This is a genomic window from Photobacterium sp. 53610, assembly GCF_036409375.1.
Taxonomy (GTDB): Bacteria; Pseudomonadota; Gammaproteobacteria; order Enterobacterales; family Vibrionaceae; genus Photobacterium.
Window position 1 is genome coordinate 230,686 of record NZ_JAXOFS010000004.1, and the last position, 57,554, is coordinate 288,239.

The 57,554-nt window shown below is 52.2% G+C and carries 58 protein-coding genes and 1 tRNA gene (1 of these 59 running past the window's edge); 9 read left to right on the forward strand and 50 right to left on the reverse strand.

Going from position 1 to position 57,554, the window contains the following annotated elements; genetic code table 11:
- The 34 genes from SPK40_RS13215 to flgK form a co-directional block, all read right to left on the reverse strand.
- A protein-coding gene (locus SPK40_RS13215; protein WP_330960757.1) for a protein-glutamate methylesterase/protein-glutamine glutaminase crosses the window boundary here: on the reverse strand, window positions 1-307 show its start. Its footprint begins 830 nt before the window's first position; only the first 307 of its 1,137 coding nucleotides appear in the window; the start codon lies at window positions 305-307; its stop codon lies beyond the left edge, outside the window.
- A gap of 65 nt (window positions 308-372) precedes the next feature.
- Complete coding sequence (locus tag SPK40_RS13220; RefSeq protein WP_330960758.1) at window positions 373-2,529, reverse strand: chemotaxis protein CheA; 2,157 nt, start codon at window positions 2,527-2,529, stop codon at window positions 373-375.
- A 9-nt stretch (window positions 2,530-2,538) separates the two neighbouring features.
- Window positions 2,539-3,261, reverse strand: a complete 723-nt coding sequence (locus tag SPK40_RS13225; RefSeq protein ID WP_248143637.1) for a protein phosphatase CheZ — start codon at window positions 3,259-3,261, stop codon at window positions 2,539-2,541.
- A 35-nt stretch (window positions 3,262-3,296) separates the two neighbouring features.
- Complete coding sequence (cheY, locus tag SPK40_RS13230) at window positions 3,297-3,668, reverse strand: chemotaxis response regulator CheY (protein ID WP_211649870.1); 372 nt, start codon at window positions 3,666-3,668, stop codon at window positions 3,297-3,299.
- 57 nt (window positions 3,669-3,725) lie between these two features.
- A complete protein-coding gene (locus tag SPK40_RS13235) occupies window positions 3,726-4,451 on the reverse strand; it encodes an RNA polymerase sigma factor FliA (protein WP_248143635.1) in 726 nt (241 codons plus the stop codon).
- The gene (locus tag SPK40_RS13240) at window positions 4,444-5,331 is read right to left on the reverse strand and encodes a MinD/ParA family protein (protein ID WP_248143633.1); all 888 of its coding nucleotides are present in this window, start codon (window positions 5,329-5,331) and stop codon (window positions 4,444-4,446) included. Before SPK40_RS13240 ends, SPK40_RS13235 begins: the two co-directional genes overlap by 8 nt.
- The gene (flhF, locus tag SPK40_RS13245; protein WP_330960759.1) at window positions 5,324-6,889 is read right to left on the reverse strand and encodes a flagellar biosynthesis protein FlhF; all 1,566 of its coding nucleotides are present in this window, start codon (window positions 6,887-6,889) and stop codon (window positions 5,324-5,326) included. The genes SPK40_RS13240 and flhF overlap by 8 nt, the downstream gene beginning before the upstream one ends.
- A 66-nt stretch (window positions 6,890-6,955) precedes the next feature.
- Window positions 6,956-9,052 (reverse strand): flagellar biosynthesis protein FlhA, encoded by a 2,097-nt coding sequence (gene flhA / locus SPK40_RS13250; RefSeq protein WP_248143629.1) that lies wholly within the window; start codon window positions 9,050-9,052, stop codon window positions 6,956-6,958.
- Window positions 9,053-9,183: 131 nt separating this feature from the next.
- The gene (flhB, locus tag SPK40_RS13255) at window positions 9,184-10,314 is read right to left on the reverse strand and encodes a flagellar biosynthesis protein FlhB (RefSeq protein WP_248143627.1); all 1,131 of its coding nucleotides are present in this window, start codon (window positions 10,312-10,314) and stop codon (window positions 9,184-9,186) included.
- Window positions 10,315-10,334: 20 nt separating this feature from the next.
- Window positions 10,335-11,117: a flagellar biosynthetic protein FliR gene (fliR, locus tag SPK40_RS13260; protein WP_330960760.1), complete on the reverse strand. Its 783-nt coding sequence runs from the start codon at window positions 11,115-11,117 to the stop codon at window positions 10,335-10,337.
- 7 nt (window positions 11,118-11,124) lie between these two features.
- Window positions 11,125-11,394, reverse strand: a complete 270-nt coding sequence (gene fliQ, locus SPK40_RS13265; RefSeq protein WP_330960761.1) for a flagellar biosynthesis protein FliQ — start codon at window positions 11,392-11,394, stop codon at window positions 11,125-11,127.
- 22 nt (window positions 11,395-11,416) lie between these two features.
- Window positions 11,417-12,268 carry a flagellar type III secretion system pore protein FliP gene (gene fliP, locus SPK40_RS13270; RefSeq protein WP_248143839.1) on the reverse strand — a complete coding sequence of 284 codons (852 nt, stop codon included), beginning with the start codon at window positions 12,266-12,268 and terminating at the stop codon, window positions 11,417-11,419.
- Window positions 12,268-12,657: a flagellar biosynthetic protein FliO gene (gene fliO, locus SPK40_RS13275; protein WP_330960762.1), complete on the reverse strand. Its 390-nt coding sequence runs from the start codon at window positions 12,655-12,657 to the stop codon at window positions 12,268-12,270. The genes fliP and fliO overlap by 1 nt, the downstream gene beginning before the upstream one ends.
- A gap of 6 nt (window positions 12,658-12,663) precedes the next feature.
- Window positions 12,664-13,056, reverse strand: a complete 393-nt coding sequence (gene fliN / locus SPK40_RS13280) for a flagellar motor switch protein FliN (protein WP_330960763.1) — start codon at window positions 13,054-13,056, stop codon at window positions 12,664-12,666.
- Window positions 13,057-13,068: 12 nt separating this feature from the next.
- On the reverse strand, window positions 13,069-14,115 hold the full coding sequence (gene fliM, locus SPK40_RS13285; RefSeq protein WP_248143618.1) for a flagellar motor switch protein FliM: 1,047 nt from the start codon (window positions 14,113-14,115) through the stop codon (window positions 13,069-13,071).
- A gap of 7 nt (window positions 14,116-14,122) precedes the next feature.
- Window positions 14,123-14,614: a flagellar basal body-associated protein FliL gene (fliL, locus tag SPK40_RS13290; RefSeq protein ID WP_330960764.1), complete on the reverse strand. Its 492-nt coding sequence runs from the start codon at window positions 14,612-14,614 to the stop codon at window positions 14,123-14,125.
- 59 nt (window positions 14,615-14,673) lie between these two features.
- A complete protein-coding gene (locus SPK40_RS13295) occupies window positions 14,674-16,128 on the reverse strand; it encodes a flagellar hook-length control protein FliK (RefSeq protein WP_330960765.1) in 1,455 nt (484 codons plus the stop codon).
- An 88-nt stretch (window positions 16,129-16,216) separates the two neighbouring features.
- The gene (gene fliJ, locus SPK40_RS13300) at window positions 16,217-16,657 is read right to left on the reverse strand and encodes a flagellar export protein FliJ (RefSeq protein WP_330960766.1); all 441 of its coding nucleotides are present in this window, start codon (window positions 16,655-16,657) and stop codon (window positions 16,217-16,219) included.
- A gap of 39 nt (window positions 16,658-16,696) precedes the next feature.
- On the reverse strand, window positions 16,697-18,013 hold the full coding sequence (gene fliI / locus SPK40_RS13305) for a flagellar protein export ATPase FliI (protein ID WP_330960767.1): 1,317 nt from the start codon (window positions 18,011-18,013) through the stop codon (window positions 16,697-16,699).
- A complete protein-coding gene (fliH, locus tag SPK40_RS13310) occupies window positions 18,010-18,825 on the reverse strand; it encodes a flagellar assembly protein FliH (protein ID WP_330960768.1) in 816 nt (271 codons plus the stop codon). The genes fliI and fliH overlap by 4 nt, the downstream gene beginning before the upstream one ends.
- An 18-nt stretch (window positions 18,826-18,843) precedes the next feature.
- A complete protein-coding gene (gene fliG / locus SPK40_RS13315; RefSeq protein ID WP_330960769.1) occupies window positions 18,844-19,887 on the reverse strand; it encodes a flagellar motor switch protein FliG in 1,044 nt (347 codons plus the stop codon).
- Window positions 19,877-21,613, reverse strand: a complete 1,737-nt coding sequence (fliF, locus tag SPK40_RS13320) for a flagellar basal-body MS-ring/collar protein FliF (RefSeq protein ID WP_330960770.1) — start codon at window positions 21,611-21,613, stop codon at window positions 19,877-19,879. The genes fliG and fliF overlap by 11 nt, the downstream gene beginning before the upstream one ends.
- A gap of 16 nt (window positions 21,614-21,629) precedes the next feature.
- Window positions 21,630-21,941, reverse strand: coding sequence for a flagellar hook-basal body complex protein FliE (gene fliE, locus SPK40_RS13325; RefSeq protein WP_248143607.1), 312 nt, complete (start codon window positions 21,939-21,941; stop codon window positions 21,630-21,632).
- Between the two features lie 119 nt (window positions 21,942-22,060).
- The gene (locus tag SPK40_RS13330) at window positions 22,061-23,458 is read right to left on the reverse strand and encodes a sigma-54-dependent transcriptional regulator (RefSeq protein ID WP_330960771.1); all 1,398 of its coding nucleotides are present in this window, start codon (window positions 23,456-23,458) and stop codon (window positions 22,061-22,063) included.
- Window positions 23,455-24,516: a sensor histidine kinase gene (locus SPK40_RS13335; RefSeq protein WP_330960772.1), complete on the reverse strand. Its 1,062-nt coding sequence runs from the start codon at window positions 24,514-24,516 to the stop codon at window positions 23,455-23,457. The genes SPK40_RS13330 and SPK40_RS13335 overlap by 4 nt, the downstream gene beginning before the upstream one ends.
- 175 nt (window positions 24,517-24,691) lie before the next feature.
- On the reverse strand, window positions 24,692-26,155 hold the full coding sequence (locus SPK40_RS13340) for a sigma-54 dependent transcriptional regulator (protein WP_330960773.1): 1,464 nt from the start codon (window positions 26,153-26,155) through the stop codon (window positions 24,692-24,694).
- Window positions 26,156-26,384: 229 nt separating this feature from the next.
- A complete protein-coding gene (gene fliS / locus SPK40_RS13345) occupies window positions 26,385-26,789 on the reverse strand; it encodes a flagellar export chaperone FliS (RefSeq protein ID WP_248143602.1) in 405 nt (134 codons plus the stop codon).
- A gap of 15 nt (window positions 26,790-26,804) precedes the next feature.
- Window positions 26,805-27,104 carry a flagellar rod protein FlaI gene (locus SPK40_RS13350; protein WP_248143600.1) on the reverse strand — a complete coding sequence of 100 codons (300 nt, stop codon included), beginning with the start codon at window positions 27,102-27,104 and terminating at the stop codon, window positions 26,805-26,807.
- A 24-nt stretch (window positions 27,105-27,128) separates the two neighbouring features.
- Window positions 27,129-28,502, reverse strand: a complete 1,374-nt coding sequence (gene fliD / locus SPK40_RS13355; protein ID WP_330960774.1) for a flagellar filament capping protein FliD — start codon at window positions 28,500-28,502, stop codon at window positions 27,129-27,131.
- Window positions 28,503-28,524: 22 nt separating this feature from the next.
- Entirely contained in the window at window positions 28,525-28,971 is a 447-nt protein-coding gene (locus SPK40_RS13360) for a flagellar protein FlaG (protein WP_248143597.1), read from the reverse strand.
- 63 nt (window positions 28,972-29,034) lie between these two features.
- Window positions 29,035-30,186, reverse strand: a complete 1,152-nt coding sequence (locus SPK40_RS13365) for a flagellin (RefSeq protein WP_248143596.1) — start codon at window positions 30,184-30,186, stop codon at window positions 29,035-29,037.
- Between the two features lie 346 nt (window positions 30,187-30,532).
- Complete coding sequence (locus SPK40_RS13370; protein WP_330960775.1) at window positions 30,533-31,681, reverse strand: flagellin; 1,149 nt, start codon at window positions 31,679-31,681, stop codon at window positions 30,533-30,535.
- Between the two features lie 318 nt (window positions 31,682-31,999).
- Window positions 32,000-33,190, reverse strand: a complete 1,191-nt coding sequence (gene flgL / locus SPK40_RS13375) for a flagellar hook-associated protein FlgL (RefSeq protein WP_248143594.1) — start codon at window positions 33,188-33,190, stop codon at window positions 32,000-32,002.
- A gap of 14 nt (window positions 33,191-33,204) precedes the next feature.
- Window positions 33,205-35,088: a flagellar hook-associated protein FlgK gene (gene flgK / locus SPK40_RS13380; protein WP_248143593.1), complete on the reverse strand. Its 1,884-nt coding sequence runs from the start codon at window positions 35,086-35,088 to the stop codon at window positions 33,205-33,207.
- Between the two features lie 214 nt (window positions 35,089-35,302).
- Here flgK and SPK40_RS13385 point away from each other — a divergent pair, with 214 nt between their 5' ends.
- Complete coding sequence (locus SPK40_RS13385) at window positions 35,303-35,710, forward strand: hypothetical protein (protein ID WP_330960776.1); 408 nt, start codon at window positions 35,303-35,305, stop codon at window positions 35,708-35,710.
- Between the two features lie 62 nt (window positions 35,711-35,772).
- Here SPK40_RS13385 and flgJ read toward each other — a convergent pair whose 3' ends face one another.
- From flgJ to SPK40_RS13440, 11 genes are all read right to left on the reverse strand, one after another.
- The gene (gene flgJ / locus SPK40_RS13390) at window positions 35,773-36,771 is read right to left on the reverse strand and encodes a flagellar assembly peptidoglycan hydrolase FlgJ (protein WP_248143591.1); all 999 of its coding nucleotides are present in this window, start codon (window positions 36,769-36,771) and stop codon (window positions 35,773-35,775) included.
- A gap of 65 nt (window positions 36,772-36,836) precedes the next feature.
- Window positions 36,837-37,934, reverse strand: coding sequence for a flagellar basal body P-ring protein FlgI (locus tag SPK40_RS13395; protein ID WP_442957576.1), 1,098 nt, complete (start codon window positions 37,932-37,934; stop codon window positions 36,837-36,839).
- 42 nt (window positions 37,935-37,976) lie between these two features.
- Window positions 37,977-38,750: a flagellar basal body L-ring protein FlgH gene (gene flgH / locus SPK40_RS13400; RefSeq protein ID WP_248143590.1), complete on the reverse strand. Its 774-nt coding sequence runs from the start codon at window positions 38,748-38,750 to the stop codon at window positions 37,977-37,979.
- Window positions 38,751-38,766: 16 nt separating this feature from the next.
- A complete protein-coding gene (gene flgG, locus SPK40_RS13405) occupies window positions 38,767-39,555 on the reverse strand; it encodes a flagellar basal-body rod protein FlgG (protein WP_248143589.1) in 789 nt (262 codons plus the stop codon).
- Between the two features lie 17 nt (window positions 39,556-39,572).
- Entirely contained in the window at window positions 39,573-40,322 is a 750-nt protein-coding gene (flgF, locus tag SPK40_RS13410; protein ID WP_248143587.1) for a flagellar basal-body rod protein FlgF, read from the reverse strand.
- Window positions 40,323-40,554: 232 nt separating this feature from the next.
- Window positions 40,555-41,856, reverse strand: coding sequence for a flagellar hook protein FlgE (gene flgE, locus SPK40_RS13415; protein WP_330960777.1), 1,302 nt, complete (start codon window positions 41,854-41,856; stop codon window positions 40,555-40,557).
- An 82-nt stretch (window positions 41,857-41,938) separates the two neighbouring features.
- Window positions 41,939-42,652, reverse strand: coding sequence for a flagellar hook assembly protein FlgD (locus tag SPK40_RS13420; RefSeq protein ID WP_248143583.1), 714 nt, complete (start codon window positions 42,650-42,652; stop codon window positions 41,939-41,941).
- A gap of 18 nt (window positions 42,653-42,670) precedes the next feature.
- Window positions 42,671-43,087 carry a flagellar basal body rod protein FlgC gene (gene flgC / locus SPK40_RS13425; RefSeq protein WP_248143582.1) on the reverse strand — a complete coding sequence of 139 codons (417 nt, stop codon included), beginning with the start codon at window positions 43,085-43,087 and terminating at the stop codon, window positions 42,671-42,673.
- Window positions 43,088-43,090: 3 nt separating this feature from the next.
- Window positions 43,091-43,486 (reverse strand): flagellar basal body rod protein FlgB, encoded by a 396-nt coding sequence (gene flgB / locus SPK40_RS13430; RefSeq protein ID WP_330960840.1) that lies wholly within the window; start codon window positions 43,484-43,486, stop codon window positions 43,091-43,093.
- Between the two features lie 127 nt (window positions 43,487-43,613).
- Window positions 43,614-44,444, reverse strand: a complete 831-nt coding sequence (locus SPK40_RS13435) for a CheR family methyltransferase (RefSeq protein WP_248143580.1) — start codon at window positions 44,442-44,444, stop codon at window positions 43,614-43,616.
- Window positions 44,445-44,463: 19 nt separating this feature from the next.
- Entirely contained in the window at window positions 44,464-45,381 is a 918-nt protein-coding gene (locus SPK40_RS13440) for a chemotaxis protein CheV (RefSeq protein ID WP_248143578.1), read from the reverse strand.
- Between the two features lie 230 nt (window positions 45,382-45,611).
- Between SPK40_RS13440 and flgA the strand changes: the two genes are divergently transcribed.
- The 4 genes from flgA to SPK40_RS13460 all read left to right on the forward strand — a co-directional run bounded on the left by flgA (window position 45,612) and on the right by SPK40_RS13460 (window position 48,017).
- Window positions 45,612-46,226, forward strand: a complete 615-nt coding sequence (gene flgA, locus SPK40_RS13445; protein WP_330960778.1) for a flagellar basal body P-ring formation chaperone FlgA — start codon at window positions 45,612-45,614, stop codon at window positions 46,224-46,226.
- A gap of 76 nt (window positions 46,227-46,302) precedes the next feature.
- Entirely contained in the window at window positions 46,303-46,614 is a 312-nt protein-coding gene (gene flgM, locus SPK40_RS13450; RefSeq protein WP_248143575.1) for a flagellar biosynthesis anti-sigma factor FlgM, read from the forward strand.
- Window positions 46,615-46,655: 41 nt separating this feature from the next.
- Complete coding sequence (locus tag SPK40_RS13455) at window positions 46,656-47,081, forward strand: flagella synthesis protein FlgN (RefSeq protein ID WP_248143573.1); 426 nt, start codon at window positions 46,656-46,658, stop codon at window positions 47,079-47,081.
- Between the two features lie 294 nt (window positions 47,082-47,375).
- Complete coding sequence (locus tag SPK40_RS13460; RefSeq protein ID WP_330960779.1) at window positions 47,376-48,017, forward strand: trimeric intracellular cation channel family protein; 642 nt, start codon at window positions 47,376-47,378, stop codon at window positions 48,015-48,017.
- Between the two features lie 79 nt (window positions 48,018-48,096).
- Here the strand turns inward: SPK40_RS13460 and SPK40_RS13465 are convergent, their stop codons facing one another.
- Both SPK40_RS13465 and SPK40_RS13470 read right to left on the reverse strand, forming a co-directional pair.
- Complete coding sequence (locus tag SPK40_RS13465) at window positions 48,097-48,525, reverse strand: LPP20 family lipoprotein (RefSeq protein WP_248143569.1); 429 nt, start codon at window positions 48,523-48,525, stop codon at window positions 48,097-48,099.
- Window positions 48,526-48,533: 8 nt separating this feature from the next.
- On the reverse strand, window positions 48,534-49,169 hold the full coding sequence (locus tag SPK40_RS13470) for a FlgO family outer membrane protein (protein WP_248143567.1): 636 nt from the start codon (window positions 49,167-49,169) through the stop codon (window positions 48,534-48,536).
- A 255-nt stretch (window positions 49,170-49,424) separates the two neighbouring features.
- Between SPK40_RS13470 and SPK40_RS13475 the strand changes: the two genes are divergently transcribed.
- The 3 genes from SPK40_RS13475 (at window position 49,425) to SPK40_RS13485 (ending at window position 51,156) form a co-directional block, all read left to right on the forward strand.
- Window positions 49,425-50,567: a flagella assembly protein FlgT gene (locus SPK40_RS13475; RefSeq protein ID WP_248143565.1), complete on the forward strand. Its 1,143-nt coding sequence runs from the start codon at window positions 49,425-49,427 to the stop codon at window positions 50,565-50,567.
- Window positions 50,568-50,622: 55 nt separating this feature from the next.
- Window positions 50,623-50,699 (forward strand) — tRNA-Arg (locus SPK40_RS13480).
- Between the two features lie 283 nt (window positions 50,700-50,982).
- Window positions 50,983-51,156, forward strand: coding sequence for a hypothetical protein (locus SPK40_RS13485; protein WP_248143563.1), 174 nt, complete (start codon window positions 50,983-50,985; stop codon window positions 51,154-51,156).
- A gap of 71 nt (window positions 51,157-51,227) precedes the next feature.
- On the opposite strand, the gene gltX is transcribed toward SPK40_RS13485, so the two are convergent.
- Complete coding sequence (gltX, locus tag SPK40_RS13490) at window positions 51,228-52,652, reverse strand: glutamate--tRNA ligase (protein ID WP_330960780.1); 1,425 nt, start codon at window positions 52,650-52,652, stop codon at window positions 51,228-51,230.
- A 277-nt stretch (window positions 52,653-52,929) separates the two neighbouring features.
- Here gltX and SPK40_RS13495 point away from each other — a divergent pair, with 277 nt between their 5' ends.
- Window positions 52,930-53,565 (forward strand): YccT family protein, encoded by a 636-nt coding sequence (locus SPK40_RS13495; RefSeq protein WP_248143560.1) that lies wholly within the window; start codon window positions 52,930-52,932, stop codon window positions 53,563-53,565.
- A gap of 178 nt (window positions 53,566-53,743) precedes the next feature.
- Here the strand turns inward: SPK40_RS13495 and SPK40_RS13500 are convergent, their stop codons facing one another.
- Together SPK40_RS13500 and ligA are read right to left on the reverse strand one after the other, a co-directional pair.
- Complete coding sequence (locus SPK40_RS13500; RefSeq protein WP_248143559.1) at window positions 53,744-54,892, reverse strand: porin; 1,149 nt, start codon at window positions 54,890-54,892, stop codon at window positions 53,744-53,746.
- 566 nt (window positions 54,893-55,458) lie between these two features.
- Complete coding sequence (gene ligA, locus SPK40_RS13505) at window positions 55,459-57,471, reverse strand: NAD-dependent DNA ligase LigA (RefSeq protein ID WP_330960781.1); 2,013 nt, start codon at window positions 57,469-57,471, stop codon at window positions 55,459-55,461.
- Window positions 57,472-57,554: the final 83 nt, after the last annotated feature.

The following is a 57,554-nucleotide window of genomic DNA, read 5'->3' on the forward strand; positions in this document are numbered from 1 at the left end:
AATCCAGTGCCCCGGCATCCAGCGCATCCAGTGTCGCCTTTGCCCCTTCGTGAGTCAGAGAAGAGAACATCAAAATCGGCGTCGGGTTGGTTTTCATGATTTCGCGCACTGCGGTGATACCATCCATCACAGGCATTTCGATATCCATCGTGATGACATCCGGCTTTAAAGTCCGCGCTTTTTCAACGGCTTCCTTACCGTTGACAGCATCGCCAATCACTTCCAGACGCGGATCCGCATTGATAATTTCACTCACCCGGCGGCGGAAAAAACTGGAGTCGTCCACCACCAAAACTTTTACAGCCATTTTATTTCATTCCGTATGCAATCAGGCACGAATGATCAGGGGCTGTGCGCCCCTGTTGATTGTTATTATCTGCGGCCTGCGTAATGTTTCAGAAGGTTTGGCACATCAAGAATCAGGGCAATATGACCATCACTGGTGATGGTTGCGCCTGCCATACCCGGCGTACCTTGCAATAGCTCATCCAGCGGCTTGATCACCACCTCTTCCTGACCAATCAGAGTATCGACCACGAAGCCCATGCGCTGATGACCAATCTGTACAATCACCACATGACCCAGCTGACGGTCGCGCTTCTCTACACGATGGCCAATCAGCCAATCCTGCAGATAGAAGAGCGGAATGGCCTTATCGCGTACGATAATGGTCAATTGCCCGTCCACCACGTTGGTCTTGCCGAGATCCAGATGGAAAATTTCATTCACACTTGCCAGCGGCAGCGCAAACGGCTGGTCAGCAACACCGACCATCAGGGTTGGCAAAATCGCCAGCGTCAACGGCACTTTAATATCAATGCGCGTGCCTTTACCCAGGTTCGAATCAATATGGATGGAGCCATTCAACTGGCTGATACCAGTTTTCACTACGTCCATACCCACGCCCCGGCCGGAGATATCTGAAATCTCTTTCTTGGTCGAGAACCCTGGCGCAAAGATCAGGTTGTAACATTCGCTGTCAGACAACCGGGCTGCCGCATCAACGTCCATCACACCGCGTTCAACAGCGATCTGACGCAGACGATCCGGGTCCATACCGCCACCATCATCTTCGATGGTCAGCAGAATATGATCCCCTTCCTGTGCTGCCGACAGCAGGACAGTACCGATTCGTGACTTACCGGCTTTCTCGCGGACATCGGGCATTTCAATCCCGTGGTCAACTGAGTTACGCACCAGGTGAATCAGCGGATCTGCCAGTGCTTCCACCAGGTTTTTATCCAAATCTGTTTCTTCACCGCGCATTTCAAGCACGATTTCTTTTTTCAGGCTGCGGGCCAGATCGCGAACCACGCGAGGAAAACGACCGAACACTTTCTTAATCGGCTGCATGCGGGTTTTCATCACCGCACCCTGCAGATCAGCCGTCACCACATCCAGATTGGCAACCGCTTTCGACATTTCTTCGTCGTTGCTGTTCTGCCCCAGACTGATGAGACGGTTACGAACCAGCACCAGTTCACCCACCATATTCATGATGGTATCCAGAGTCGACGTATCGACGCGAACCGTTGCCTCTGCCTGTGGTTTGCTCTTTTCTTTCAGCGCAGTAGTTTTCCGCTCAGCCAAAGGCTGCAGTTTTTCTGCCACTGGAGGTGTAACCGGCTTCGGCTCTGCTTTCGGGGCCAGAGCAGATGCAGGTTTGGTCGCAATGGCCAGCTCTTCGTCAGAAGGCCCTTTACCGGAGCCATGCAGTTCATCCAGTAAACGTTCAAATTCATCGTCCGTCATCAGATCGCTGTCGCCTGACGCACCGACTTTCGTTTCAGGCACAACCGCCTGCGGCGCCGCGGCGGCGACTTCGTCGCCCGGCCCTTTTCCGACACCGTGGAGCTCGTCTAACAAACGCTCAAACTCGTCGTCGGTAATATCACCGTTGTCGATATCCGTCGACACCGGTTGTGTCGGTGCTTTCACTTCTGTCGCTGCCACGCTCGGGCCAGCCCCGGAGCCATGCAGCTCATCCAGTAAACGTTCAAACTCGTCCTGGGTAATTTCGTCGACAGAATTTCCGGCAATCGCAGATTGATTCGGATCGGCCTTCGGTGCTACTTCCTGGACTGGCGCTGCTGCGGCAACAGGCTCTGAAACCGTCTCAGCTGCCAGTTCTTCCGGGCCTGGTGGCTGACTGTAGTAATGCAGCGCATCCAGCAGGCTTTGCTCTGCAGGATCGATCGGTTCACGATCCTGCAGCTGAGAAAACATCACATTAATGGTATCTAACGCCTGAAGGATGACATCCATCAGCTCAGACGTGACCGTTCGCTTACCCGTACGCAACAGGTCAAAAATATTCTCGGCGCCGTGACAGGCATCAACCAAAGGTGTCACCGCCAAAAATCCGGCACCACCTTTTACCGTGTGGAAACCGCGAAAAATCGCGTTCAGCAGGTCGGAATCTTCCGGACGACGTTCCAGGTCAACCAGCTGCTCAGAAAGTAACTCCAGAATTTCCCCTGCTTCGATTAAAAAGTCCTGCAGGATATCTTCATCTAAATCAAAGCTCATAAGCTTCCCCTAAAATCCAAGGCTTGATAGCAGATCATCAACATCATCTTGAGTAGACATCACGTCGGTACGTCCGGCAGTGTTGATAATCGGCCCTTCCGGAGAGAGTGGCTGTTGTTTTTGATTGGTGTCAGCGATGCCTTCATTTTGGTCAATCCCGGCTGCTCTCAGAATTTCGACCAGTTGATGCTCCACTTCATGAACAAGTTCAATAACCCGGCGTATCACCTGGCCAGTCAAATCCTGGAAGTCCTGCGCCATCAAAATCTCAGTCAGGTGCTGGTGCAGCTGCTGGCTGTCCCCTTCCACCTGAATCAGAAGCGCATCAATTGCATGACAAAGCGATTTAAATTCACTCAGTGTGATGTCGCCCTGCATTAATCGCTGCCATTGGGGTTTCACTTGCAACAGGCGCTCCTGCAATAAATCAGCAATTGGCAGAGTGCCTTCAACTGCATCCATTGTTTTGTTAGCAGCTTCTTCTGTTTTATCGATCACATAAGTCAGACGACCACGTGCATCAGGAATGTCCGTGGTTGCCAAATCGGCAATCCGGGGGTCCAGGCGAAAGTTTCGCAGTGAATCATGTAATTGACGGGTCAGCTTACCCACTTCCATATACATGGGATCTCTGCAATCCGTCACCATGCTCCGGAACAGCTCATTGGCTTCCGCCCGCTGGTTCGTCTCCAGCAGGTTTACCAGCTCTCTCGCCTGTTCAAGTGAAATCATATGTGTCTACCCTTGTTCGCGTCAGACTGACGGCATCACTGCATACGTTCGAAAATCTTATCCAGTTTTTCTTTCAACGTGGCAGCGGTAAACGGCTTCACGATGTAGCCATTCACACCGGCCTGTGCCGCTTCGATGATCTGCTCACGCTTTGCTTCTGCAGTAATCATCAGCACTGGTAAGTGTTTCAGGTTTGCATCCGCACGAATTTGCTTGAGAAGATCAATGCCCTGCATTCCTGGCATGTTCCAGTCGGTGACCACGAAATCGAAGTCGCCCTTCTTCAACATTGGTAACGCTGTCAATCCGTCATCCGCTTCCTGGGTGTTGTTAAAGCCCAGATCACGCAGCAGGTTTTTGACAATACGGCGCATTGTTGAAAAGTCGTCAACAATGAGGATTTTCATATTTTTGTTCAAAGTTGCCTCCACTGAGGTCACAGTGTTTTCTTCTAAATCGTGTGTTTATGAAGCAGTCCAAGCGGAGAGCTTGGCCCGCAAACGTTGCATTGCCTGACTGTGAATCTGGCAAATACGGGATTCACTGACACCTAAAACGGCACCAATTTCTTTGAGGTTAAGTTCCTCGTCGTAATACAACGACAACACCAATGCTTCCCTTTCAGGTAATGTCCGGATAGCGCCGGCAAGTGCCTGGCGAAAACTGCCATCCGCGACATCCTGAAAAGGCAGGTTTTCTGCCATTGAATCTTCGGTTGCTACCGTATCTTCAGAGACACCGAGGTCGTCCATACCCACTAGGCGACCACAATTAACATCATTTAATGCCTGATGGTACTGTTCCAGTGTCATTTCGAGATATTCAGCAATTTCCTGATCATTAGGGTCACGGCCGAAGCTGTGCTCTAACTGTGCAATGGCTTCTGATATCCGTCGGCTGTTCTTGTAGACCGAACGGGGAACCCAGTCACCACGCCGGATATCATCCAGCATGGCTCCTCGAATACGTATACCGGCAAAGGTTTCAAAACTGGCCCCTTTGCTGGGGTCATAATTCTGTTGTGCTTCCAGCAAACCAATCATGCCAGCCTGGATCAGGTCTTCCAGCTGCACGTTAGGCGGTAATCTTGCCATCAGATGATGCGCGATACGCTTCACCAGTGACGAATACCGCTCAACAAATGCATGGGGTGTTTCCTGATATCGGCCGTATGTCAGTGCTTTACTCACCCAGAGGTACCTCTTCAGGTGTTGGTTTAACTAATAACTTTTCGACAAAAAATTCCAGATGTCCGCCCGGATTGTTTGGCACAGGCCAGGTCAGCGCTTTATTGGCAAGCGTGGTCAGTGCCAGAGCAGCCGGACTGCGCGGAAAGGCTTCCACGACAACTTTTTGACGCTTGATAGACTGACGAACCCGGTCGTCGAGCGGAATGCAGGCAACCAGCTCCAGGTTTGCCTGAAGGAAACGTTCCGTCACCCGGGTCAGCTTGGCAAACAGCTCACGACCTTCGCGATAACTGCGCACCATGTTGGCGACAATTTTGAACCGCTGGACATGATATTCACGGTTCAGAATTTTAATCAGCGCATAAGCATCTGTAATGGAAGTCGGTTCATCACAGACTACAACTAGTACATCCTGCGCTGCGCCAGCAAAACTCAGTACCATATCTGAGATCCCGGCAGCAGTATCCACCAGCAGAACATCAATTTCATCTTCCAGTGTCGCAAACGCACGGATCAGCCCGATATGCTGCGCACTGGTCAGTTCCGCCATATTCTGCGTTCCGGAAGAGGCCGGTACGATTTTGACGCCGTACGGGCCTTCAATGATGATGTCCTGTAAATCGCATACACCGGACAGCACGTGAGACAGGTTTCGACCCGCACGCAGACCCAGCATCACATCCACATTGGCCAGCCCGAGATCGGCATCCAGAACCATCACCCGCTTCCCCTGACGGCCCATTGCGAGCGCCATATTCAGCGTGATGTTCGTTTTGCCGACCCCGCCCTTACCACCGCTGACGGTGATCACTTTGGTAGTGGCCAATTTTGTCATACGGCGCAAACCGCTTGCTTGATCGTGCATCATTTTCTCAATCATAAATGTCCGCCCCCTGGCTCTCTGCACTATCGCTGTTCCAGAAGTGGGGTTGCTGGCCCATATCGTTTTCCAGCAATTCATTGGCACGGTTCACCAGGAAGCGGCCTGTCGCGACTTTAATGTCTTCAGGTACACGCTGTCCGTCAGCCAGATAAGCAATTGGCAAAGCACTGTCCAGTGTTACGCTGATCACTTCTCCCAAACTGAGTGTCTCATCCAGTTTGGTCAGCACGCAGCCCGATAACGGGATACGACGGAAGTGCTCAATGGTTTCGTGCAATACGCGGCGCTGGGAGGTCGCCGGCAATACCAGAAAACTACGGATATGAGAGCCACTATTGTGCATCAGGGTATCCAGCTGCTCCTGCAGGCGCAGATCCCTTTGTCCCATCCCGGCTGTATCCAGCAAGACAAGACGGCGATGCCGTAACTGGTGAAGTATATCGGCCAGTTCCTCGGCATCTTTAGCAACTCTTACCGGACAACCGAGAATTCGTCCGTAAGTGGCCAGTTGCTCGTGGGCACCAATCCGGTAAGTATCCGTTGTAACCAGGGCGATTTCATCCGGTCCGAAGTCCATGGCAGCCCGGGCGGCCAGTTTCGCGATGGTGGTGGTTTTCCCCACCCCGGTCGGACCCAGCAGAGCGACCACACCACCGGTTTCGAGGATGCAGTCATCTGTCGTAATAATTTGATCGGACAATAATTGAAGCAGGGAGCTCCATGCCTTATGCGGCGCCACATCCTCAGGGATATAGCAGGCCAGCTGATCCGCAAGTTCTGCAGACAGCCCCATTTTTTCCAGGCGCTTAATCATCATCGCCCGCATCGGCTCACGGCGCTCAACTTCCTGCCACATCAGACCGGACAGCTGGTGCTCCAGCAGGCGGCGAATCGAAGCCATCTCTGAGCGCATCGCGTCCAGCTCGTCATCCCGGCGGGATGAGCGCGCTTCATAACGGGTTGGGTCCAGACGGTTCTGGGCATAGCCGTTGGCTGTGCTCTCTGGCTGCGACGCATATCGTCCGGCAGATTCAGCGTCATTGTTCTGACGATAACTGTCGTAACCGTTACTGCGCTGCGGTTGACGCCCCCCGGCACCATAAGGATGCTGCGACTTGCGACGATCGCTTCCGTAACCGTTCGTCTCGGCCTTGGCACGTTTCGAAAAGTCATATCCCTGACGTTCATCGGCCTGAGCCAGGTGTTTCGACTGGCGTTGCAACAACGCGGACAGCGAGTCGACTTCCGTATCCGGTTCCTGAGAGTAATTCTGCAGCACCTTGGCAAAGCGGCCGCCAGCAGCATTCTGAAGCTGAACTTTATCATCAGCGAGCTTACGTCTGGCCTCACCAAAGCGCTCTGCCAGTGCATCACGTGCAGGCTGTGACGGTGATGGTACCGGCGCTTCCGCCGTATCATTATCGACGGCTGCGACAATCTCCACGCCACCGGTCACTTTCTTATTTGACATGATCACTGCATTCGCCCCGAGCTGTTCCTTCACTTCGCTCAGTGCAGTTCGCATGTCCTTGGCAAAAAATCGTTTAATTTTCAATTTTGTCTTCCCATCCGGTGACGGATTACCCTGCGCGTTGCAGCTGACTCAGTCAGCCAGTGACACCTAATTACCCACAGCATTCACAATTCGGATCTGCTTCTCATCCGGAATTTCCTGGTACGAGAGCACCCGAAGTGTCGGGATGGTGTTTTTCACAAATTTCGCCAGCGTGCCTCGCAGTACCCCTGAGGTCAGCAGTACTGCAGGCTCACCTTTCAATTCCTGCTGGTGTGTGGCTTCTGTCAGAGAACGTTGCAGACGTTCAGCCAGACCAGGCTCAATTCCGGAGGATTCTCCTCCGCTGGATTGCATAGTCTTATGCAATATTTGTTCCAACTCTGGAACCAAGGTGATGACAGGAAGCTCGACCTCTATACCATTGATTTCCTGAACAATTAGACGTTTCAGGCCAATACGTGCCGCAGCAGTCAGAATGTCAGGATCTTGACTCTTGCCGGAATACTCGGACAAGGTTTGAACAATTGTGCGGATATCACGAATCGGCACCCCTTCATGCAGCAGGTTCTGGAGGACTTTCACGACCGCACCCAGCGGCAGCTGATCCGGTACAAATCCATCCACCAGCTTCGGTGTCGACTGACCCAGGACTTCCAGCAGGTTCTGCACTTCTTCATGTCCGAGCAGCTGCGAGGCATTATTGACGAGGATCTGACTCAGGTGCGTTGCCAGCACAGTGGCCGCATCCACCACGGTATAACCCAGTGCCTGCGCATGCTCACGCTGCGATTCCAGAATCCAGATCGCTTCCAGGCCAAATGCCGGGTCTGTAGTGCGCTCCCCTTCCAGGCTGCCGAAAACCTGACCGGGGTTAATTGCCAGTTCCATATCCGGGTGAATGTTCGATTCACCGTTATTCACGCCCATCAGGCTGATCCGGTAAGTATTGGGCGGCAGCTCCAGGTTATCGCGGATATGAACCGGCGGGATCAGGAAACCAAAGTCCTGCGACAGCTTCTTCCGGACCCCTTTCACCCGCTCCAGCAGCTCACCCCCCTGCTCTTTATCAACCATCGGGATCAAACGGTAACCCACTTCCAAGCTGATGGTATCCATGGGCTGTACATCATCCCATGACAATTCTTTCTGTGGCGGTTTACTGTCCAGCTCGGCAGGCGGTTCGGCTTCAGCCAGTGCTTTTTGCTGCTGTTCTTTCTTGATCCGCCAGAAAGCAATCAGTCCGATAATCAGAGCCAGCAGCAGAAACGGAATATGCGGCATGCCGGGGACAACCCCCATGACGAACAGAATGCCGCCCGTGATAATCAGTGCCTGCGGGTTATTGAACATCTGGAACAGCATCTGCTGCCCCATATCTTCGTCAGTATTTTGACGGGTCACCATCATGGCGGCGCCGATTGACAGCAACAGCGACGGGATCTGGGCCACCAGACCATCACCAATGGTCAGCAGGCTGTAGATCTGAATGGCATCGGCGAACGCCAGACCGTGCTGGCCCATCCCAATGACCAGACCCCCAATGATGTTGATAAACAGAATGAGGATACCGGCAATGGCATCCCCTTTGACAAATTTCGAGGCACCGTCCATCGAACCGTAAAAGTCAGCCTCTTTGGTGACTTCACTGCGGCGGGTCCGGGCCTGTTCCTGATCAATCAATCCGGCATTGAGGTCAGCGTCAATCGCCATCTGTTTACCCGGCAATGCATCCAAGGTAAATCGGGCACTGACTTCAGAAATCCGGCCGGCACCTTTGGTCACGACCATAAAGTTGATGATCATCAGGATCAGGAAGACCACCAGACCGACCGCATAGTTACCGCCAATCACCACGGAACCAAAAGCATCGATGACCTGACCTGCAGCGTCTGAACCTTCATGACCGTTGAGCAGCACCACCCGGGTTGACGCCACATTCAGCGCCAGACGCAACAGTGTTGCAATCAGCAGGACGGTCGGAAAAGCAGCAAAGTCGAGCGGGCGGCGGGTGTACACCGTCACCAGCAACACCACCAGGGCCAGCGCGATATTGAAAGAGAACGCCATATCCAGCAACAGCGGCGGCATTGGCAATACCACCATTGCCAGCGTCGCCAGTACCATGATTGGAGCACCCATCGCAGGCAACGACTGCAATCGGTGTAAAGGCAATTTATCAGAAAAAGGTATCGACAGCTTCATGCATTCTTACTGGGTTGGAATCAAGTAATTGCCAGTTACGACCTTTGTGTAACTGAACAGGCTAAGCTTCGCATAAAGCAAATTTTATACCGCTTCGGGAAGTCAATTTTTTGACCTGCAGCCAAAACTTTTTAGTGCCGTAACTCAGACGGAATATCCATCGCCACAGGGGAAAGTTTCGGACGCTTTCCATGACCACGACGGTACTGTTTCAGCTGGAAGACATAGGCCAGCACCTGCGCCACGGCCGCAAACAACCCATCCGGGATTTGCTGCTCCAGCTCTGTGCTGTGATATAACGAACGGGCCAGCGGTGGCGCAGGCACGATATCAATCTGATATTCGTTGGCAATTTCACGAATTTTCATTGCCATATGATCCGTGCCCTTCGCAACCACCACAGGTGCCCGGTCAAGCTTCGGATCGTAGCGTAACGCCACGGAAAAATGTTCCGGGTTGGTAATCACGACATCCGCTTTCGGAACTTCAGCCATCATCCGCCGTTGTGCCATTTCGCGCTGCAGCATCCGGATGCGTCCTTTGACTTCCGGCTTACCTTCCACATCTTTGTACTCGTCTTTGACTTCCTGCTTGGTCATCTTCAGCTGTTCGTTATGCTGCCAGATCTGAAACGGTACATCGATTGCCACCACCACCAGCAGCGAGCAGCAGATCAGCAGGACAAATCTCAGCAAAATAGTCAGAGCGTGGAAAATATTCCCCGGATAGGTTTCGATACTGAGCTGAAAGAAACCTTCCAGGCTGCTGTACATCAGGAAGTAAGCGACACCGGCGACAAGGCTAACCTTCAGAATCGACTTCACCAGTTCGACCGCACTTTGCTTGCCCATCATGCGTTTCAAGCCGCTGAGCGGGTTCATCCGGGAAAACTTGGGGCGCGCGGCTTCAGCGGAAAAAGTGATTCCGCCCAGGGCTGAAGCACCAATCAAAGCTGCGACAAAAAGAAACAACAGCACCAGCAGCAACGGCCAGAGCATGTGTAGAATGACATCTCCGGTCAGCGAAAGCAGCTTGGTGAAATCGAACACTTCTTCACGACTGAGGGTAAACAGCTTACGCATGACTTCGCTCATCGCAGTCGCCAGCATTTCGCCAAACCACATCAGGCCCACAGCGCCTGAAACCAGGACTGCGACGGACGCCAGTTCTCTTGAGCGCGGTACCTGACCCTTTTCCCGCGCCTGCTGCAACCTTCGGGGGGTTGCCTGTTCTGTACGTTCCTGACCGTCTGAATCAGCCACCAGTGCCTCTCCCTTTTATCTCAGCAATCCAGCCGGATCAGGCTGCAGATTTGCTCTGTGCCCAGCTGCCAGTGATCTTCATACTGCGCCAGAATCCCGACCAGCAGATACCAGCTGATAAATAAGCCCAGTAACAGGGCGAACGAGAATCCCAGCGAGAAAATGTTCAGCTGCGGCGCGGCCCGGGTCATGACGCCGAATGACAGATTGACAGTCAGCAGCGCAATAATCCCGGCCAGCGACATGGTCAGTCCGGCTTTAAACATCAGACCAAACCAGCCCGACAGCAGCTGGTAATCAACCGCTTGCAGCATGGAGGTTCCCACCGGCAGCGTGGTAAAACTGAGCACCACCAGATTCAGCATCGCCAGATGACCATCTGTTGCCAGAAAGAGCATGATGGCCAGCATCATATAAAACTGGCCCAGCACCGGCGTATTTTGGCCGTTTGCCGGGTCCACCATGGAGGCAAAACCCAGACTCGACTGCATCCCCAGTATCTGGCCCAGCAACACAAAGGTCTGGGTCACAAACTGAGTCACCAGCCCCATCGCCACGCCAATCACTACCTGTTGAGCCGTGGTCAGGAATCCCTGAAATGACAGTAACGGAATGGTATCCGGCACGGCCGGCAGGACAGGCATCACCGCAAAGGTGACAGCCAGAGACAGGTAAAGCCGGATCCGCATCGAGACAAAACGGGCACCGAAGAACGTCATGCTCATCATCATGGCGCCGATCCGGGTCAGCGGCCAGAAGTAGTTGGCCAGCCATTCAAGAATAATCTCTGCAGGATAATGCATGGCCGGCTCAGTAAAGAATCTGCGGGATCTGCTCAACGATGCGATAGAAATAATCCATCAGCATCCGGGTCATCATATGACCAAAGAGCATCAGCGCGACCAGCGTCACGACCAGACGCGGTAAGAAACTCAGCGTCTGTTCGTTGATCGACGTTGCCGCCTGGAAAATGGCAACAATCAGACCAATCAGCAAGCCAGGTACGACGATCAGCGCAACCATCAGCAAGACCATATAGAGGGCTTCCTGAAAGATTTCAACAAAGGATTCCGGCGTCATTGTGCGTCTCCTGCTTCAGTCTTCAGGTGCCAAAACTGCCGGCCAGCGTCGACAGGATCAGATTCCAGCCATCCACCAGCACAAACAGCATAAGCTTAAACGGCAGGGAGACAATCATCGGCGACAGCATCATCATCCCCATTGCCATCAGTACTGAAGCCACCACCAGGTCAATAATCAGAAACGGCAGGAAGAGCATAAAACCAATCTGGAAAGCGGTTTTCAGTTCAGACGTAATGAAGGCCGGGATCAGCACGGTCATTGGCACTTCCTGCGGATCGGTTGCCGTCGAACCAGACATGTTGACGAAGGTTTCCAGATCCTTCACCCGCGTTTGCTTGAGCATAAACTGGCGCAGCGGTACCTGTGCGACATTCAGCGCCTCCCGGGCGGACATTTCTTCATTGATATAGGGCTGAACGGCCTTGGTGTTGATTTCATCCAGCACCGGCGACATCACGAAGAAAGTCATGAACAGGGCAATCCCGATGATCACCTGATTCGATGGCGTCTGCTGTAAGCCCAGCGCCTGACGGAGAATCGACATCACCACCACAATCCGGGTGAATGAGGTCATCAGAATGACAATGGCCGGCAGGAAACCCAGCGCTGTCATCAGCGCCAGAATCTGCAACGTCACCGAGTAGTCTTCAGTGCCGTCGGGGTTCACCGAAACAGAAAATGCCGGGATCCCGCCACCACCCTTGGTGGTCATCAGAGTCGCGGCACCTTTGTCACTTTTCATTTCACTGACAGTCACACTGTTGCCGGCGACATTACCGAGGCCGCTCTCTTCACTTTGTGCCAGGGCCAGCCCGGACATCAGCAGACACAGCAGCCCCGCAATCCATGGCAGTAATTTCAGTCGGTGCATCATTGTTTTTTCAACAGCTTACTGAGTTGCTGAGCGAACTCACCATTGCCAGTGCGTGTTTCGACAGGCAGCGGCTGATCCAGTTTGGTCAGCATAGAAATGTTCTGAGGCGTGACGCCAATCAATAGTTGTTCTTCACCGACCTGAACCAGGACAATCCGCTCACGCTGGCCGACAACCACCTGACGGATCACCTGCAGGCCATTATCGCCCCCGGTCACCCCGGGCAGTTTCATCCGGCGCAGCAGCCAGGCCAGAAAAACAATCAGCACCAGAACCAGCAGCAGCGACCCAAATGTCGCGCCCATATCTATTTCTGGTGCCGCGGCAAAAGCAGGCAGCCCGGAGAAAGCCAGCACTGCGGCCAGCATGATTTTCTTTCCCGTCATGCCCGATTACCGCAGCTTCTTAATACGTTCAGTCTGACTGATCACATCAGTCAGGCGGATACCGAACTTGTCGTTGACCACGACCACTTCGCCGTGCGCGATCAGCGTGCCGTTCACCAGTACATCCAGTGATTCACCAGCCACACGGTCCAGCTCAACCACCGAACCCTGGTTAAGCTGCAGCAGGTTACGGATACTGATCTTCGTCCGGCCCACTTCCATCGAAATGGTGACCGGAATGTCCATGATGGTATCCAGACGACGACGCTCATCATCTGAAATCGGCGTACTCTCGTCTTTCAGTTCTTCCAGCGGTGCTGTTTCAATCGTGCCGTCGCTGGTCTGTTCCGCGAGGGCAGAGGCCCAGTCGTCAGCAACATTTTGATCTTTTTCTGACATAAATCACCTGTATTAATCGTCAATCGGGTCTGTGACGGAGAATGTCGGGCTCAGTTCATCCCCATCCAGGAATGCCAAGTCTGTCTTCACCGTATCGGGCCGCTTTAGTTTTTCTGTTATCTTCATTGCGACATGATCGCCGGATTTGCCCATTTTACCGCGGTAAGTCGGCAGATCCTCCACAAAGAGCGTGGCCGATTCAGGCATTTCCACCGGGATCACATCGCCGCTGCGCAGCTCCATCAGATCACGCAGAGTCAGGTCAATATCCAGCAGTTTTGCACGCAGATTGATCTCGACGTCCATCACCTCATCGCGCAGTGCTTTGCTCCAGCGAACGTCGGTATCCATCTTGTCACTCTGGACACCGGCATCGAGCAGTTCGCGGATAGGCTCCACCATGGAATACGGCATCACAACGTGGAAATCACCGCCGCCGCCATCGATTTCAATGTGGAAGGAACTGACCACAATCACTTCGGTCGGGCTGACAATGTTTGCCATCGTCGGGTTCACTTCGGAGTCGAGATATTCAAACTCCACTCCCATGACCGGTGACCAGGCCTCACGATAGTCTTCAAAAACCAGCTTGAGCAGCATCTGAACGATACGGCGCTCGGTCGGCGTAAACTCACGGCCTTCAATCTTGGCATGGAACCGGCCATCACCACCGAAGAAGTTTTCCACCAGAATAAACACCAGCCGGGCTTCCATGGTAATCAATGCGGTGCCTTTCAGCGGACGAAAACGCACCATGTTCAGGCTGGTCGGTACGTACAGCGTGTTCTGGTATTCACCGAACTTCAGCATCTGTACGCCATTAATTGAAACTTCTGCGGTCTTGCGCAGCATGTTGAACAGGCTGATCCGCATATGACGGGCAAAGCGCTCGTTGATCAGCTCAAGCGTTGGCATCCGGCCGCGGACAATGCGGTCCTGAGATGAAAAGTCGAATGAGATAACCCCAGGACCATCCTGTTGTTTGGGTTGATCATCGTCTACATCATCGACGCCGTGCAGCAGCGCATCAATTTCGTCTTGGGTAAGTAAATCAGTCACAAGAAACCTATTGCATTACGAAGCCGGTAAACAGAACCTGTTCGACGACAGGATTGCCAGACACTTTCACCAGTGCTGACTGTACAGATTGCAGCGCCTGCTGACGCAGCTCAAGACGACCGCTTGGCGAACGCAGCTGCTCAACACTGGCGGCTCCGAAAGATTGAAGCAGCGTGCTCTCAACCAACGGAATGTGCTGGCGGGCCAGGGTATCATTGTCGTCTCCCCGCACCATCAGCTGAACCTTGACCTGGACCAGACGCTGCTGGGTATCCCCCATGACATTAAAAATGAAGGGGTGCGGCAAAATCACGTAATAAGCAGGCTCGGGTTTTCCGGCGGCCTTGGCGATATCAGCACTGGCCGAATCGGCTGACGACGAATCGCCCGACAGAAAATACCATGCAGCCCCACCGCCCAGAAGCACGGGAATCAAAGCCAGTAATAATAAAATAAGGCGCTTTTTGCTGTTTGTAGTTGTTGTCGCTTCTTCAGCCATAATTCCGTGACCTAAAGGTAAATTGTCTCTGTGATGCTCTGACCTGAACCTTTTCAGGCTCAGGCATAGTAATCAATCCCGTCGCGTTGTTCACTGACCGTCATGGCAACCGCATTGCCGACGTCTTCATCGGACTGAAGCTGACCACTTTGCCCGCCGCGTGAAGAACCGGCCTCACCCTGCTGCTGACCGCCGGTATGCTGGCCTGCCAGTTGCTGACCACTGTCCTGATGTACACTGCTCTGTGCCAGTTGAAGCCCCTGTTGCTGCAGCAATTCGCGCAGCCTCGGCATCGCATGCTCGACCAGTTCCCGGGTCTGCGCATTCCCGACATTGAACTGAACCGACGCCTGATCATTGTTAATGTGCAGTTTAATCTGCAAACGTCCCAGTTCAGGCGGGTCCAGGCGGATATCCACCTGCTTGAGATTCTTGCTCATCAGCATCTGAACACGTTCAGCCAGTTGCTCCCCGGCCATGTCACGCTGCAGAGGCAATGGCGGTTGCTGAGCCTGTGCCGTATCTGCGCGCTGCAGGCCGGCAGCCATGGTCTGTAACGATTGATGCTGTCCGGAGACTGCGCCAGTTGCTGCAGATTGCGAATCTGTCTGAGCAGCGTCCAGCTGGAGTCCGGCATCAGCCAGTGCGGCATTCATGCCCGCTGCCAACCCGGGATTCCCGTTGCTCTGGGGATTTCCGGCACTGCCGCCGTCAGACATCCCCGCTTCACCGCCTTGCGAAGCCGTCAGCCGGGCAATGGCTTCATTCAGCCACTCTGGTTGCGCTTTACTGTCGGCACTGGCAGTCTCCAGCGGAGCTGATGTCTGAACACCGGCAAAAACGGCACTGTCAGATGTTTTCGTTTTCGGATCGGTCTGCGTCTTTTCCTGTGCTGCCAGCAGTTGCGCCAGTTTCCCCTGGCGGCCAGCCGTCAACACATCGGCTTCAGGACCCAATTCGGCCTCGCTGGCTTCAGTGGCCTTCGCACCGGTTTGCGCTGACTGTAAGGCAGCTCCGCCAGCCAGTAATGCCGCCGCAGCCTCTTCCCCTTCAAGGGATTCCGCCTCCGGTGGCAAATCTTTGCCATCCTTTGCCGTTTGCAATTGCTGACTGGATGCATTCAGCCTGTCGAGGAGCGCTTCCGCATCCGCTCGAATTTGATTCTCATTGCCTTCAGAGGCGGTTTCGTCGTGCTCATCCGAGCCTTTCGTCTCGTCTGAGGACTTCATTTTTTCTTTGCCGGTGGTCCCACCTGCTTTTTCCTGCCGCTTGCCGCCCTCAACCTGAGATTCACTGACAGGCTGTTTACGGGTATTCGAAGTTTGGGCAGAAGAAGATTCAATTTTTTGACGCCCACTCTCAGCCTTTCTGTCAGGGCGAACCGCTGACTCAAGACTGGATGAAAAACCCGGCGGGCTCTGCTCTTCACGGCTGTCAGGCCGAGCCGTCTTCCCCGGGCGGAGAGCGGTTCCGGACGAACCAAAATCGACAGAAATGCTACTGGACGGTTTCATACCCACCTTACTTTGACAATTATTTGACGTTCCAAGTCGTCGCGCTAAAGGGAGACATGCAAAAAACGAACCATCTTATAAAAACCGCTCAGCGGGCTCGTCGGGCAGACTGCAAGGTCGCAAACTCATCCATCAGTTTCTGCTCCTGACGTGCCTGACGCAGTTCACGTTCCGCTTCTTTTTTCTCCAGCAGCCATTCCACGGACTTTTTATCTTTCCGGGTTTCCTGCCAGATCTCTGCACATTGCTCAACCTGACGTTCAAATTCTCTGCCCGCCGCGGCTTGCTGGGCCAGCGTTTCATCCAGCTGCCCCAGAAACTTATGCAGATGACTGAACTGGCTGGCGGTCAGACCGTTCTGCCCCCGCTCCGTCAGCTGCCGGCAATAGTCAAAACGATATTTTTCAATCTGTTCCCGCTGCAGATAAAAACTGTCCAGGTCGCGTTTCGCCTGTTCCAGCGCCAGAAAAGCGTTATGTTCCTTTTCTTTCGCCTGTTCAAGAATGAGTACCAGCGCCCGTTCAGACATGACAGCCTCCCGTGGCTTTCTGACCCGCGATTATCATCTTCAGGCCCCCAGCGTGGAACGCAGCATATTGACGCACATCTCGTAAGGAACCGATTCTTTCATTCCTTGCTGCAGATATGCATCCAACCTGGGTTTCAGCGTGAACGCCTGGTCAATGGCTGGATCGGTGCCGGGTTTATAAGCCCCGATCGCAACCAGTTCCTGATTTTTACGGCAGATAGACAAAATCTGACGGACAGCTTTCGACATCAGCATCTGCTCTTCACTGACAATGGCGGGCATCACCCGGCTGACAGAACGTTCCACATCGATCGCCGGATAGTGACCGGCGTCCGCCATCTCACGCGACAAGACAATGTGGCCATCGAGGATGGCCCTTGAGGCATCCGCTATCGGATCCTGAAGGTCGTCGCCTTCCGTCAGAACGGTGAAGAAGGCCGTGATAGAACCCTGATCTTCACCGCCATTTCCCGCACGCTCCACCAGTGCCGGTAACTTGGCAAAAACAGAAGGCGGGTAACCTTTGGTCGCTGGCGGTTCCCCGATCGACAATGCAATTTCCCGCTGTGCCTGTGCAAAACGGGTCAGAGAATCCATTAACAGCAGCACGTCCAGCCCCTGATCGCGGAAATATTCCGCAACCGTCAGTGCGGTCTGGCAGCCTTTCAAGCGCATCAGTGGGGAGGCATCGGCCGGTGCTGCAACAACGACAGCTCGCTGACGGCCTTCTTCGCCCAGGATCTCATCGATAAATTCTTTCACTTCGCGCCCACGCTCACCGATCAGACCCACGACAACCACCTGTGCTGTCGTGCCCCGGGTCATCATGCCCAGCGTCACGGACTTACCGACACCGGAACCGGCAAACAGACCAATCCGCTGACCTTTACCAACCGTCAGCAGGCCATTGATGGCCTTAAGGCCGACATCAAGGGGGTCATGAATCGGTTTACGTGCGAGGGGGTTAATTGGCTCAGCATTCAGAGAAGCGCGTGAGGCGGTATAGAGCCGGCCTTTGCCGTCCAGCGGATTGCCCATTCCGTCAATCACCCGGCCCAGCAGTTCAGGACCGACCGGCAAGCCGCCATCATGCATCAGCGGCGTCACCTTGGCCCCAGGCATCACGCCCGTCAGCTGTTCACTCGGCATCAGAAAAAGGGTCTCACCACTAAAACCGACGACTTCAGCTTCAATGTTTCCCTGAATGGCTTCGACCTGGCAGACACTGCCGACCGGAGCACGGCAGCCAATGGCTTCCAGAGTCAGGCCGACCACTCGGACCAGCCGCCCGGAGGCGACAGGCCTGCAGGCCAGTGATTGTGTTTGGTAACTCGCCAGACGTTGTGTCAGGGTCATTCCCCGGACTCCTGCGGCGCTTCATCGGCCGGGCGGTTATTCATACCGAGAAACTGCGACAACAGGTGACGGATTCGATCCTCCATCCGGTAATCAACACTGGAATCTCCGGCTGCAACCTGAACATCCCCACGAGACAGTCCTGGCTCAGCCAGTAACTGCCAATGACGATTTTCCAGCTCCTGCTGGCCGTATGCCGACTCGACCAGGGACAGATCCTCCGGATGTAACTGAAGCGTCAGTTGCTGCGAAGCCAGCGGTAACGCTGCCACCGCTTCCCGGACCGTTGAGAGAATAACCTGCGGGTTGGTCTGGACCTCGACCCGGATCAGTTCCCGGGTTAAAGCCAGAACCATATTGACTAACTGGCTCTCGACTTCATTGTCGACCTGCCGTAAAGGCTCAGCCAGCTGATTCACAATGTCTGTCAGGCTGGCAACGTGTGTATCGATTACCGCCTGACCGGCTGCCAGCCCTTCTTCCCGGCCAGCTTCCAGACCTTCCTGATGTCCAGTGGCAACACCTTCCTGACGGCCGGTTTCAAAACCTTCTGCATGTCCGGCAGCCCGGCCTTCATCCAGCCCCTCTTCATACGCAGACTGACGGATGTCTTCCAGTTCAGCAGCTGTCAGAGGCTGGGGTTCAGGTTCGTCGGTATCAATTACCGCAGGCCGCCAGCTGGGATCGTAATTCAGGGCATTGTCCGCTGGCGCATGATCGGCTTCGGTGTAATCCGGATATGCCCAGCGTTCCAGTTCTTCAGCCTGATGACCACTCAAACGCACAAAGCCGCGACGGCGTTCCATCGTCATTCTGTTTCCCCAACTGAATTAGAGATACTCATCCTGACCACCGCCACCATTCAGCATCAGCTCACCGCCTTCAGCCAAACGACGGGCAATGGACAGAATTTCTTTCTGCGCTGCTTCCACGTCAGAAACACGGATTGGTCCCATGGCTTCCAGATCGTCCATCAGCAACTCAGCAGCACGCTTGGACATATTACGCATGATTTTCTCACGCAGCATATCGTCGGCACCTTTGAGGGCTTTCTGCAACAGTTCCTGCGGCACTTCGCGCAGCAGGCTCTGGATACCCCGGTCGTCGACCTCGGCGAGGTTCTCGAAGACGAACATCAGATCTTCGATCTGAACCGCCATCTCCTCGTCGTTCTCGCGGATTTGCTCCATCAGCAGACCCTCGATGTTGTTGTCGAGGTAGTTCATAATATCGGCTGCAGCCTTCATGCCGCCAATCTTCGCGGCCTGAGCACCAGCCTGACCTGCAAACTGTTTCTCCATGATGTCGTTCAGTTCGTGCAGTGCCGCCGGCTGAACTTCTTCCAGGTTGGCAATCCGCATCATCAGATCCAGGCGGACCCGCTCCGGGAACTGCGACAGGATCTCTGCCGACTGCTCCGGATCCAGATAAGACAGAACAATGGTCTGGATCTGCGGGTGCTCATTGAGAATGATACTGGCCACCTGACGCGGATCCATCCATTTCAGTGAATCCAGACCACGGGAGCCGCTGCCCATCAGGATCTGATCAACCAGGTTATTCGCCTTGTCTTCACCCAATGCTGCAATCAGGGTATTGCGGACGAAGTCCGCACTGCCCATACCAATGCTGGTGTATTTCTGAATATCGGTCAGAAACTGACGGTGAACAGCCGAGGCTTTTTCAGTGCTCAGTTCCTTCATGCTGGCCATGGCACCACCCACCCGCTGAACCTGTTTCGGCTCGAGGTGGCGGATAATCGAAGCAGCATCCTGCTCATTCAGACTGAGCAGTAAGATCGCCGCTTTTTCCGTGCCGCTCAGACTTTCAATGTCAAAGGGCTTTTCTTCAGTAGTCGCGACTTCATTTGCCATCTTCGTATACCCAGTTCTTCACTACCATCGCCGCCAGATCCGGCTCATTCGCTACCAGTGCACGCACCGCTTTCAGCAGGTCATCATCTTTGTGCAGATTAGGCAGTTCCAGATTACTATTCGTCAGGTCAATCCCCTCAACGCCATCCAGATCAGCACCAATCAGCTCATCACCGTCTCCGAGAATTGGCATACCGTTTTCATCCAGTGGCGTACCATCGGCAGCCTGATTCGGATACAACAGTTTGCGCATCGCAGGACGTACCAGAATCAGCAGGACAGCAACAATCACCAGTGCAGCTGCCAGCCAGCGTACCCAGGTATTGAAATTCGGATGTTCCCAGATCGGCATGTCGACCACACGCTCTTGCTCTGGTGTAGCAAAAGGTACGGAAATCACTTCCAGCATATCGCCGCGACCTTCAAGGAAACCAACACCACCCATCAGCAGGCGGCGAATTTTCACCAGTTCCGCTTCCGTCACCGGCACCCGGGTCAATTCACCGGTTTCCGGATTCACCTGCTGCTTATAGTTCACGGCAACAGAAACCGTCTGACGACTGATTGTTCCGGTTTGAGAGCGCTTGTGACGAATCGTGGTATCCAGCTCGAAGTTTCGAGTCGCTTCACGGTGGACAGAACCGTCGCCGCCCTTGCCGGTTTGCAGATCGATCACATCCTGCGGGATAGACGAATCCTGCGGCGGCTGATTGCTCAGTGCCCCCGGAATCCCGGCTACAGCCCGGCCATTGTTGTAATCTTCCAGCGTGTATTCACTTCGGGTCGACGGCGTATTCGGATCAAAACGCTTCTGAGTTTCTTCCTGCGCGCTGAAATCCATCGAGACATCCACCTGTGAGGTGTAGTTACCCAGACCAAGGACAGGGATCAGAATCGCATCAATCTTTTCACGCAGCGCCTGTTCCTGCTTCCGCTCCAGCTCGTATTCTTTCCGGCGCGCGGTGGCTGCCGGGTCTTCCGTGCCTGAACTCAGCAGACGACCGTGTTGATCGGTGACCGTGACACGGCTCGGTTTCAGACCGGGAACTGCGGTCGACACCATATCAACAATCGAGTCGACTTCCTGCTGCCCCAGCGTGCCGCCGGTACTCAGCGTTAAGAAGACACTGGCCGTTGCTTCCTGATTATGACGAACAAAAACACTTTGTTTCGGCATTGCCAGCAGAACCTGTGCTTTACGCACCTGGCTGATTTGTTCAATTGCACGGGCAAGCTGACGCTCACGGCTGAGCTTCAGACGCTCCTGCTCCAGACGTTGTGAAACACCAAAGCCCATATCCTGCAGCAGGATATCGTCTCCTTCCGCAGTCGGATTGTTCAGCCCGGCACGAGTCAGCTCTAACTTCATCGCCCCGTACTGATCGGCCGGGACGCGAATAGTATTGCCATCAAGCTGATATTCGATCTTCTTCTGGTCAAAATGGTCCAGAATCGGAATCAATTCTTCCGTGGAAAAATTTCCTAATGGCCGCATTTCCGGCTCTTTCAGCCACGCCACGACCAGGACAATCAAGGCAACACAAATCGCCACTGACAGTACCAGGATCACCTGACGCAGCAAATCAAGATTGCCCAGCATGCTGTCTACACGCGTGGCACTCTTTTCTTCAAGATCCGGATTTTGCAGCTCCAGATCGCTATCGGAAACGATCGGGGCTGGTGCATTACCCGCTACGGCGAGTTCGTTGGATGTTTGTTCCGACACTCACTTAATTCCTGAATTAAACCGGCATGTTCATCAGTTCTTTATAAGCCTCAACCAGCTTATTCCGAACCTGAACCGTTGCTTCAAAAGCGACACTGGATTTGTTCCGGGCGATCATCACATCCGACAGCGAAATGCTGCGGTCGCCCTGATCAAAACGGCTGCTCAGTTCACTGGACGTCTTTTGCAGACCGTTCACATTCTGGATGGCGTCTTGCAGGGCAGCACCAAAATCGGCACTTACCTGCGCGCCGGTCGCCGGACGGGAGGTATTCGTGGCCTCCATTTTCAATGCCTGCATTTCTGACAGTAATCCGTTGACTTTCATCTGTTATCTCCGTGCTACTTTTTTTTGACGATTGATTTGCCATCGCGTCTTTAAAAGATAAAGTTGTGCAAGCTTAACGCCAAAAATATGAAATTAATCTGTTATTTCATCTTTTATAGTCAAACTGGGATCTCGATTCCGGCGTCCCTCATCTTGGCCAGTTTGTACCTCAGCGTACGCGGACTGATGCCTAAACGCTCAGCGACTTCTTTCCGTTTTCCTTCACAGGCCTGAATCGCATCGAGGATAATCGCGAACTCCTGTTCACGCAGTTCACTGCCCAAACCTTCCGAACTGACACCGGCTGGTACAGGGATAAAAAGGCTCTCACTGGCAACCGGAGCGACAGGCGCCGCGGTTGTGACCACCTGCTGTAATCCTTGTGCATCCATCCAGTCCAGTCCTTCCAGCAGGATGTGTTCACCGCCGATTTCTGCGTCTCCTGCCAGGATCAGGGCCCGTTGCACTACATTGTCCAGCTCGCGGACATTACCCGGCCAGCCGTACTGCAATAGTCGGGTTTGTGCGGCTTTCGAGAAAACGGGCGCCGGTAATCCCTGTTTCTGACAATGTCGCTCAGCCAGATGACTGGCCAGCGGCAAAATATCTCCCGGCCGTTCCGCCAGTGCCGGCCAGACGAGAGGAAATACATTCAATCGGTAGTAAAGGTCTTCCCGGAAATTTCCTTCCGCCACATACTGCTTCAGATCGCGGTTACTGGTCGCCAGGACACGCACATCCAGCTTGATACTTTTGCGGCTGCCCAGCCTTTCCACTTCACGTTCCTGAAGGACGCGGAGTAACTTCGCCTGCAGGTTCAGGTCCATTTCACTGATTTCATCCAGCAGAATCGTACCGCCCTGCGCCTGCTCGAACTTACCCGGACATGCCTGAACGGCACCGGTAAAAGCACCTTTCTCATAACCAAACAATGTGGCTTCCAGCATATTGTCAGGAATCGCCGCACAGTTAATGGCGATAAACGGCCCTTCACATCGCGTAGAGTGCTGATGAATGTAGCGGGACATTACTTCTTTTCCGGAACCGCTTGGTCCCAGCACCATGACACTGGCATCCGTCTGGGCCACCCGCTCAGCCAGTGCCAGTAACTTCAGACTTTTTTCATCCGCCACCACAGCATGACTGCTTTCCGCTTTCACCGGTGCATAGCGGCTGACCATGTTCAGCAGCACTTCCGGCGCAAAAGGTTTTGCCATGTAATCAATCGCGCCATCTTTCATGGCTGCCACGGCATCTTCGATGTTGGCATACGCTGTCATCAGCAGCACCGGCAATTTGGGCCAGTGCTGTTTGATATTGCGCAACAAACCCAGTCCATCCATACCTGCCATCTGAACATCGGACACAACAATATCGACCTTTTCAGACTTCAGCTGTAACAGTGCCTGCTCCGCACTTTCCGCTTCCAGCCATTGATAGCCGGCAAGTGCCAGCGTGTCGACCAGGGCCTCGCGCAGTCCTTCGTCATCCTCAACGATCAGTACACGGCTTGTCATCGCCCTTCTCCTGTTACTGTCAGTTCATGGTTACCAGGTTCTGTGTATGCAGCCATCGGCAGACTCAGAGTGAATGTAGCGCCGTCTCCCGGTACGGAATACAGGGACAGGCCGCCGTTGTGCGCCTTCGCGACCATCTGTACCACCGCCAGTCCAAGGCCGGTGCCCTGCTGCCGTGTGGTGAAAAAAGGTTCCAGGACTTTCTGCTGCATCTCGGGCTCAATACCCGGCCCGTTATCCTTCACACTCAGGTGGATGATGTCATCCTCACAAAGGACCGACAGGCTGACGGTACACTGCTTACCCGCCATCTGAATCGCATTGGTGATCAGATTGCCAATCGCACTGGCGAGCGCATTGACGTTCCCCAAAATACAGGGGCTTTCATCATCACACTCGATCGAGAAATCAACCTGACTCGCCACCACCTGAGCTTCAATCATGGCGTCCAGCTCATTGAACAGACATTCCAGTGTGAAAGGCGCAACGACTTTGTTATCGCCGCCTTTGGCAAACAACAGCATGTCGTTCACCTGCTTTTCCAGGTCACGCAGCCTGTCCATCAGCTTGGTCTGGAACCTGTCCCGTGTCTGTGGTGTCAGTTGGGGCGAAGATAAGTTGGCGGCATACAGCATCGCACTGGACAAGGGAGTCCTGACCTGATGCGCCAGTGACGCGACCATACGGCCCAGTGAGGACAGACGCTGCATTTCGCTGAACCGGGACTGGAGCAGACGGGTTTCCGTCATATCCGTAATCACAATCAGCTGACCACTGTCCGATGCTGAAATTGCCAGCTTCACTTTACGACCACTGCGCAGAGAGATTTCGTGGCCGTCATCGTCCTGAGGTGCGAATGCACGCTGGATCACAGCCACCCAGCGTTCTCCAGCCAGCGGCTCTCCTAACAGGCGGACAGCTTCGGGGTTGGCTTCACATACTTTTCCCATCCCATCGAGCAAGATCACGCCTGTCGGCATGACTTCAAGGACCTGCTTATAACGGCTGACCTGCTGGCTGAGGTTTCCCAACGGAGAGACTGACTGTCCTTCTTCCACCTTGACACCTTTTGACTCGATTCCCTAACTCATAGGGGTTAAGCATGTTTTATGCCAAAAATAACCACAAAAAATCAATACGTTAGAGGCTAAAGATAAAAAAAGAGCGATGTCATAAATTTGACACCGCTCTTCTGACAGGGCAAAAAATTCACAAAATCAGCCCTGCCGGCAATTAAGCGTTGTTCACTTCTTTGGTCGAAATGTTGTACTTGCGCATTTTTTCGACCAGTGTTGTCCGTCGCATTCCCAGCATGTCTGCGGCTCTGGCAACCACACCTGTCTGCGCCTCCAGTGCCTGACGGATCATATCCACTTCAAGCTCAGCCAGCATTTCTTTCAGGTTCAGTCCTTCAGGCGGCAGATCGCTGAATCCAAAGTTCTCTTCGTTATCCTGATAACCGCTGGAGAAGACATCCGCCAGTAAAGCACGTTCTTCATCTTCAATGGACATGGCCCGCTCTTCCGGCCGGAAATCCGGTAACTCGCAGTAGCGATATTTCACTGGTAAGTGATTCACGTCGACCATTTCTCCCGGATAGAGAATCATCAGCCGCTCAACCAGATTCGCCAGTTCCCGCACATTGCCCGGCCAGTCGTGTTCCATCAGGGAAGTAATGGCGCGCGGCGTGAAGTGAACAGGCTTCGCCCCTTCAGCTTCCATACGGGTCAGCAATTCCTGCAACAGCAACGGAATATCTTCCAGACGTTCACGCAAGGACGGGGTTTCAATCGGGAACACATTCAACCGGTAATACAGATCTTCACGGAACTGATTCTCTGCGATCATCTGATCCAGGTTGCGGTGCGTGGCTGCGATGATCCGCACATTGGCTTTAATCGACTGATTTCCGCCAACACGCTCAAAGCATCGCTCCTGGATCACCCGCAGCAGCTTAACTTGCATCGGCATCGGCATATCGCCGATTTCATCCAGAAACAGTGTGCCGCCTTCAGCTAACTCAAAGCGTCCTTTACGGGCAGAAATTGCACCGGTAAACGCCCCTTTTTCATGACCAAATAACTCGCTTTCCAGCAGATCTGGCGGGATCGCGCCACAGTTCACCGGAACAAACGGCCCCTTTCCGCGGGAGGAGTGATAGTGAATATTCCGGGCAACCACTTCTTTGCCGGTGCCGGATTCACCGAGGATCAAAACATTGGCATCAGTACCGGCCACCTGCTCAATCAGATGACGGACCTGGCTGATACTTTCACTGCGGCCGACCATGCTGCGGAACAATGTGTTTTTTCGCGCCAGTTGCGGCACCTGGAAACTGTTTTTACCCAGAAATTCCTGGCAATGTCGCAGCGCGTCCATCAGCTGAGTGTAATGCAGCGGGTGAGCCAGTATCCCAACGAAATTCGGCAGACCTGCAACTGCTTTTTCAAGCTCGGGCATGGTCAGTACAGGGATTTGATACCGCTGACGCAGTTGTTCCAGCACCTGATTCTGTTTCTTCACAGAATGGATATGACCGATCAAACAGGCGCCCCAGGGTTGGTCCCACAGTGCACTGTCTGCTTCATCGGTGGATATCGCTTCATGCTGCTCACCGACAAAATTGAGGATCACGCTGAGATCGTGGCGGTGCTGCGGGTCGTCATCAATGACGAGGGTTTTAGCTAAACCTTGCATAGAAGTGATATTTGCCTGTCTTTATCTATTCTTATGGCGTATTCGAACGGAACAGCAACCAACTATTAATTGCTGTCCATTGTAATAAAAGAACAGGACTTGGCAACCGGGCACTGTGAAAAGCTGTGAGCCCAGTGCCACGGAATGTACTGTGTTACGCAATTTATTGGCTATGGTTCTCTAAATTGCGCTTTGGAATGAGAACGTTTACAGATAAGTATTAAACGTATTAATACTCCATCTGTGTAATATTGTGATACTCAGGGGGAATTTGATCCCACGCAGATTTAATTTCTCTCAGCATATCGATCACTTCATCAACATGTGAGCTGTCGTTGGTCTGGTTCGCCATCGTGATTTTTTCAATCATGTACAGATACAGAGAATCCAGATTCTTTGCGACTTCGCCACCGTCTTCAAACGACAGGCAGCCACGCAAACTGATAACGATATCCAACGCCTTGCCCAGACGCTCACCTTTGATGGAGATTGAACCCTGTTCCATGGCCGCTTTGCCCTGAATCAAGCGCTCAACGGCACCAGACATCAGCATTTGAATCACACGGTGTGGTGAAGCTGATGTTAACTGACTGTCTACGGAGACTCGCTTATAAGCCTGTAGATTTCCTCTCATGACCATGATGTTACCTTAGCGAAATTGATTATATGTCTGCACCGAACGTTGTCCGTGCTGTAATCGTTTCAATTGATTTGCCGACAATTCACGTCGTTCGCGTAACTTTGTCAGCAAATCTGAAGTTCTGTCGATGGCTTCCTGCCAACTCTCTTTGTCCAATAACTCCGGAATCGCCTTCAGATCGTTGAGCACTGTCTGGCGATCCGCCAGCAGTTGATGCAGCTTCTCCACATCAATGTCTGAGCCATCATTGATCAACTGATTCAATTGCTGATCAATGTCGGCCAGGGTTTGCATCATCTTGACTGACATTGCCTTCCCTCCCGTTCTCTGCCGTTACATTTGCGGCATCATACTCATCATTGAACCCAGCTGGCTCTGCATCTGCCCCATGGCATGATCCATTGCGGAAAACTGGTCGTGGGTGCGCTGATAGACACTTTCCATCCGGCGGTCCAAGTCACGCTCTTCGGTACCGAGCTTCATGACCTGCTCGTTAATGCTCTTCTCGCGGTTCGAGATACTGCCGGTTGCACCGGTATAAGCATGCAACAGATCCTCAATACGGCGGGAAAACCCTTTCCGGCTGCCAAAAAACTCGCCCACATCCGCAAAATTCCGGTTCAGCTGGTTATCCAGCTTATCGTAGTCGATTTCCAGATGACCGGTCATCGACGTCGTGATACCCAGCTCGCTGAGTGTCTGGATGCTGGCCGGGCCATCTTCCAGCGGTGTGCTGAAAGCATTTCGCAGCTGCTGAACCGATGAACGCAGCATACTGTCGCCGACCAGGGGTCCTTTATCCTGTGTGCCCGGGTCAAATTTCCCAAGCTCCATCGCCGTATCGTAAAACTGATTATAAGCATTCACGAAACGTTCAATCTGGGCACCGGCTTTATCCCGGTCATAACCCACTTCAATCACGGCCTGTGGCTTGTCACTTTCAGCCGACAGCTGTTTCAGATCCATATCCAGGCCGGGAATCGCATCGTTCAGCGTGTTGGTCTCGCTGCTGACTTCAGCCAGACCATCAATCAATACTTTTGCATCCGCCGCAGCCTGCATTTCAAGCATCGGACTGCCAGGCTGATTACCGTCAAACGCAAACTGTTGTAACGGACTGCCTGGCGCCGCATCAACCGTGACTTTCAACGGATTGTGCTCGCCGGTTTTGTCCGAGGTCAGCACCAGACGCGCACCGTTGCTGTCTTTGATTACTGACGCCAGCACCCCTTGATTATCGGGATGGCGGTTAATTTGCCGGACGACATCCAGCAGCTTACTTTCATTACTGTCGATGGAAACGTCAAAAGACTGACCGCCCACCGATAGTGTCAATTTTCCGGCACCTAGTGCCACTTTGTCATCCACCGCCGCCGAGGCAATCTTGTGTGCGGTTGCCAGCTGTTTCACTTCAACCGTATAACGACCCGGCTGGGCTTCATGGCTGGCGCGAACCGACACCATGTCCTGATTATCGGATGATGCTGTTCGTGCAGATAAAGATTGATCCTGACGAAACTCCGCCATCAGGCTTTTCATTCCATCCAGAGCGCCTTTTAAACGGCCATAAGCACTCAGCTCGACATTTGCCTGATCACGACGCTGATTGATGCGCTCTTCTTTTGGCGCCCGTTCAGCAGCGACGATCTTGTCGACCATGGCATTGATATCCAAGCCGGAAGCCGTACCCATTGGGCCAATATTCATCTACAACCTCAACCTGTAACCGTTAGACTTTTGTCGTCAGAAGGCCGGTCGTATACGAGGCAATCTGACGGGATAAAACCAGCATGTCTTCATCAGGGATCTGGCGAACCACTTCACCGCTTTCTTTTTCATACACGGTGACAACCTGGCGTCCAGATTCTTCATCAATGCGGAATGCCAGGCCTTTGTTCATTGAGCCAATAAAATCTTCAATACTTTCCACCAGCTTTTCCAATTGCTGGCGCTGTAGCTGACGATGCTCTTCCAGTTTTGCAGTTTGCTCTACACGTCTGACATCACTCGGTGAAGATGCATTTGTTGCGCCTGGGCTCTGGGTCTTGACCGTCAAAGAATTATCTTGCGAATGACCAGTAGAGGATTTTGCAACATCCGTGCCAACAGTGGATTTTTGACCTGATGAAGAAAAGCGGGAGAGAAATGAAGGGTTTAATACAGATTTAACGTCCATGGTCTGATACCTTCTGATCGAAAAAAGCGGCAAGGGCTTGCCCCTGCCGCTTCATAGAACGGATTAGCCCAGCAGGCTCAGTGCCGCCTGAGGCGCCTGCTTCGCTTGCGCCAGGATAGAAGTCGACGCTTGCTGCAGGATTTGGTTCTTCGTCAGGTTCGTGGTTTCTTGCGCAAAGTCAGTATCACGGATACGGCTGTTAGAAGAAGTCACATTTTCGTTGATGTTGTTCAGGTTGCTGATGGTGTGATCCATACGGTTTTGTTTCGCACCCAGCTCTGCACGGTGAGAGTCAACAAACTGCATTGCACCGTCCAGGATTGAAACTGCCTGCTGTGCGCCACCAATGGTGCTCACGTCCAGCTGAGAAACAGTCACATTTCCTGCAGTACCTGCAATTGATGCATCAACCGCGTTGCCTGAAGTATCAGTCATTGCGATAGTGCCGGTAGTAACACCTACAGTACCTTCAGAAGAGAACAGCTGCAGCTCACCCTTCTCAGTTACAGAAGCGTTGATTTGATCGTTCTGACCGTTGATACGGGTTGCGATTTCTTCGATGTCATCGCCGCCGATCAGGTCAACGCTTACAGCAGTCGCGTTGCCGTCTGCATCAGTCACGCTCAGTTCAATTGTTGTGTCTGCATCCAGTGTAGAGTTCTTGTCTGCAACACCGTTGGTAGAAACCAGCAGGCTACCACCCATATCAGCACCGTCAGAACGCATGTTTTTCAGAGTAATCTGTACGGCTTCACCTGAGTCAGCACCCACCTGGAACGCACGGGTACCGAAAGTACCGTTCAGCAGCTTCTGGCCACCGAAAGAAGTGGTTTCAGCGATACGGTTCAGTTCGTCGTTCAGTGCAGTAACTTCTTCCTGAATCGCTTTACGGTCGCCATCAGAGTTCGAGCCGTTTGCTGATTGCAGAGACAGGTCACGCATACGTTGCAGGATGCTGGTTGTTTCCTGCATCGCACCTTCAGCGGTCTGTGACATTGAGATACCGTCGTTGGCGTTGCGAACAGCAACATCCAGGCCACGGCTCTGAGTCATCAGACGGTTAGAGATTTGCAGACCTGCTGCGTCATCTTTAGCACTGTTGATGCGTGAACCAGTAGACAGACGCTCCATTGAAGCTGCTGTATTGTCGCTAGCTTTATTCAGGTAACGCTGAGCGGTCATTGCAGAAACGTTAGTATTGACTGTAACTGCCATAGTAATTCTCCTTACTTATGTTTCTTGGTGGCTTGACCAGCTCAGCCGGCAAGTCCGAGTTATTCTTCGTACATCACCTTTAACGGCATGGGTGAAGAAAGCTTTAAGGTTTTTTTTGAAATTTTTTTACTGGGCAAAAAAGTGTGATTCTGAACACAAGAACATTTCGTCTGATGCTCGGGATAGAGTGCACTTTCTTGTTCTATAAAGGTTATCGGCGGCAGGGAGAAAAACTTTACTGAATTTTTGATGATTTTAATGACAAAAAATTGCGATCAATCTGACAACAAAAAACGGCAAAGCGTTGCCACTTTGCCGTTTTGAATTGCAGTTGAACTTCTGCTTATTACTGAAGCAGGTTCAGTGCAGACTGCGGGATCTGCTTCGCCTGAGCCAGAATTGAGGTACTGGCTTGCTGCAGAATCTGGTTCTTGGTCATATCTGTTGTTTCTTTCGCGAAGTCGGTATCACGGATACGGCTGTTCGACGCAGACACGTTTTCAGATGTATTGGCCAGGTTGTTGATGGTGTGAGACAGACGGTTCTGCTTCGCACCCAGATCTGCACGCATACTGTCAATGTACTGCAGTGCGGAGTCGATCAGCGGCACTGCACGCTGTGCGCCACCTGCAGTCGAGACGTTGATCTGAGACACGGTTATATCGGTCGCAGTACCTGCAATGTCACCAGCAGTAATTGAACCATCGGTATTCAGCATGCTGATCGCACCGTTGGTCACACCGACTGTACCGTCGCTGGAAACCAGCTGCAGTTCGCCTTTCTCAGTCACGGATGCATTGATCAGGCTGTTCTGACCATTGATACGGGTTGCGATCTCTTCCACATCGTCACCGCCAATCAGACCAATGGTCACTGGCGTAACCGTACCGTCTTTCGCCGTTACGCTCAGCTCGATACTGGTATCAGCAGACAGCGTTGCATCCGGCTTAATAGCGTTGGACGAAACCAGCAGGCTGCCACCCATTTGCGGCTCATCGGCACGCACACTGTCCAGACCCACAACAATGGCCTCACCGGCATCCGCACCCACCTGGAAGGCTGCTTCGCCAAAGGTGCCGTTGAGCAGTTTACGGCCACCGAACGACGTGGTCTCTGCGATACGGTTCAGCTCATCCTGCAATGCAGTGATCTCTTCCTGAATCGCCACACGGTCGCTGTCAGAGTTCGCGCCGTTCGCTGATTGCAGGGACAGGTCACGCATACGTTGCAGGATACTGGTTGATTCCTGCATCGCGCCTTCTGCGGTCTGTGCAATCGAGATACCGTCGTTGGCATTTCGCATCGCGACGTTCAGACCACGGGTCTGAGCAATCAGACGGTTCGAGATCTGCAGACCTGCAGCATCATCTTTCGCGCTGTTAATACGACTACCCGTAGATAGACGCTCCATTGATTGACTCAGGCCCTCAGATGCTTTGTTGAGGTAGCGCTGCGCAGTCATGGCAGACACGTTGGTGTTTACTGTTACACCCATTTTGCTCTCCTTTGACTTTTCGCTGTTAGCGAAACAGCTACCCGCAACGTCAACCCATCAGAGAGTGAAGCGGGACCAGCGTTAGTAAAAATGTTAATCATAAAATCACAATATCATTTAGCAATTAATGTGCCAGATTTTAAATCCTTTATTTTCAGCACATTAGTCGTACTTTCTTTCGATTTCTGACCTAAGCGGCAAAGCTATGCCTTTCTTACTGAAGCCGTGGCAAACAAGGGTTGCCGCCCGGCAAAAACTTTTTCAGCACCCTGCCCCCGGCTTGATGGCAACCAGAGGCAGAGCCGGATCCTTTCCGGATCAGATATAGTTGAACAGGGTCAGATCTTTTGCCTTGGCAAAGGCCTGTTGCGATGCCTGCAGTGCCAGCATGTTTTCATTCAGCTCGATCACGGCTTTGCCGTAATCCAGATCTTCCATGGTGCCGCGGGCTTTATTGATCACCAGTTTAAAGTCCTGATGCATGTCTTCCTGACGATCCAGTGTCTGCAAGCGGGTACCCACTTCTGAACGCGCCCGGTTGATGTGCTTGAACGCCTGGGAAAACTCTTCCGCGACCTGATGCAGCTCAGCGGTTGCCGACGCATCTGACGGCGCGAATGCAGACACTTCAATCCCGCGTTTGAAAGAGTCAAACAGGTTGAACTTTTCCTGCGGCTTCAGGGTGATCTGATCCCCATCCGTCACTTCGCCTTCCAGCTGAACCGACAGCGTACCCCATTCAATCCCGCGTTTCGGATCAAACGGCTGACTGTCGACCAGCAGACCATCCTGATACAGATCGTACACCGCGCCGGTGCCTGTATCAGTAAAGTCAATGGTATAGCTGGCATTGTCGCTGTGGTTGTCATTCCGGGCATGAGACAGCAGTAACAGCGATCCGGACTGCAGTGCATAATCCGGCTGATAATCACCGTAGGGGTTATCAATTTCCATAAACAGCTTATCGCCCGGATCGTTTACCGGTACTTCAACATTGGAAGACACCTTGGACATCCGCTGATAGCTGTCGCCAACGTAGCTGACCGTGCCGCTGCCGTCCCGAAAGAAAGGCTGCTTGTCATACTGGTTACCGGCAAACACGAAATTGCCGGATTCATCCTGGGTATTGACCAGATGCATGAACGAGTCGAACAGACCGCGCAGATCCTGCATATGTGCGATCCGGTCGTCATCTGACAAGGAACCGTTCACCATAGACATCGCCTTACGCTTGGCATCGTCCAGCAGCGTTTCTGCATCAGAGATCGCCACTTCTTCGCTGCTCAAGCGATTGCGTGCCAGGTTAATGGAACGCAGTGACTGATCAATTTCAGTATTCTGCTGAGAAAAATTCTGCACATAAATCGAGGCAACCGGATCATCACCCGCGGTCAGCAACTGCTTCCCGGACGCCAGTTGTTCCTGATTGTGCGCCACTTTCACCTGCTGGCGGGTCATATCGTTCGCCACGGACTGATAGTTATGAAAGCTGGCAATTCGGCTAATCATACTGTTTTAACTCCTTATCGCGCGGCATTCAGCAATGTATTAAAGGTTTCATTGGCCACCGTCATAATACGCGACGACGCCATATAAGCCTGCTGGAACTTCATCATGTTCGCGGCCTCTTCATCCAGGTTTACGCCGGAAATTTCAGCGACACGGCTTTGCGCCGCTTCTTTTTCCTGCCGTCCGACTTCTTTCAGCCGTGCCGCCGAAGCGCGCTGGACACCCATCTCGGTATTCAGCCCTTCGTAGACATCAATCACACTGGAACGGCCCTGATTCATGACCTTCATATTCTGAAGATCCTGCATTTTGATCAGGTTGCCGTTGTCACCGGTTGCCGCATTGAGGTTCACCGCAAAGACATCGCCACCGACCGCGCCGTGACTCAGGGTAAAGCTGGTACCCCCCACAGCCACCGGGCCATTAGGTGGATACGGCAGCGGCGGCTGCAGCACATTGCCCTGCATATCAAGCACGGCAAACTGTGAGGCATCCGGAGATACCGCTACCTGGAATTCACGCAACGGACCTGCAGAAGTGATTGAAAAAGCCGCTTTGCCCTGAGTTTGGGTCGAAGAGCTGTTGTAACTCTGGGCGGCAATTTTTGCCGGATCCGTCATGACTGCCTGAACATCTCTGCCCGCATCCCGTGTCGGGCGCAGCAGAATCTTGTCACCACTGGCAATCGGAGCGGCAATTTCTATCCGCACGCCATCCACACTGAAACTTGGCGGAGTACCGCTGGGAATCACCGTCTGCGTCGAGCCATCCGGCAGCTTCAGGGTATGCTGACTGCCATTGAAGCCCAGCTCATACTCACCGCCCTTCAGCTTGCTCAGATCCTCAATGTAAACACTGACCTGAGCATTGGAGCCACGCGGGATCAAGGCACGCGAAGCCGCCACTTCCGGCGCGTTCACGTCGGTAAACATGGTTTCACCAACCCGACCGTTCAGATCCAGCCCCTGTGACTGCAGCTGATTGACGGAATCGGTAAAGCCGATCGCCATTTTGCCGAGCTCGTCCATCACCTTCGGTAAAGTCTTGTCACGGTACTCGAATAGTGACGCCAGTTTGCCGCCGATATCATCGGAGCTGATGGCTTTCAGCGACTTACCTGCCACGACCGCCAGACGGGTCTGCTGCGGATCCGGATCACCGTCGATCATCTTCAGTTCACTGGCATGAGTCCCGGAGACCAGCGTGTGACCGGTGCCGATCAGGACGTTAAAGGTTTCCGTATTCTTGCGGGTGACCGTCACCTTGGTATAGGTCGACAGTTCATTGATCAGGCTCTGATGTCTGTCCATCAGGTCGTTGTTCGCACCACTATTCGGAGTCTTCAGCAGTGCCTCATGAATTTCCACCAGCTCGCGACCGATGTCATTCACCCGGTTCAGTGTCTTGGCCAGCACGTCGTTGGTGACATCTTTCTGCTCAGCCAGCACCCGGTGTGTATCGTTCAGGCCAGTCGCAACCATCTTCGCCTTTTCCAGCACCACTTTCCGGGCACCGAGATCGCTCGGGCTGTCCGCCATGGCTTTCACAGCGTCATACCACTGGTTCATGTCCTGAGGCACCTGACTGGCACTGTTGGACAGCAGCTTGTCCAGCCGCTCCAGCTGGCCGTCACGCTCAGTCGCATAGCTGTGGTTCGTGGTGGTGAGGTTCAGCTCGTTGGTGGCAAACTGATCATAACCGCGGCGAACTTCTGCCGCATGCACACCCGTTCCGTAGTGATTGCCGGCAGACCAGAACGGATCGTTCGTCTCCTGCACCACAGACTGGCGGCTATAACCTTCCGTGTTGACGTTATTGATGTTATGGCTGGTGGTATTCAGCTGCCGTTGCGCTGTTAACACACCTTGAGAGCCCAAACTGAGCAAGTCGAACGCCATTGCGCCTCCAGAAAACCTCAGGGAGTTACTTCACTGACGGTTATTCTGCAAAAATCGTTCCAACATTTAGCACTTTGTTTTACAAGAGTTTTTGTTTCCTCCGGCCGAACTTAAGGCAAACTTTTGCCGGAAAAACATCCGGAAAACAACGCGTTTGACAAATGGCACAGCCTGAACCAATATGAATCAATATGCGTATCTGTAGGGATGGCACATGCAGAAAAACAAACGGATCATTATGACGACACTGATATTTCTGTCCGGCCTGGCCCAGGCCGAAAATACGCCCAATGCGTATGATCCGGAGGGCAATCCAATCTTTGTTGATACCTTCCTGCTCTATCAGGATCCGGAAACCAAAATCATGCATGGGCCGGATGGTCATCGCTACATCAGTACGGGTAGGTTCGAAACGTTGGATGATGCAGGCAACCCCATCATGAGGGAATGTTCACAGACACTGCTTTTTGCCAATCCGTATGAAGTGCCTGATTTCAGTATCACCAACCTGCCGGGACCGGAATGCATCATGCGAAGAATCACAACCAACAAGTATGAGGAAGTACCGGTTGAACAGCTAAAAAAACCACAAATAACAAATGGGTTCTCTGAAGCTGGATAAAGGAAGCTGGGTAAGGGAAGCAGGATAAAAATTGCCGCTGTCGGTATGCAGCGGCAATCCTGTTATTTCATGAGTTTCCGAACCGTATCCATCACATTAATGATTTTATCGGCATACTTTGGATCGGTCGCGTAACCAGCCTTATGCAGATTACGGATAAAGCTGCGCGGATCTTCCGGCGAAGCCAGTGCATTGGCATAACGCGGGTTGTCATTGAGGAAGCGGACGTAATCGTTGAAGCTATCTTCATAACTGTTATAGGAACGGAAAGCGGCCCGCTCCTGGACCGGAATCCCGTCGTGATACTCCAGAGTCTGGGTGGCAACTTTGTTCCCAGCCCAGCGCTGATCCGCTTTAATATTGAACAGGTTATTACTGTCACCTGCCGCATTGCGAACCACTTTCTTACCCCAGCCGGTTTCCAGTGCCGCCTGTGCAATCAGGACAGCCGGGTCCGTGCCCAGCAGACCTGCTGCTTTTTCAGCAAACGGACGCATGCGGGTGACAAAATCCTGCGGAGAAGCGAACGGTTTATCCTGTGGCTGGCGCAGAGGCGGACGCAGCGCACTGTTCTCAGCTGTTGCTGAAGCGGCAAGGGAAGCTTTGTCTTTCGAAGGCTGCTCCGTTTCCTGCTGCGCAAACACTTTCGCCAGTACATCATTTGCAGAAACCTGACGGGACTTTTGCATGGCCTCAAAATTGGCGGATTTTTCTTCCTCAGCTTTTGCCTGCTCTTCCGGCGTCGCCGGTGGCTTATCCAGAGCAGCCAGCTGTTCAACAATCAGATCTGCCAGTCCGAGCGAACCCCGGGTACTGAGCTCACTGGACATTTGCTGATCGCGCATCTCTTCAAAAAATTTGGTGTTGGAGCTGCTCATCAGATCCGACTCAAACACTTCATTCGCCTGACGCATCGACTTAAACAGCATCTGGGTAAACAGGGCTTCGAACTGCTGTGCAGCCGCTCTCAGATTTTCCTTGTCACCTTTGCCTTTGATTCCGGCCCGCAGGCGGTCAAGATTCGCAAGGTCATTGATAAAGCCAGGATCCGTCGATTTCATCGTCAGTTATCTGTTTCGTCTTGAGTCTGTGTTGAGTGCAGCCCGGCAGGCTGCACCTACGGAAATTAAATAATGATCAGTTGCCCTTCGATGGCACCGGCCTGTTTCAAAGCCTGGAGAATTGCCATCAAGTCTGAAGGCGCTGCCCCGACCTGATTCACCGCACGGACCAGCTCATCCAGCGTAATCCCCGGATTGAACTTAAACATACGGGAATCTTCTTCTGTGACCTGAATTTGTGAATCAGGTACCACAACGGTCTCTCCGCCGGAAAACGGATTGGGCTGACTGACCGTCGGATTCTCCTGAATCGATACGGTCATCCCACCGTGCGTAATTGCCGCCGGTTTCAGTTTGACATGCTGGCCGACAACAATGGTTCCGGTCCGTGAATTCACAATAATTTTCGCAGCGCCTTCAGCCGGATTGAATTCGAGATTCTCTATCGTCGAGAGGAAAGCCACACGCTGACTGACATCACGCGGCGCACGCACACGCACCGAAGTCGCATCCACCGGTGCTGCCATATCCGGCCCCAGGAACTGGTTAATGGCATCCGCCATCCGCTGGGCTGTGGTGAAATCAGATTCAAACAGGTTAAATGTCAGATGATCACCGCGGCTGAACGGGTTCGGCACTTCCTGTTCGACAATCGCGCCATTGGCAATCCGGCCGACGGTCGGATTATTCCCCACCAGTTTAGAGCCATCCAGACCTTCAGCACTGAAACCGCCCACCACCAGGCTGCCCTGGGCAACAGCATAAATTTTCCCGTCCAGACCGCGTAGGAAGGTTTGCAGCAGCGTACCGCCCCGCAGGCTTTTCGCCGAGCCGATAGAAGACACGGTGATATCGATATGCTGGCCCTGCTTGGTAAACGCAGGCAGCGTCGCGCTCACAGCGACAGCAGCCACGTTTTTGGTCTTCGGCTTGGTGCCAGGTGGCAACTGAATGCCGAAGTTCTGCAGCATGGCGTTAAAGCTCTGGTCCGTAAACGGCGTCGTTTCGCCGGTACCCGGCAGACCCACCACCAGACCATAGCCTGACAACTGGTTACTCCGTACCCCGGCGACTTCAGAGACATCCTTAATCCGGGCTGCCTGCAAAGGGAAAGCCATTAACAGGGCGAGTCCTGCCCATAGCATCGTTCTGGTCACGGTCATTGTTCTCATCGTCGGGTTACGGTTCATCGTTCAAAAGGCAATTTACAGGCTCACGTTGAAGAAGCGGGCCAGCCAGCCTTGCTCCTGCACATCCTGCCGGTCACCAGTACCTGAATACTGGATCCGGGCATTAGCAATCCGGGTCGATTCAATGGTGTTTTCCTGCGAGATGTCATCCGGACGAATCGTGCCGCTGACACGGATATATTCATCGCCGGTATTCAGTGTCAGCCATTTTTCGCCGCGCACCAGCAGATTACCGTTCGCCAGCACGTCTACAACTTCGACCGAAATGTAACCCTGAATACTGTTACTTTGATCAGCAGAGGTATTGCCCTTGAACTTGTTCTCGTTACTCACACTGTAGGAGATATCGCGGTCGCCAATGGTCAGCGGTTTCCCACCCAGATCCAGCGGATCCATACTCAGGTCGGTCGATTTCCCGACATCTGTACTGGCGCTTTTATTGGCTTTGTTTTTCTCCGCCAGCAGTACAGTGACGATATCACCGATGCCGCGCGGACGGGTATCATCATACATATCCTGAGCCAGGGCCTGACTGAACAGGGAACCAGTTGCTGTCGCATAATGGGCCGGCTTTTCCTGCGGACGGACGCCAGACCAGGCCGGATCGCCAGCCTGCGGATCATCACGACGACGGACCAGATCAATCAGATCCCCCTCCGGTGACTCCTGTTTTCCTTCCACGGCATCGACATTGGTCGTTGCCTGTGCCAGCTCATTCTGCCGGTCCGGCAACTGCACACAGCCGGTCAGCGTCAGAATCAGCGCGGTGAACAGCCAGTTCCTTTTCATAGCCCTTGCCCCTTGATTAAAGCTGCTGGTTCACGTAGCTCAGCATCTGGTCGACGGTAGAAATTACTTTCGAGTTCATTTCGTACACACGCTGAGCTTCAATCATATTCACCAGCTCTTCGGTCACATTCACATTGGAGGTTTCCAGCATGGACTGACGAATCTGACCAAAACCATCCAGACCCGGAACCCCTTCCTGCGGATCACCACTGGCACCCGTCGGCAGGAACAGGTTCTGACCAATCGGCTCAAGACCACCCGGGTTAATGAAATCTACCGTGGTCAGCTGACCCAGCACCACATTGGCCTGCTGGTTTCGGATCCGGGCGGAGACTTCACCATCGGTTCCCACTGTGATTGCCACAGCATCTTCCGGGACCACAATTTCAGGCTGCAGCAGATAACCGCCGCCTGATGTCACCATCTGGCCTTCCTGATTTACCGTAAACTGACCATTTCGGGTATAACCGATGTTGCCGTCCGGCAGCAGGATCTGGAAGAAACCATCCCCTTCAATCATCATATCCATGGCGTTGTTGGTGGTCTGAGTGTTGCCCTGAGTGTGCACCTTCTGTGTGGCAACCACTTTGGCACCGGCACCCAGCATCAGACCCGACGGTAACGTTGTATCCTGACTGGACTGACCGCCAGGCTGGTTAATATTCTGATAAAACAGATCTTCAAAAACCGCACGGCTCTTCTTAAAGCCTATTGTCGAGGCGTTCGCCAGGTTATTCGAAATCGTCGCGATATTGGTTTGCTGCGCGTCAAGACCGGTTTTACTGACCCATAGTGCTGGATGCATGTGTTATTCCTTCCTCATTAGCCCAAACGCAGCAGAGAAGAAGACGCCTGGTCCATTTCCTCTGCGGTTTTCATTAACTTCACTTGCATTTCAAAGTGACGCTGAAGATCAATCATGCTGGTCATTTCGCCGACGGCATTCACATTACTGCCTTCCAGCGCGCCGCTGAGCAGCGTGACCCCTGCATCGGCATCAAAAATCTGAGCCGGTACTTTCGATTTGAACAGACCATCAACGTCTTTAAATAATTCACTGTTGTCGGGCTTCACCATCTTGATGCGATCAACCACTTCCATCGCATCGGCAGGTGCGCCCTGCGGGCGGATGGATACCGTACCATCCTTACCGACCTGAATTTTACTGACTGGCAGCGGGATAAAGATCGGGCCGCCGTTTTCACCCACCATCAGGCTGCCGTTGCTGTTTTGCAGCAGGCCTGTCTGGTCAATTTTCAGGTGACCGGCGCGGGTATAGGCTTCCTGACCACTGGCATCCAGTACCGCCAGCCAGCCCTGTCCCTCAACGGCAACATCAAGGTCACGACCTGTCGTCATGACGGCACCCTGGGCAAAATCCTGCCCTGCTCTTTCAGTCATGGCAAACACACGGCTCGGCATCCCTTCACCAAACGCCTGCATGCTGCGCGCCTGTTCTAAATCAGCGCGAAAGCCTGTGGTCCGAACGTTGGCCAGGTTGTTGGCATGCAGCTGCAGGCCATACATATCCTGCTTTGCGCCACTCATTGCCAAATACAATGCACGATCCATTTTGAGTCTCCCAATCAGTACTGCAACTTTAGAAGCAATATGCGTACCAGTTTTAGGAAACCATTTGAAATGGCGTTAAAAGCGATGAAAGATCAAGAAATTAGTGGGAGCAGCTTCCCAAGGTTCAGAATTGTGGCGGTCAAAGCGCCAAAGAAATGACTAGAGACAGGAAAGTGAAAGGACAAAGATTGCCGCCTGGAAAAATCAGGCGGCAATCCGGAGCAGATCCGAATTAACGAATTTGCAGGATGGTCTGTTGCAGACTGTTATCCACTTCCAGCGCACGGGAGTTGGCCTGGAAGTTACGCTGAGCGGTGATCAGATCCACCAGTTCCTGAGTCATATCAATGTTCGACTGTTCCAGCGTACCGCTCTTCACGGAGCCGAAGGCACCGAAGGTCGCTTCACCCCAGACAGCGGCACCTGAATCCTGGCTCACGTCCCACTGCGTACCGCCTATTTTCAGCAGGCCCTGTTCGTTCGGCACACGAACCATACCCACACGACCCAGCGTGATGTTTTCACCGTTACTGTAAGTCGCGACAATTGATCCTTTCGCATCCACGTCAACTTTCGCCAGATAACCGGTGGTTGCACCATTTTCGCTGAATCTGCGCACTTCAAACGGTGCGGCATACTGCGTCGGAGCATCAAAGTTGAAGTTCAGGGTCTGGCTACCGTCAGCACCGTTCATACTGATCCCGGCAGCTGCGAAGCTCTCAGAGATCATCGGATCCCCGCCGTTGATCTGAGAAACAGTACCGTCGAAATTAAAATCGACATAAGCCCCGGCATGACCGCCAACATTGGTCGCTGCACCACCCTCGATATTCAGGGCTTTTTCACCATCGGCGTCTGTGACCGTATAGAAAGTCGCCCAGCGGTTTGGCTGCGTGTTGTCCTTCACATAGTAACTGGTCATTTTGTACGGCTGACCCAGTGAATCGTACATCGTCACCGACGTTGACTTGTTGTATGTATCCGGGTCTGAAAAGTCAAACTGATTAATGTCTTTCGGATCGCCGTTGGCCGGCAGGTTCACACCGATATCAACCTGGGTGGTCGCTTTCGGCTGACCAAACTGATCCGGCACTTTCAGTGCCTGGGGTTCATAAGAAACCACCTGATCGGTTTCCTGATCCACACCGTAACCCAGCAGGAACTGATCTTCTGAGTTCACAATGTAGTTGTCTTTGTCCAGGTGAAATGCACCGTTACGGGTTAAGCTATTGTTGTTCGGCTCCAGACGCTGATCGGCTACGGCAAAGAAGCCGGTTCCGGAAATCCGCAGATCCATCGGGTTGTTGGTATAAATACTGGAACCTTCATGGAACTGCTGCGCCACGACAGAGGTCTGTACACCGCCACCCGTGGTGGTCTTCGGATTTGAAAAAATTGAGCGGGAGTAGACATCGCCAAACTCAGCACGCGACTCCTTAAAGCCGTAAGTATTGGCGTTGGCAATGTTGTTACTTGTGGTGTTTAGATCTTTCTGAGCAGCGCCCAGACCACTGAGTGCGACATTAAAACCCATGGGTAACTCTCCTGAATTCTGTGTACAGCGTATTTCTTATTTCACCTGCCGCACCCTCTGCCGGCAGGCGCTGTGTCTTTTGTTATGCTTTACCGACTTCCAGCACGTCTGTCAGCTTGATCGGGGATTCAAAACCCGCCAGATTCAGCATCACGTTGCCATCGCCATTGCCCAGCAGCACACTGTTCACATTGGCATAGGTCGATACATCAAATTCGGTGCTCTTGCCGTCAGCAAAGCCGCCGACTTTCAACTGGTACTGGCCGGCAGGCAACATATTGCCGTTGTCGTCTTTACCGTCCCAGGCAACGCGGTGGTCACCCGCCGGTTTTGCGCCTAAATCAAAAGAGCGCACCAGCTCACCGGCAGCGTTCTCAACCCGGACAATCAGGCTGTTCAGCGACTGCGGCAGTTTCACCATGCCTGAAATCCCGCCCTCAGAACCTTTCGAAGCTGTCGGGTTCGGTACCAGAACGTCACGGCCGACAAGAGAAGAAGCCTGCAGCGCCTGGTTTGACGTCATGGCTGCGTTCAGGCCGCCAAACTGTTCGTTCATTTTGCTGATGCCGTCAACCGTAGCGAACGACGCCATCTGCGCAATCATCTGGTCGTTACCAACAGGCTTAAACGGATCCTGCTGCGACAGCTGTTTGGTCAGCAGAGACAGAAAATCTTCCTGCTTCAGCTCTTGTTGTCCCGTGACTTTCTGCTCAGACTGCAGTTTTTTCTCCTGCATGCTTTTGAGCTGGTCAACATAGGACAAAGGGCTTTGACCTGTGCCTTTAATACCGGTCATGTCAGTCACTCCTTACCCTTATTGGCCCATCTGCAGTGTTCGCATCAGCATCTGCTTACTGGCATCTGCTACCTGAACATTGCTCTGGTAGGAACGTGAAGCCGAGATCATGTTTGCCATCTCTTCCATCACATTCACATTTGGTTTGTAGATATAACCTTCGGCATTTGCCAAAGGATGCGACGGGTTATATTCCGCAGTCAGAGGTTTCTGACTCTCAACAATCGCTTTCACCCGTACAGGAACACTTTCGTCACGCTGATAACTGGCACTTTGCAACGCCGCTTCAAAGACCGGGTGCCGGGCTTTGTAGGTTTCCGCCGCTGAACTGCTGACGGTATTGGCGTTTGCCAGGTTACTGGCCGTGGTATTCAGACGCACGGATTCTGCACTCATTGCCGACCCGGTGACATTAAAAACGTTAAACAAACTCATTGATTATTCCCCTTTTAATGCCTTGCTCAGGTTTTTGAATTTCGAGCCCAGAAAATCCAGCGATGCCTGATATTCCAGTGCGTTTTGCATAAACAGGTTTTGTTCCAGCTGGGCGTCCACTGTGTTGCCGTCACCGGTATCCGGCTGGTCCGGGATGCGGTATTTCTGTTCACCCATCAGCGTTGCAGAGGCAGCAATATGCCGCTCATTGGTCCGGCTGAGGCCAATCTTTGCCTCCGACGTTGCCGCATTCAATGCGCGCTGGAAGTCCAGATCTTTTGCCTTATAGCCCGGTGTATTGGCGTTAGCGATATTGCTGGCAAGGGTTTCCGCCCGTTTGCCGCGGACGCCTACTGTGTATTGGTGTACACCGAGTGCTTTATCAAAAGAAATGGCCATCATCTGCCTCCTGAATAACTTGCAGAAATAATTGCAAAGGGCGTGCCAACATTAATCGGAATGGATTCAGCCACACCTGCTCAGCAACGCAGGCATAGCAAAAGGGCCCGAAACGGGCCCTTCATGTTTACTTGAGTTTGTAGATAATGCCGGGGTTACAGCGAACCATTTCGAAACGGTCAGTCAAACCCGTCAGAGATTCAGAAGCACCAAGCAACAGATAACCGCCCGGATTCAGGCTGGCTGCCATTTGATTCAGCACTTTGGCTTTCATGTCCGGCGCAAAGTAAATCAGAACGTTCCGGCAGAAAATCACATCGAACTTGCCCAACAGCGCATAGCTGTCTTTCAGGTTCTGCGGACGGAAGTTCACCATCTGCTTCACTTTACTGCTGATCCGCATCCGGCCATTGCCAATCGGTTCAAAAAAAGCCTGACGGCGTTCAGGCGACAACCCGCGACTCAGCGCCAGGCTGTCATAAACGCCGGTCCGGCACATATCCAGCATGGTTTGAGAAATATCGGTCGCTGTGACTTGAGTTCCCAGCGACAACATCCCCGGACGACGCTGTTGCGTCTCCAGCACCGTCATCGCGATAGAATACGGTTCCTGACCAGAGGAACTTGCAGCCGACCATATCCGGATTGGACGCTTATTACTCGCCAGTTCAGGCAAAATTTTCTCTGCCAGAACCGTGAATGGATAGCTGTCTCTGAACCACAGGGTCTCGTTGGTCGTCATGGCATCCACAGCCGCAACCCGCAATTCACGGTTCCGGCCGGTAATGACATTCTGCAGTAATTCCGAGAGCGACGCCAAGCCAAAACGGCTAACCAAAGGACTCAGGCGACTCCGAACCAGATACTGTTTGCTGTCGCCAAGAACGATACCGCACTGTCCTTCTAAAAAACGGCAAAAATCTCTATATTCCTGGTCTTTAATTGTTATGGCTGTCATCTACTACTCTAACGTCAGTTTATCCAGGCATGGCCGCTTTGACCGCTGCACCCAGTTCATCGGGATTGAACTTAGGAATAAATGCATTCGCGCCAACTCTGTTGACCATCGCCTGATTAAATACCCCGCTCAACGAGGTGTGCAGGATAACATGTAAATCTTTTAGTTTGGCATCATTTCTGATGGCCGCTGTCAGCGTATAACCGTCCATTTCAGGCATTTCGATATCCGAAATGACCAAATCAATCTGATTATAAATGCTGTCTTCATTTGCCATTGCGCGTAACTTTTCGAGTGCCTCACGGCCATCTTTCACCAGAATACATTCGCAACCGATTGATTCGATGGCACGTTGTACCTGTTTACGCGCAACACTGGAGTCATCCGCAACCAGAACACGGCGGGTCACCGGATTCTCATTGATCATTTCTTCGCGCAGAGATTCGGAGACTTCGGTTGTCCTTGGCGAAATTTCGTCCAGAATTTTCTCCACATCCAGGATTTCAACCAGCTCGCCATCAATTTCTGTCACCGCAGTCAGATAGTTGGTACTACCTGCCCCTTTCGGCGGCGGAAGAATTTCCTCCCAGTTCATATTAATGATTCGCTCAACAGCGGACACTAAAAAACCCTGCACAGAGCGATTAAACTCGGAGATGATCACAAAACAATTCTCTGTGTTTTCAATTGGGCGACCACCAGTTGCCAGACTCATATCAATTACAGAAATGGTCAGACCACGAATGTGAGCGATTCCTTTGACCAGCGGATGGAGATTCGGCATCGCTGTGAGCTTCGGACACTGCAGTACCTCTTTCACCTTGAAGACGTTGATACCGTAGCGCTGACGGCGGTTCAGCTTGAAGGTCAGCAGCTCCAGACGGTTTTGTCCCACAAGCTGAGTGCGCTGATTCACAGAATCCAAAATCCCCGACATATACCTGACTCCAAAGTTGTCGAAATGAATTGTTGTTAAAATAGACAATTTTGAAGGATAAACGAGTAATCCGACTCAAAATCCCCTATCATGGTGCAATTGTAGCCCCTGAAAGCGACCTAAAAAGAGCGAAAATCGTGACCGAAAGAACACATTTCACACTCTGTTTAATCTTTATCGGCATACTCTGCGGTTTCTTAAGCGCGAATGCAATTGCTGCTAGCGATAATATGCTAAGTAATGTGCGTCAGGCAGCAACAGATCACATCCGGAGCCTGGTGCTCAGACCAGAGCGGGGCGAACTGAAAATTACCGCCGCGGAACTGGACAATCGTCTGCGTATCGGAGACTGCCAGGAACCGCTGAGCAGCTCTGTCCCCGGTAAACAGTCACTCACCGGAAATGTCACCGTTCTCGTCAGCTGTCCGACCGCAGGCTGGCAGGTCTATGTACCGGTGCAGGTCAGCCTGATGCTCCCGCGTGTCGTTGCCGCCCGGCCGCTGGCCCGCGGAGCTGTCATCAGGGCATCCGATCTGAAGGTCGATCAGGTTGAAACCCGGTTTCAGCGCAGTGTCGTTTTTGAATACCCGGAACAGATTATCGGCTCAACAGTCAAACGAAACATCAATATGGGCGAAGCGGTGGAAGGCAATGACATCTGCCTGGTTTGCCGGAATGACTCTGTGCTCATCAAAGCGGGACAGAGCGGCCTGAACATTGTCACCAAAGGGACGGCATTATCAGACGGCTCTCTGGGTGAGGAAATCCGGGTACAGAACAATAAGTCCCGTCGCATCGTCAGTGCAACGATTACAGCTGTTGGCGAAGTCACCGTCAGATATTAAAAAAATGCTAAAGTTATACAGAGCCTTGCCGATAGCAGGGCATTACCGATGAATATCTGTTTAAGGCTACAGGATTATGGCAAGTATTGATTCCCTGCGCAGCGGTCAGCTTCTGGCCAATCTGCGTAACACCAGCAGTACCAATACCAATCAGAGCAGGACTGAAGTCCGAGAAGAAACCAGCCACACCCCAAGGGATGCTGTTTCACTCAGTTCACAGGCCCGTGCCGTTGGTCAGATCCATCAGCAGCTGGCTGCTGAACCGAGCTTCGACCGCAACAAAGTTGAAGCGATCAAAAACGCCATCAGCAATGGTTCCTACAAAGTCGATGCTGACCGTCTGGCGAGTAATATGATGCGTTTTGAGGACGAACTGCGCGGGCTCTGATATGATCAGTCGCTCGCCGCGGTTTTTCCGGAGTTTGACCTATGTCGCCGAACATTGAACAACTACTTGCCCAGCAACATGCCACACTTGAGGCCCTCTTACGCCTGCTTGAACAGGAAAGAGAGGCCATTGTGAAGCGTCAGTCTGGCGACATCACCCGTTTTGCCCGTGACAAAAAAGAGCTGGTCGATAAAATTCAGCTTCAGGATCAGCAAATTGCCCGACATAGCCAGAGCAGTCAACTGAAAGAAAATCCTGACTTTGTCAGTCAGGTCGATACCATTCAGCACCTGCTCAGCGAATGCATGCACCACAATGAACTCAATGGCGCTGCCCTGCAACGCGCTCAGCTCAGCTTTCATAAACTGAACAATCTTTTCCAGCAAAGTCTGGGGCATCACCAGACTTACAATAAAGAAGGTATTGCTCAGAACCTGCGTTCGATCGGAACCAACCTGAAAGCCTGAGGAAAGCATCAGGCTTGGCAACAGGTCGCCAATTTATTGACTCCTGCGCGCCACCATTCTCTCTGCTTTTTATCCCCAAGCAATCAATTCGATAACAGTTCTGTATGAAGCTGCCGCACCCGTCATTGTGGCGACAGTCGGCAGGCCATGGTTTCTTCAATACAAATTTCCCACCTCAGTGTCAGGATTACGACAGCTAATGAAAGCACTGAAAAATTTCATTGGATATTGACACAAATCACATTTACCATTGCGATCTGTTCTCCCCACTTTTCATTAAGAGTCTGATTTTTCATGCTATTAACCGTTTTATATATTGTCGGCATTACTGCAGAAGCGATGACAGGCGCATTAGCGGCCGGCAAACGCCACATGGACTGGTTTGGTGTGATGCTGGTTGCCAGCGCAACTGCGATTGGCGGCGGTACAGTCAGGGATATTTTACTGGGTCATTACCCGCTGAACTGGATTGCGAATCCTCAGTACCTGCTGATTACCTGTTTGGCCGGATTACTGACCACCTGGATTGCGCCTTTAGTGGTGCGTTTTCACAAAGTCTTCGTTGTACTGGATGCACTGGGCCTGATTGTTTTCAGCATCCTGGGATGCCGGGTCGCCATGAACATGGGACAACCTGTGATCATCTGTCTGATGGCAGCCGTCGTCACGGGTGTGTTTGGTGGTTTGCTGCGCGATCTGATATGCCGACGGACGCCGCTGGTCCTGCATAAAGAGCTTTACGCTTCCGTCGCCTTCATTGCCGCTGGCCTCTACATGGCCCAGCTGCATTTTGCAGTCCCGGAAAATATTGCAATCGGAGTGACGCTGGTCACGGGATTCCTGCTCCGCCTTGCGGCCATGCGCTATAGCTGGCAACTACCGGTTTTCCGCATTGATGACGCTCAAGACAAAACGCAGAAAGAAGCCAAAAGCTGATCTGGACTCTCCAAACTACAAATAAAAAAGCGGCAAGGTTTTGCATCACCTTGCCGCTTTTTTCTGGTTCTTGTGCAAATCAGAACATCACAGACTGATTCGCAGGCACATGATAGACCTCACCCTGACGTTTCATCCGTTCCATGTTGTTGAGATCTAATTGCATTTCAGTGACATAGCTATCACCCACCGGGTAGCTGCGAATCACTTCAGCGCCACGGATCACGCCATCAACCGCGCCATCCGTTTCTTCAGAGCCCAGTTGCTGGTCCGTCAGTCCAGCTCTGGCACTGATCCGCATGCCATAAACCTGTTCAGTCAGCTCACGGTAAGCATCCAGTTTAGATGCGCGCATCGCACGGATCCGCTTTTCTTCGATGGTTTGACCCCGCTGCTCGCTAATCGAAGCATAGCCCACCGCAGTGATCAGATTCACATTGCGAAATTCCGTTAACGGCTGGCAACCAGACAGGGTAATCAGCAAAACAGCCATCCACCAAAACCGCATAGTAGCTCCTAAGGTTTTAATATGATCGAGTTATTCTCAAATTTCGTTGCTTCGGAACGGATCAGGACACCATTTTCCAAGCGCATTTTATTCAGCGTATCCAGGTCACGGCCAATACGATCTTCCGGCAGGAATCCCTGCGCACTGGCAATCACTACCCGTGAACGCATACCAATCACACGGGCATTAATCAGCACACCGCCACCCTGACGCAGCATAGTTCCGGTCAAAACGTAGTCTACAGGCTGCTCAGAAGCCAATTCTTTCCAGTTCCGGCTCAGCGAGAAGTCCCCTTCCGGCGTGACGCGGATAGCACCAGTCGCCTTGTAGTCAACAACCGTAAAACCCATTTGCTGCATATGGTACATGAAGCCTTCAGAAACCGCATTGCCGAGCCAGTTGGTTTCATTCATTTGCTGGATATCAACAAACGATGTCACAGCCAGCGGCGTTTTTGCCGTCAGATACTGGTTTGATTCCACCAGCTGCTTCGTCATTCCTTCAATAAAGAAGTCTATGGTATGGCGAGGCGTTTCCTTCAGCAAGAAGTTGCTGCCTGTATAGCTCTCTTTACCGTTATAAACTGGTGAATACGTACATGATGCTGTCAGCAGCGACAACAGCAAGATGGTCCATTTTTTCATTCTACCCTGCTCCGGAAGAAACGAGACAATGGCCTTTTATCGTCCGCTATCTCGAAAACTTTATGACTTTTCATTGCCGCGCTCCCATTTTGACTTTTTAGGAACACTCTTTGCATACATCAGCTTGCGACTCAGGATGTTGGCAATGTAAAAAGCTGTTAGGCTAATTGGCTTGAACCCTAATGTGGTTTCAACCTGAACGACAGACAAAACAAAGCAATTATCGTACCGAAAACGCCGGAAATTGGAAAATCTATGAAAAACACGCTCAGGAAAGCCCTTCTGGGTCTGGGAATACTTACCGCTATGCCATTGCAGGCCGCCTGGTTTGAAGTCACCGGTCAGGCGATTCTGCTGGAAAGTAAGTCTTCGGCCCGGACCAATGCCATCGAAGACGCCGTATACCGCGCCATGCATTACGCAGGAGCTGATTTTTCCAGCTTTTCCAATCTGAAACCCTATTTGCAGGAAGACCGGCAGGAATACCAGTTCAATGGAACAGAAGTCCGTCATGTTCAGATCAGCAAAAGTTTTGTCAAAGACGGCAATTATTACGTCACCGCACGGGTCGATATTTACCCGTCGGCAAAAAGTTGCCACAACGTCCAGTACAAGAAAGGGATGCTGATCAGTGACTTTTCTCTGGCTATCCCCCAACAGGCGGCGTTGGGAGGGATTTATCAGGTCGGCAAAGATTTTACTCAGTTACTGAAACGGCAAATCGGCAAACAATCGCAGAGTTTTGTCGTAACCGGAACCAGTGCTGTCCCGGTTCAGCCGGATAATCCCGGGGCCATGATGATGCTGGCCGAAGATTATGACGCCCAGTACATCGTGAGTGGCCAGATTACCGATCTGACTTCCACTTTGGATCAGAGCCTGCTGTCCAGCGATAAGATTAACCGTCAGTTCTCAGCGGAAGTTCAGGTACTTGACGGCAAGACCGGTGAGGTGCTGGTTCAGCGTAAGTACCGTGAAGTTGCAGAATGGCCGTTTTCTCGGGTCAGCCAGGTCGATACGCAAAGCGCACGCTTCTGGGTTTCAGCTTATGGCGCAGCCTTACAACGGATCAGCCGCAACATCATGCTGGACTTGGAGTCTTCCCTGGCCTGCCGCGCAAGCCTGCCGGAAGTGGTCAATGCACACGGCAATCAGGTACAGGTCAACGTGGGCAGAGCTCACGGTGTGAAGCAGGGAGATCTCCTGAGGCTGTGGCACACCGCCGGCTTTATTGACCAATACGGGATTTCACGAAACCGGATGGTGGAAACGAAAATCACCCTGGTTGTGGATCGCGTCTATGAAAACTCAGCCGAACTCAGCGTGCAGCAAAACGAACTTGCTGCCAGCATTCAACCTGGTGATTTACTGACCAAGCAGCCGCAACGCAGATACTAAAGGGTTAAAAAGTCTCAGCTTTTGAGTATAATGGCCTTCCTGCTTTTTCAGGAAGGCTCCCTTAGCTCAGTAGGATAGAGCGTCCCCCTCCTAAGGGGAAGGCCGCAGGTTCGACTCCTGCAGGGAGCGCCACTTCCTCGTCATCCTGACAATCCCGGATTTATTCAGACCGACCCGCTTTATCTGACTCTCACCGGTCAGACACAATACTGTTTTTCCATTTCATCCCAATATTTTTAGCCAGAAGCGCAGCCTGTATCCACAACAAGATTCCGACTCTTTTTAATAATTGAAAAATATGATCTTGTTCTAGTCTATTAGTGATAAAGACAGAGTGATTCACGGATTCCAGCGCAATACCGCATAAGGTGCGCTTTTCGGCTATCACTTTTCGTCATCACAAAAGGAGAGAGCTATGAAAAAGTTCGCAATGTTTGCAACAGCAGCGCTGCTGGCGATCAGCTTTAATGCGCTGGCCTATACATTGTCCGGAACACCAACTCAGATCCCGAAAGATGCCATGCAATACTGTGCCGGTGCGCAAAACTTTTGGGTGTGTGTAGACACCTATGAGCGTCAGAACAAATAAGACGCCAGTCAAATCACAAAAAAAAGCGGAGGTCATCACCTCCGCTTCCTGTTACTTCAGACTGATATCACTCAGGCGTTAGCTTCACGCTGCGCAATAAAGTCCAGAGCCATCTGAATACGTGCGATCACACGAGCCTGACCAACCAGGTTCATCACAGCATCGACCGATGGTGACTGACCCTGACCCGTTACGGCAACACGCAGCGGCATTCCGACTTTACCCATGCCCAGATCCAGCTCTTCACAAGTTTGCTGAATGAGCTGATGCAGAGATTCTGTATTCCAGTCTGCCAGTGCTTCGGCTTTCTGTTTAGCCAACTCCAATGCTTCTTTGGCAACCGGACGCAGGTGTTTCTTCGCAGCCGCTTCATCGAATGCAGAGAAATCTTCAAAGAAGTAGCGAGACTGTGCTGCCAGCTCAACCAGCGTATCACTGCGCTCAGCCAGTAACTTGATCACTTCAGTGACAGCAGGGCCCCCTGTTGTGTCGATGCCCTGATGGTCCAGATGCCACTGCAGGTGCTTCGCCACATACTCAGCTGCTGAGGTCTTAATATAGTGGTTATTCAGCCAGCGCAGTTTATCGGTATTGAACGCAGAAGCCGACTTGCTGATATCGTCCAGGCTGAACAGATTGATCATCTCTTCTTGCGTGAAGATTTCCTGATCGCCATGAGACCAGCCCAGACGAACCAGATAGTTCAGCAGCGCTTCCGGCAGATAACCATCATCACGATACTGCATCACGCTCACGGCACCGTGACGTTTTGACAACTTGGCACCATCATCGCCAAGAATCATGGCACAGTGAGCAAATTCAGGCACCGGCGCACCCAACGCCTTGTAGATGTTAATCTGACGAGGCGTATTGTTGATATGATCTTCACCACGAACGACATGGGTAATTTCCATGTCCCAGTCATCCACAACAACACAGAAGTTATACGTCGGGCTGCCATCGGTACGGCGAATGATCAGGTCATCCAGTTCGCTGTTGCTGATTTCGATACGGCCGCGAATGTGGTCGTCAAACACCACGCTGCCCTCTTTCGGGTTCCGGAAACGAATCACGAAAGGAGACGCTTCAGTCGCAGCTGCATTGGCTTCAATAATCCGAGGATGGTTCGCGTCATAACGTGGTTTCAGACCTGCAGCCATCTGCTCTTCACGGATCTCATCCAGCAGATCTTTCGGGCAATAGCATTTGTAGGCTTTATCTTCCGCCAGCAACTGATCGATCAGTTGGTTATAACGGTCAAATCGTTTTGTCTGATAGTAAGGACCTTCATCCCAGTTCAGACCCAGCCACTCCATGCCTTCCATAATGGCATCGATGGCTTCCTGGGTTGAACGCTCCAGATCCGTATCTTCAATCCGCAGCACAAATTCACCGCCGGTGTGTTTGGCATACAACCAGGAATACAACGCAGTACGGGCACCACCAACGTGCAGGAAGCCTGTTGGGCTCGGAGCAAAACGAGTTTTAACCGTCATGAAAAGACCTTCAAACAAATGATTCAAACGAAAGGCGTAAGCTGATGCATGACTTTACGCAGTCTGCAATAGCGGCATTCTACCACTGACGCGGCAATCCTCAACCTGCGATTGATATCTGCGTTGCAAGTCGCCTGCAAGTCAGGCGAGCGAGAGTGACCTGGTTCAGATTCCTTCAAGTTGATCCTTTTACTGCTTTACCATGCAGATTGCTCCAGTAAACTGTATTTTTACAAATGAATAAGCAGATTCCCGCAGGCGCTAAAGGATTGCCTCAATGAAAATAAAGAATTTACTCCTGTCGTCAGCACTGCTGGCATGCACCACACCGGCCATCGCACAGGTCAGTCTTGAACTGCCCAAAGGCGTTCATCTACTGGTAGTGAATGAACAGGATGCCGGCTACTCTTCACTCGGTTTTAATCATCAGCCAGTACTGGCCTTACCTAACGGTCAGAATCAGGTGGTTTTCCGTATCGGCAAAATTGTCATGGAATCTGGCAGTCTGAAGACCAAATACGATTCAGTGCCTCTCATTGCGCTGTTCGACGCCAAAGACACAACACTTACGCTTGAAGTCCCGAAAATAGACACACTGGCGCAGGGCCAGGCATATGACAAATCCCCCGATTTCAGCATTTTGAATCAGGGGCATCCTTTGAAAGTAAAATCAGACAAATTAGCCGTTGGGTTTACCCTTTCACCAGATTTTGTCCAACTGACCAAAGAGTACAACCGGACAGAGAGCATCGCTTCAATCAGGCACATCCCAAAACCGGCAAATACAGACAACCAAACAAATCTTGTTGCCGACAATCCGGAAGCGGAAGAGATGCTGCAATACTGGTTTCATCAGGCCAGCCCTGAAACCCGAAAAGCTTTTCTGAGCTGGGCCATTCAAAATATGAACTAATGGGGCTCTTTACCTATATTTGACGCCAAAAACAAAAAAGTACCCATGAGGGTACTTTTTTTATCAATCTGGTTCCTTGAAAATTGAAGGTTTCCTGACTCACATTTGCCATACCGGCAAAGGAAAAGGACCGGCCTGATCAGCCGGTCAAATGAAAAAGGCAGCAGTCGCTAAGTGATTAGAAGTAGTACTCTACACCCCATCCCCAACCAAACTCAGCGTCTGAATCATCTTTCGAGATCATGTATGGGCGTAAGTAAGTAATCGCAGAGTCATCCAGGAAGTACGTCACGTTTGTTGAAACGATATAGTCTTCACTGCCTGAGAAAGATTTGCCTTTCACATCTGCTTCCAGGTTCGCAGCGTAGTTCGCCTTGAACTGCCAGTTTTCTACACCATTGTAAACCACACCAACAGAGTAACTGCCCTGATCAATATCCATGTCCGTAAAGGTTGTTTCTGCACCATCAACCTTAAATGAGCCATCTTCATAGTCAGCCGCTTCATGCTTATACGCACCATAGAGGCCAAAGTCACCGAGATTCAACTCAAAGCCCAACAGGTATGCGTCGGTATCTGACTTCGTCTCGCCTTCCACTTTTTCAAATGTTGGTGGATTGCCGCCCTGCTGAGCCAACCATGCACGGTAGAAAGTTGAAGATGCGCTGACAGTTCGGTCAGTCCCCATCTCATAGGCCGCATGCAGTGTAAACAGGCCGGTAGAGTAATGAGCGCCGACACCATAGAAGTTTGAATCTTTATCTTTTTCAGTTCCCCGGCCAGCTGCAACATTGAATGTGAAGCCGCTGTAGTTCCCTGAGTCAAAACGAACCATGTTCGATTGGCGGTCATAACGTGCACCACCAACAACGTCACCGCCCCAATCGAAGATTGCACCCGCGCGCTGACCTGAATACGGCCAGTCAATCACTTCGTATAATGGGGTCAGCATACGTCCCAGACGGACACGGCTGCCATCACTGAAACTTGCACCAACGTAAGTATCGCGGACACCCAGACCTGAACCGGTACCGTCATCACCAACGTTACCGCCTTCCAGCTGCCAGATCAGGTTTGGACCACGAGCCAGCTCTTTTGAGCCGCGCAGACCAAAACGGGATTCGTTTTCAACTTTCAGCGGAGCATCACCTGCTTTGCCGCTGTCATCTTTAAATTTATCTTCACCATATTGCCAGACAGACACCGCCACCTGACCATACAGATCAACAGTATCAGTTGCTGGTGCAGCCTGAGCAGAAGTTGCAGTTGCAACCGCCGCGGCAGCAACCGCAAGACCTAATACGGAACGCTTAAACACATTACCCATGGAAAACTCCTAAAAACTAGCTGAATACCTGCGTCAAAAAGGTTGGCCGCCGTTGACGTCAGGTCTTTCTCCCCAATATGTCAGTCAAACTTGTTGTGAGTTTGGCAATCATATTTTTTGTTTGGTTGAGAACTGAATCAGTTCAGGGATAAGACTACTTTCGCAGCGAAAAACATCAATCAGAAAGTTAATTTTCTATTAAAAAAATATGATTCAGTGCAAATTTATCCAGTATCAGTGATCCTAGTCATGATTCCATTAAATCGCTTTCAATTAAGAGGATAAAACCATTAAATACAGTCAGTTAAAAAAACATTGTTATTATTAGTGAGATCTTGATTGTACTTTTCTGCATGTTACAACATTGATTGCATTCCAATGTAAGATACTGCTACTTATGTTTTTTCTGTCATATCAATTCATTTTTATATTCACAAATGAAATTAAAAATGAATCCGCCCCTATCAGGTAAACACGAAGAAAAAAAAGTGTTCTTTCCGACAGACACAAAAAAGCCCGTCAGCAGTTTGACGGGCTTTGGGGCGTTTTTCGGCAAGAAAAAAGGTTCAGTTTTTCAGCTGTGCCAGCAGTTCAGATTCATCCCAAATCTCAATGCCCAGCTCCTGCGCTTTTGCCAGTTTAGAACCAGCCGCTTCACCGGCAACCAGTAAATCCGTTTTTTTAGAAACGCTGCCGGTCACTTTGGCTCCCATCGCCTGAAGCGCCGCTTTGGCATCTGAACGACTGAGCTGAGACAGAGTGCCGGTCAGCACCACCACTTTTCCAGCCAGAGGCAACACCACGTCCTCTGAAGGTTTTTCAATTTCCGGCCAGTGGATCACCTGAGCCAGCAAATCTGTAATCACATCCCGGTTATGTGCTTCACGGAAGAAATTATAAACATGTGCCGCCACGACAGAGCCGACATCCGGTACTTCAATCAACTGTTCTTCGGTCGCTGCCATCACCGCTTCCAGGGTCAGGAAATGATTGGCCAGGTTCGCGGCGGTAGCTTCGCCCACCTCACGAATGCCCAGCGAATACAGGAATCGTGGCAGTGTTGTGGTTCGCGCCGCCTGAAAAGCATCGACCAGCTTTTGTGCTGATTTCGGTCCCATACGCTCCAGTCCTGTCAGCTTTCCGGCTGAAAGCTTGAACAGGTCGGCCGGGGTAGCAACCATCTCTTTATCGACCAGCTGTTCGATCACTTTTGTCCCGCAGCCATCCACATCCAATGCTTTGCGCGACACAAAGTGTTTCAGGGCTTCTTTCCGCTGTGCCTGACAAATCAGTCCGCCCGAACACCGGGCAACGGCTTCGCCTTCCACACGCTCCACAGCAGACTGGCACACCGGACACTCAGACGGGAATTCAATGGGCAGAGCCCCTTCCGGCCGCCGGGACATCACAACAGAAACAACCTGAGGGATGACATCACCGGCCCGGCGGATAATCACCGTATCACCAATCATGACACCCAGACGGGCAATTTCGTCAGCGTTGTGCAGGGTCGCGTTACTGACTGTCACGCCGCCCACAGAAACCGGCTCCAGCTTTGCCACTGGCGTGATCGCCCCCGTCCGGCCAACCTGGAACTCAACATGATTCAGTACCGTCATCTCTTCCTGAGCCGGGAACTTATACGCAATTGCCCATCGCGGTGCTCTGGCGACGAATCCCAGTTGCTGCTGCTGGGCGATGTCATCAACCTTAATCACGACACCATCGATTTCATAACTCAGTTGCTGACGCTTTTCGCCAATCCCCTGATAGAAAGCAATGACCTCCTCCAGACTGTGTAACAGGCGTGTTTCCGGACACATGGGCAGCCCCCAGCCTTTCAGCTGACAGAGCCGCTCATACTGGCTGCCTGCCAGTTCCGCCCCTTCCACAACACCAACCGAATAAGCGTAAAAACTCAGAGGACGCGTTGCGGTAATACGCGGGTCCAGCTGGCGTAAACTACCTGCCGCAGCATTGCGCGGGTTCGCAAATGTCTTCTCGCCTTTTTTCAGAGCACGAGCATTCAGGTCATCAAACCCCTGCTTGGGCATGAACACCTCACCCCGTACTTCCAGACGAACCGGCCAGCCCTCTCCCCTCAGTTTCAGCGGAATGGCACGAATGGTTTTCACATTTGCGGTAATGTTTTCACCGGTAGTGCCGTCGCCCCGTGTGGCTGCCTGTACGAGGACACCATTTTCATACATCAGACTGACAGCCAGACCATCCAGTTTAGGCTCACAACAGTAAGAGACTTCAGCTGCAGCAGCCAGCCGCTCGGTCAGACGACGGTTGAAGTTCGTGAGATCGTCATCGGAAAATGCATTGTCCAGAGACAGCATCGGTATTTCATGACTCACCTGAGTAAATGCCGCCAGCGGCTCGCCTCCGACACGCTGACTCGGTGAGTCAGGCGTGATCAGTTCCGGGTGCGCCGCTTCCAGCTTCAGTAATTCCTGCATCAGGCGATCATACTCAGCATCCGGAACCTCCGGATTATCTTCTACATAATAGAGATAGCCGTGATAGGTGAGCTGTTCACGCAGAGATGCCAGCCTTGCTTGGATGTCTGTCATTCTTTTTTCCTACATCAATTCTTGTCGCAAAAACCATCGGGTATTGTTCCTGAAATACCGCCCTGAACACTTTGACAGCAGTT

Excerpts from the sequence above, each read along its gene's own strand:
- fliP (WP_248143839.1), bottom strand. The coding sequence starts at position 12,268 with ATGCACCGACTGAAATTACTGCCATGGATTGCGGGGCTGCTGTGTCTG.
- SPK40_RS13395 (WP_442957576.1), bottom strand. The coding sequence starts at position 37,934 with ATGACCGTGACCAGAACGATGCTATGGGCAGGACTCGCCCTGTTAATG.
- flgM (WP_248143575.1), top strand. The coding sequence starts at position 46,303 with ATGGCAAGTATTGATTCCCTGCGCAGCGGTCAGCTTCTGGCCAATCTG.
- flhA (WP_248143629.1), bottom strand. The coding sequence starts at position 9,052 with ATGAAGCTGTCGATACCTTTTTCTGATAAATTGCCTTTACACCGATTG.
- fliD (WP_330960774.1), bottom strand. The coding sequence starts at position 28,502 with ATGAATATTGGCCCAATGGGTACGGCTTCCGGCTTGGATATCAATGCC.
- SPK40_RS13340 (WP_330960773.1), bottom strand. The coding sequence starts at position 26,155 with ATGCAAGGTTTAGCTAAAACCCTCGTCATTGATGACGACCCGCAGCAC.
- SPK40_RS13350 (WP_248143600.1), bottom strand. The coding sequence starts at position 27,104 with ATGTCAGTCAAGATGATGCAAACCCTGGCCGACATTGATCAGCAATTG.
- SPK40_RS13440 (WP_248143578.1), bottom strand. The coding sequence starts at position 45,381 with ATGTCGGGGATTTTGGATTCTGTGAATCAGCGCACTCAGCTTGTGGGA.
- SPK40_RS13220 (WP_330960758.1), bottom strand. The coding sequence starts at position 2,529 with ATGAGCTTTGATTTAGATGAAGATATCCTGCAGGACTTTTTAATCGAA.
- flgF (WP_248143587.1), bottom strand. The coding sequence starts at position 40,322 with ATGGATCGTGCATTGTATTTGGCAATGAGTGGCGCAAAGCAGGATATG.
- flgL (WP_248143594.1), bottom strand. The coding sequence starts at position 33,190 with ATGATTAGCCGAATTGCCAGCTTTCATAACTATCAGTCCGTGGCGAAC.
- flgG (WP_248143589.1), bottom strand. The coding sequence starts at position 39,555 with ATGCATCCAGCACTATGGGTCAGTAAAACCGGTCTTGACGCGCAGCAA.
- SPK40_RS13465 (WP_248143569.1), bottom strand. The coding sequence starts at position 48,525 with ATGCGGTTTTGGTGGATGGCTGTTTTGCTGATTACCCTGTCTGGTTGC.
- fliI (WP_330960767.1), bottom strand. The coding sequence starts at position 18,013 with ATGACCCTGACACAACGTCTGGCGAGTTACCAAACACAATCACTGGCC.
- SPK40_RS13385 (WP_330960776.1), top strand. The coding sequence starts at position 35,303 with ATGCAGAAAAACAAACGGATCATTATGACGACACTGATATTTCTGTCC.
- fliH (WP_330960768.1), bottom strand. The coding sequence starts at position 18,825 with ATGACGATGGAACGCCGTCGCGGCTTTGTGCGTTTGAGTGGTCATCAG.
- flgA (WP_330960778.1), top strand. The coding sequence starts at position 45,612 with ATGCTAAGTAATGTGCGTCAGGCAGCAACAGATCACATCCGGAGCCTG.
- SPK40_RS13330 (WP_330960771.1), bottom strand. The coding sequence starts at position 23,458 with ATGACAAGCCGTGTACTGATCGTTGAGGATGACGAAGGACTGCGCGAG.
- fliQ (WP_330960761.1), bottom strand. The coding sequence starts at position 11,394 with ATGACGCCGGAATCCTTTGTTGAAATCTTTCAGGAAGCCCTCTATATG.
- flgC (WP_248143582.1), bottom strand. The coding sequence starts at position 43,087 with ATGAGTTTGTTTAACGTTTTTAATGTCACCGGGTCGGCAATGAGTGCA.
- fliR (WP_330960760.1), bottom strand. The coding sequence starts at position 11,117 with ATGCATTATCCTGCAGAGATTATTCTTGAATGGCTGGCCAACTACTTC.
- SPK40_RS13495 (WP_248143560.1), top strand. The coding sequence starts at position 52,930 with ATGAAAATAAAGAATTTACTCCTGTCGTCAGCACTGCTGGCATGCACC.
- SPK40_RS13240 (WP_248143633.1), bottom strand. The coding sequence starts at position 5,331 with ATGATTGAGAAAATGATGCACGATCAAGCAAGCGGTTTGCGCCGTATG.
- SPK40_RS13455 (WP_248143573.1), top strand. The coding sequence starts at position 46,656 with ATGTCGCCGAACATTGAACAACTACTTGCCCAGCAACATGCCACACTT.
- SPK40_RS13370 (WP_330960775.1), bottom strand. The coding sequence starts at position 31,681 with ATGGGTGTAACAGTAAACACCAACGTGTCTGCCATGACTGCGCAGCGC.
- SPK40_RS13485 (WP_248143563.1), top strand. The coding sequence starts at position 50,983 with ATGAAAAAGTTCGCAATGTTTGCAACAGCAGCGCTGCTGGCGATCAGC.
- flgE (WP_330960777.1), bottom strand. The coding sequence starts at position 41,856 with ATGGGTTTTAATGTCGCACTCAGTGGTCTGGGCGCTGCTCAGAAAGAT.
- flgJ (WP_248143591.1), bottom strand. The coding sequence starts at position 36,771 with ATGAAATCGACGGATCCTGGCTTTATCAATGACCTTGCGAATCTTGAC.
- fliJ (WP_330960766.1), bottom strand. The coding sequence starts at position 16,657 with ATGTCTGAACGGGCGCTGGTACTCATTCTTGAACAGGCGAAAGAAAAG.
- SPK40_RS13435 (WP_248143580.1), bottom strand. The coding sequence starts at position 44,444 with ATGACAGCCATAACAATTAAAGACCAGGAATATAGAGATTTTTGCCGT.
- SPK40_RS13295 (WP_330960765.1), bottom strand. The coding sequence starts at position 16,128 with ATGAAACCGTCCAGTAGCATTTCTGTCGATTTTGGTTCGTCCGGAACC.
- SPK40_RS13470 (WP_248143567.1), bottom strand. The coding sequence starts at position 49,169 with ATGAAAAAATGGACCATCTTGCTGTTGTCGCTGCTGACAGCATCATGT.
- fliN (WP_330960763.1), bottom strand. The coding sequence starts at position 13,056 with ATGTCAGAAAAAGATCAAAATGTTGCTGACGACTGGGCCTCTGCCCTC.
- flgB (WP_330960840.1), bottom strand. The coding sequence starts at position 43,486 with ATGGCCATTTCTTTTGATAAAGCACTCGGTGTACACCAATACACAGTA.
- SPK40_RS13500 (WP_248143559.1), bottom strand. The coding sequence starts at position 54,892 with ATGGGTAATGTGTTTAAGCGTTCCGTATTAGGTCTTGCGGTTGCTGCC.
- fliG (WP_330960769.1), bottom strand. The coding sequence starts at position 19,887 with ATGGCAAATGAAGTCGCGACTACTGAAGAAAAGCCCTTTGACATTGAA.
- ligA (WP_330960781.1), bottom strand. The coding sequence starts at position 57,471 with ATGACAGACATCCAAGCAAGGCTGGCATCTCTGCGTGAACAGCTCACC.
- SPK40_RS13475 (WP_248143565.1), top strand. The coding sequence starts at position 49,425 with ATGAAAAACACGCTCAGGAAAGCCCTTCTGGGTCTGGGAATACTTACC.
- SPK40_RS13420 (WP_248143583.1), bottom strand. The coding sequence starts at position 42,652 with ATGACCGGTATTAAAGGCACAGGTCAAAGCCCTTTGTCCTATGTTGAC.
- SPK40_RS13365 (WP_248143596.1), bottom strand. The coding sequence starts at position 30,186 with ATGGCAGTTACAGTCAATACTAACGTTTCTGCAATGACCGCTCAGCGT.
- flgK (WP_248143593.1), bottom strand. The coding sequence starts at position 35,088 with ATGGCGTTCGACTTGCTCAGTTTGGGCTCTCAAGGTGTGTTAACAGCG.
- fliS (WP_248143602.1), bottom strand. The coding sequence starts at position 26,789 with ATGAGAGGAAATCTACAGGCTTATAAGCGAGTCTCCGTAGACAGTCAG.
- SPK40_RS13360 (WP_248143597.1), bottom strand. The coding sequence starts at position 28,971 with ATGGACGTTAAATCTGTATTAAACCCTTCATTTCTCTCCCGCTTTTCT.
- SPK40_RS13460 (WP_330960779.1), top strand. The coding sequence starts at position 47,376 with ATGCTATTAACCGTTTTATATATTGTCGGCATTACTGCAGAAGCGATG.
- gltX (WP_330960780.1), bottom strand. The coding sequence starts at position 52,652 with ATGACGGTTAAAACTCGTTTTGCTCCGAGCCCAACAGGCTTCCTGCAC.
- fliE (WP_248143607.1), bottom strand. The coding sequence starts at position 21,941 with ATGAAAGTCAACGGATTACTGTCAGAAATGCAGGCATTGAAAATGGAG.
- fliO (WP_330960762.1), bottom strand. The coding sequence starts at position 12,657 with ATGACGGGAAAGAAAATCATGCTGGCCGCAGTGCTGGCTTTCTCCGGG.
- fliL (WP_330960764.1), bottom strand. The coding sequence starts at position 14,614 with ATGGCTGAAGAAGCGACAACAACTACAAACAGCAAAAAGCGCCTTATT.
- flgH (WP_248143590.1), bottom strand. The coding sequence starts at position 38,750 with ATGAAAAGGAACTGGCTGTTCACCGCGCTGATTCTGACGCTGACCGGC.
- cheY (WP_211649870.1), bottom strand. The coding sequence starts at position 3,668 with ATGAAAATCCTCATTGTTGACGACTTTTCAACAATGCGCCGTATTGTC.
- SPK40_RS13225 (WP_248143637.1), bottom strand. The coding sequence starts at position 3,261 with ATGATTTCACTTGAACAGGCGAGAGAGCTGGTAAACCTGCTGGAGACG.